Source organism: Desulfoplanes sp. PS50 (genome assembly GCF_053851535.1).
The window spans coordinates 57672-115342 of record NZ_JBSPZA010000006.1; the positions used below are offsets into that span (position 1 = coordinate 57672).

Sequence of the window (57671 nt, forward strand, 5' to 3'; positions counted from 1 at the left end):
AGAGAGATCATGACCCTGGCCCTGGAACATCGATCCAGTGCCATCATTCTGGTCCACAATCACCCCGGTGGCGATCCGACCCCCTCTTCACAGGATATCCAGCTGACCAACAAGCTGAAATCCCTGGGCAGGGAAATGGGCATCAGGGTCCTTGACCACATGGTGGTCGCGGATAACACGCATTACAGTTTCATGGAACACGGTCTCATGTAAAAATGATCAGCCCATTGAATAAACCCCTCTATTGGGTTATATGAATGGTAACATTCGCTGGTTTTCGATCTTCTTAACCAAGGGGGAACTCCATGATCAAAAGTCTGCAGTGCATTGTCAGCGGAAAGGTCCAAGGCGTTTATTTCCGTGCCTGGACCCACGACCAGGCCAAGGCCCTGGGGCTGAACGGTTGGGTCAGAAATCTGAAGGAAAATCAGGTTGAAGTCCTACTCCAGGGACCCGAGGATACATTGGAAGAGATGAAAAAACGACTTATCAGAGGCTCCGAACTCAGCAGGGTCGAGAATCTCGATGCCAAGTACATTGATTACGACAAGCAGCACACCTCCTTCCAGATCCGGGGGTAACTCACCGATTGACAACAAGGTGCAGTTTTCGAGGTCACGGGTATCACCTTCGACATTAACGATTATCGCTTGGCCATTCCTGAGCAGGGAAAATGACGAAACCAAGGACCCGTAAACACGCTATGGGGTCATCGATACCCGGATCACAGTTTTCACAGGATGTTACTACATCCATGGCCACCTCTCCGTGGGGCTTGCCAGCCGATACAAGGCTACGCTGGCAAGCCCCGTAACGTGTCCTCTTTTCGATATGGAACAAGAAGAATCGCAACATTATCAGATGCTCCTGCAGGCAGTAGCCGCACACAGGTTTGCTGAAATATTTTTTTACCGCATTGGCAATCACGGACTTGCCCCCGAAGACCGTTGCGCCCCCAAGCGGATCACATCTTCAACTATCCGACAATCATCTTGATCGAGGAGTGAACAATAATGAGTGATGACAAAAAGGATACAACCCCGACACCGCCTTCATCTGAAAATCCAGATGAAACCTCTGCTGCGGATGTCGAAATACTCGACAACGAGAATCCGGGCGAGGCAGATATCCCGACCTCTCTGCCGGTCCTGCCCGTGCGGGACATTGTTGTCTTCAACTACATGATCCTCCCCTTGTATGTGGGACGGGAAAAAAGCGTTCAGGCCATTGACGAAGCCCTGAACAGAAACAGATACGTCCTCATCTGTACCCAGAAAGATGAAGACGTTGAAGACCCCGAGGCCGACGACCTTTTTACCGTGGGTACCGTGGGAATGATCATGCGCATGCTCAAGATGCCCGATGGTCGGCTCAAGGTTCTGGTCCAGGGTCTTGCCAGGGCCAGGGTGAAGGAATTCACCCGCCACCAGCCGTATGACGAAGCCCGCATCGAACTGATCGAGGAACAGGAAATCTCGGAGCTCGGACCAGAACAGGAAGCCCTTTTGCGCACGGTCAAGGAACAGACAGAAAGGATTCTCTCCCTGCGCGGCATCGATACCAGCGAGATCATGGCGGTTTTAAACAGCGTCAATCAGCATGGACGTCTGGCCGATCTCGTGGTCTCCAACCTTCGCGTCAAACCCTTGGATGCACAAAAAATCCTTGAATGCGAAGATCCTGTGGAACGCCTTATCCTGGTCAACGAACAATTGACCAAGGAAGTCGAAGTGGCCTCCATGCAGGCCAAGATCCAGAACATGGCCAAAGAAGGTATGGACAAGGCCCAGCGGGAGTATTTTCTCCGCGAACAGCTCAAGGCCATCCGCAAGGAACTCGGAGATATCGGTGAAAACGGAGAAGGTGGCGAGTTCGACGATATCCGCAAAGCCCTGCACAAGGCGGGACTGCCGGCTACGGTCAAGGCTGAGACGGAAAAACAGCTTTCCCGTCTCGAATCCATGCATCCCGATTCCTCCGAGGCCACGGTCATTCGGACCTATCTGGACTGGATCGTGGATATCCCCTGGAAAAAAATCTCCAAGGACCAGCTGGACATCAACAAGGCAAGCGCCATCCTCGATGAGGATCATTACGGCCTGGACAAGGTCAAGGAACGCATCCTGGAGTATCTGAGCGTCCGCAAGCTCAATCCCAAGATGAAAGGACCGATCCTCTGTTTCGTAGGCCCTCCCGGAGTCGGCAAGACCTCCCTTGGCAGATCCATTGCCCGGGCCCTGAATCGAAAATTCGTGCGCATGTCCCTTGGCGGCATGCGTGACGAGGCTGAAATCCGTGGTCACCGACGAACCTACATTGGAGCCATGCCCGGTCGGATCATTCAGGGAATGAAAGAAGCCCAGACAAGAAATCCCGTGTTCATGCTCGACGAAATCGACAAGGTCGGCCAGGATTTTCGAGGCGATCCATCTTCAGCACTGCTTGAGGTCCTCGATCCTGAACAAAACAACACGTTCACGGATCACTACCTGAATGTCCCGTACGATCTGTCCAAGACCATGTTCATCTGCACAGCGAATATGCTTGACACCATCCCCTCCGCGCTGCTGGACCGCATGGAGGTCATCCGGATCACCGGGTACACCCAGCAGGAAAAGATCAAGATCGCCAAACGCTACCTTCTGCCCAGACAGATCAAGGAAAACGGGATCAGGAAAAAAGACATCCTGCTCAGCGATGCGGTCATCGGCAAGGTCATCCAGGAATACACCCGTGAAGCGGGTCTGCGCAACCTGGAACGGGAACTCGGCAGTCTGTGCCGCAAGATCGCCCGCAAGATCGCCGAGGGCCAAAAAGGACCCTTCAGGATAACCCCCAAGGGTGTGACTAAATTGCTGGGGTTGCCCAGGTTCATGGACGAAGACAGGGACAAGGACCTGCCACCGGGCGTTGCCCTGGGACTGGCATGGACCCCCTATGGGGGAGAAACCCTGTACATCGAGGTGAGCATCCTGCCCGGCAAGGGCAAACTCCTGCTGACCGGAAAACTCGGTGATGTGATGAAGGAAAGCGCCCAGGCGGCCTTGAGCTATGCCCGGAGCCGGGCCGAAGAATTGGGGCTGGACAGCGATTTCGCAGAAAAAAAGGATATCCACATCCACGTACCTGCCGGAGCGACCCCCAAGGATGGTCCGTCAGCCGGTGTCACCCTGGTCACGGCGTTGATCTCCGCCCTGACAGGGAAATCGGTCCGAAGCGATGTGGCCATGACCGGCGAGATCACCTTGCGAGGCAGGGTCATGCCTGTCGGCGGGATCAAGGAAAAGGTCCTGGCAGCCGTTGGCGCGGGACTGAAAAAAGTGATCATCCCGTCTCAAAACGAGAACGACTTCAAGGAAATCCCCCAGGAATTGCGCCGCAAGATCCAGGTCAAGGTAGTCGAAAACATCGACGAAATCTGGCCCGAGGTGCAGACGGATTAAGAGCTATAGGATACAGGATCGATATATAATCGTTCCCAACATCTCGACGACAAGGGCGGACCCATGGGTCCGCCCTTTCTTGTGTCGTCATGATGAGATACACAAAGCCAACATGGTGGAGATTGGAAAAAAAATCCTTGTATCCAGTTAGTCCTCCCAGGACGTCGCATCCTTGCTGATTTCACGGTACAGATCGGCCAGCAGGACCACGCCGAGGATTCGTTCTCCGTCCTCCACGATGGCCCGGCCGCGTCGATAATCCAAAAATATTTCCAGGACCCGGGCCAGCGGCTCGTTAGGATTGATCCGGGGAACATCAATCTGCATGAAATCCCTGATCTCCACCTGGGAGCAGGTCACGCAGGCATGCTTGAAGGCACTGTCCCAATTCACATCTCGCTCGGCCATATTTATACTCTTCAGTAAACAGGGGCCAATAGCCTGGATGATGTTCCACATGGAAAGAACCCCTTTGAAACGCTTACGGTCCTTCGACAAAACCACGACAAAATTATTGTCCGGACTTTCACTCCGGCTTTCCTGGAGGGCCCTGATGACGCTGGTCATACTGGCATCCTCGGTAACCGCAGGATATTCCTCCCGCATGACATCCCAAGCCCGTTTACGAAGTAGCATGCTTCCCCCTCTCTATGTTATGCATCGGTCGTGATCGCGTGGTCGCGCCCTGAATGCGTGACAAAAACTGATTCTCTCAATCAAAATCGGCGAGCAGTCCGCCGATATGCATGGTCTCGGTCAGGGAGACCTGCTGATATTTCTTGCGGATCTTCCACAGGGCCTGCTGGAGCTGATCATTGGCGATCCCGTTTCTTGTGGCGGTATAGGCCTCGATAAAGGCGGCCAGATCATCACAGATCTTGAGCATGAACCCATCCTTGGGGTCAAAGGCATCCGTGTTGTACGTGTGCTGGAGTTGTTCCCATTCGACTTCCCGGGTATCGCATCCCTGACAGATCGTTGAAGCGAACTCCGATCCCACCTCAACCCCCAAAAAATATTTCAGGCGACGCGAGAGATCAAAATACCCTCCCTGCTCCAATGTACTAAATATCTTGGAGTCCAGCTCCTTGAACTCATACTCCTTGATCAGATCACCGATCCGCTTCACGGAACTCTTGACCGGCGAGATGATGTCTCGGGTCAACAATTCCGGAATATCATGAAACAAACCGGCAAAAAAATTATTCACTCTTCTGGCCGTGCACGCCCCGACCATCAGGCTGAAAAAATACCCGTAACAGGCCACGATGAACATGTGGCCGAGTACCGCTGTTTCAGGGATGCGTGGGGTCTGGGACCAGCGCTGCTGGAAACGAAGCTGACCGCATAATTGGGCAAACCTGCCAAGAGGTGACCGGTTTTCCTGCATGAGTTCGCGTACCCCGATGAGATCATAAAACCCTGCGATCCCCTGGACAAAATTCTCCTCGATTTCATCCATCTCCTCGTCTTTAGGATTGAGATCCTTTATAAGATGAAACTCCCACTGGCTGGCCATGAGATGGGATGCGTCCAATATTCTACTCGCAAGATCATCCTTGGGAGAACCATCATCATAATGGTCACACAGCCCCCTCCAAAACGCATCTCCCAGGGATTGCACCCGTGGCTTGAGCTGTTCGAGAACCCATCGGGTCAACTGTTGGTAATGGGCAGGATTGGCCTTGATCTGATAGAAAACAGGGGGTTTGATGTCTGTGATCACCAACCGGTATAAATAATCGTAGATCCCTCCCCGAACAATGCGATCACCAAGATCGATAAAGTCCTTTTTGTCCAGATGCTGACCGTTGAGCATATACAGCATCCAGGCCATGATCATCTTGTGGGCCTGCTTGTCCACCTCCATGAGCTCCATGGGACGCATCTTGTCGTTCCACCGCTTCATGGAGGTTCCTGAAAAAACAAATTGGAGCAAACTCTTGCGAATACCGGGCATTCCGAGGGCCTCGCTGTTGCGTAGTTGGGGTCGATGGCCAACATTCTCCATCGGGTTCCATTGATAACACATACCTTAACCATACGAAAGGTATAAAAAAATCGCAAGAACAACTGCCATGGTTTTCAGGGCCGATTCATTGGCATGGCTGGTACAGGACGTTTTGGCCGGCTTGAAACTCCCTTACAGACCGCGTGACATCAGGTTTTTTACTCAATAAAAACAAGAGGTTTTGAAATATATCAGGCAGCGATCGGATGAACGATACCAGGCTCTGTCAAACAGACTAAACCGCCCCAAAGGGGTTGGACCAGCCACGGCATTCCCGACACCTGGGTGCGAACAAATGTGCCTGGCCATGATTTTCTTTCTTGAACTTTCGGGGCAAAAGATTTATCAGCACCCTGCTTCTACATTGGATCTTTCCCACGATTCCCCAGTTTCAAAAAAGTCCTTCCGGGCTTTTCCAAATGGTCATTTGATTGATAATGACCTCACATATCTATCGGCCTCCAGCCGGTCAACGACCTGCAGGACATCTCGAGGATGGCTTTGTTTTGCTTGACATATCCCGAGGAATCTCCTAGCTGGTCTCTTTTCAGTTTGTTACAGGAGCTCACGCAATGAAGACATATAGTCCCAAAGCAAGTGAATTGCAGCATAATTGGTATGTTGTCGACGCCACGGACAAGATCCTCGGCCGTCTGGCAACGGAGGTGGCTGTTTATTTGAGAGGCAAGCACAAGCCCGAATTCGCACCCCACATGGATAACGGCGATTTCGTCATCGTTGTCAACGCCGATAAAATCAAGGTGACCGGCAACAAGCTCACCCAGAAAAAGTACTATCGTCACTCCGGCTACCCCGGAGGGCTCAAGGAAACCAATCTGAATACCCTTCTCGGTACCAAGCCGGAACGGGTCATTGAGCACGCAGTCAAGGGCATGCTTCCCAAAAACGCGCTGGGCCGGGCCATTTTCAAGAAACTCAAGGTCTATGCCGGTCCTGATCATCCGCACGCGGCCCAGAATCCCGCTTCCCTTGATATCTAAAAATCCTGCACTTCGGAGAAGAACACAATGAGTCAAGATTTCTTTTATGGCACAGGACGTCGGAAAAGCTCCGTCTCCCGGACCAGATTGTACACCGGCAGCGGCCAGATCATCGTCAATGGCCGTTCCATCGACGACTATTTTCCCAGGGCCACCCTGCAGCTGATCATCCGTCAGCCCCTCAGGCTGACCAAAACTCTGGATAAATTCGATATCAAAATCCGCGTTGCAGGCGGCGGACTGACCGGTCAGGCTACTGCGGTGCGTCACGGCATCAGCAGAGCTCTGCTCGACTACGATCCCGAATTGCGCCCTGTTCTGAAAAAGGCCGGGTTCCTGACCCGTGACCCCAGGAAAAAGGAAAGAAAGAAATACGGTCTGCGCGGCGCCCGTGCACGCTTCCAGTACTCCAAGCGTTAAGCCGTCACAGCTTGCATCAAATGGGTATACAAAGGCAGGGCAGATGCGCCCTGCCTTTTTTTTTGTTTACATCCTTCGATCGTCTCCAGCCTCTCCTGCCATGGCCACCAAAAAACACATCTCCCCACGCGCCCTGTTCGCCGACACAAACGGTCAGATCTACGATCATCCCGAACTGCTCATGGTTTGCAGGCGGGGTAACCAATTTTCCTTGCCCAGGCCGGACGAACTCATCCCCCTGCCCGCAGAAAGCGATCTCTATCTGTTGCCCGGACGCAACGCTCTGGGGCTTGATCCTGAAACGGGACAGATGGAAGAGATCGAGGAAGGAACCGCTGTGGCCGGCTTTGTCTGCCCCTCCTACACGCTCTCGGCTACCACAGCCTACCAGACCCGTGAAAGTGCTCCGGCCCTGCCTCTTTTTGCCTACGGGGCCATCGGCTACGCCGAAGGCAGATTCTGGGTCACGGCCAAACAGGTGGATACGGACAAACGCCAGGTCTTCTCCCATATCCCCTGCGAACGGATTGAGACAGGTGCCAAGCGGTTGATGAAAAAATTTCCAGACAATCGACTGATCACCCACCTGGCCAAATGCGCCCTGACCTATGGATGTCCTGCGGCCAAAAATTTTGCCCTGGGCCGATTCGAGGCCCCGCTGCCCACCTCCCGATCCTGCAATGCCCGGTGCGTGGGATGCATCTCGTTGCAGCCCGAAGACTCGGGGTTTCCCTCTTCCCAGAACCGGATCACCTTCCGGCCGACCGTGGAGGAAGTCTGCCAGGTCATGCTCCATCACAACGCCCGGGAGAAACGGGCCGTTTACTCCTTTGGGCAGGGATGCGAGGGCGAACCATTGACCGAGGCGGCGCTTCTGGAAAAATCCATTGCCCGATTCAGGGCCGAAGGGGGCAAGGGCACGGTAAACATCAACACTAACGCCAGTCTCCCGGAAACCATGGCCCCTCTGGCAAAGGCCGGCCTCTCCTCCATCCGGGCGAGCATGAACAGCGTGCAGGAAGCTATCTATAACGCCTATTATCGCCCGGCCTCCTTCACCTTTTCCGATATCAAACAAACCATCCTCGAGGCCAAGGCGCATGATCTCCATGTTTCCCTCAACTACCTCTTCTTTCCCGGACTCAACGATACCGAGGCCGAACTTGCATCTCTGATCGGCTTTCTTCAGGATACCAAAGCCGATTTCATCCAGATGCGCAATCTGAGTCTGGATCCGGAGATCTATCTTTCCCGCCTTCCCCAATTGGAGCAGAGTCCTGTCATGGGGCTCAAGAACTTCATGAAACGGATCAGGAAAAACTGCCCCTGGATCAGATTCGGCTATTTCAATCCCTATCTCGGGAAATAGGAGACACCGTGGAGTGCTCAGACCACCCCATCTTTTCAACCCGGTTCTATCCGGTGCGGATCTACGAGACGGATCCTACCGGCAAGGCCACCATCATCAGCCTGATCAACTATTTTCAGGAGGCAGCGGCCCAGCACGCCCGGCAACTGGGATTTCATCCCGACCGGCTTCGCGAACACGGGGTAGGCTGGGTCATGTCCCGTTTGTGTATCCAAGTGGACCGCTATCCCGCGGCCGAGGAAGACATTCGGGTGACCACCTGGCCCCTGGCCCCCAGACATAAAACAGCGTTCAGGGACTTTCTTTTAAAGGACACGGACAGCAATGTCCTGGCCCGCGCCACAAGTGCCTGGCCGGTCATGGACCTTACCACCCGAACCATGACCGATCTGCCCGCACTCTTTGCCAATATGGTCCCGCCCGGCGGCCCTTCGGCCCTGCAATTCCCCTCCCGCACCGTGCCCAAACTGAAAACTCCGATCCATCGCGTCGCCCGTACGCCGGGGTTTCTCCATCTGGATATGAACGGCCATGTCAACAACGTCCATTTTGCAGCCTGGGCCCTTGAGGCACTGCCCTGGGAGTTTCGCCGCACCCACAGGCTCGCGCTGCTGGACATCGTTTTCCGCAACGAAATCCGTCAGGAAGATACCATCACCGCGGGCTGCGCGCCCGATGCAGACGATCAGTTCGTCTGGCTTCACAGCTTGGTCAGATCGGACGATTCCACAGAAATCGCCCGGCTCAGAACGCAGTGGGAATAAACGGTTCAATGCCGGACGACCCCGCGACCGATCTCGTTGGGACCTAAACTACCGGGGACCAAGCCGGTCATCCGGACCGTCTTACAAGCACTCCCGCCTACCTGAACGCAAAGAGAAAGCCCGACTTCCGGAACCGGAAGTCGGGCTTTTGACATGTTGCGTATCCGCGCAGCCAGCGATCGGTGACGAGGCTATTTCCCGGCCATCATGGCAGCGACGTCGCCCTCGACATCGCCGATGGGCTTGATGTCGAAGTTTTCCACGAGCACCTTGGCCACATTGGGAGAAAGGAAGGCGGGCAGCGTGGGGCCGAGGCGGATCCCTTTGACACCCAGAAACAGGAGGGCCAGGAGCACGGCAACGGCCTTCTGCTCGTACCAGGCGATATCGTAGGAGATGGGCAGCTCGTTGATGTCTTCCAGGCCGAAAACCTCTTTGAGTTTCAGGGCGATGACCGCCAGAGAGTAGGAGTCATTGCACTGTCCGGCGTCCAGGACCCGCGGGATACCGCCGATATCTCCCAGATTGAGTTTGTTGTACCGGTATTTGGCACAACCGGCCGTGAGGATGATCGTATCCTCGGGCAGGGTCTCGGCAACCTCTGTATAATAATTTCTGGTCTTGTGGCGACCGTCACAGCCGGCCATGACTACAAAACGTTTGATGGCACCGGACTTGACAGCTTCAACAACCTTGTCGGCCAGGGCCAGAACCTGATGGTGGGCAAAACCTCCCACAATCTTGCCGGTCTCGATCTCTGTGGGCGAAGCACAGGTCTTGGCCTGTTCGATGATCTTGGAGAAATCCTTGACCCCGTTTTCTTTTCTGTCGGCGATATGGGTAACACCGGGATAGCCGGTCATGCCCGTGGTGTAGATCCGATCCTGATAGGTGTTGTTCTTCTTGATCGGGATCAGACAGTTGGTGGTCATGAGGATGGGACCGTTGAACGATTCGAACTCCTCATTCTGGTGCCACCAGGATCCGCCGTAGTTGCCCACGAAATGCGAATATTTCTTGAATGCGGGGTAATAGTTGGCCGGAAGCATTTCGCCGTGGGTGTACACATCCACCCCCGTACCTTCGGTCTGTTTGAGCAGTTCTTCCATATCCTTCAGGTCATGGCCGCTGATGAGAATACCCGGATTGCTTCCCACCCCGATGTTCACCTCGGAGATCTCGGGATTGCCGTAGGTCGACGTATTGGCCTCATCGAGAAGGGCCATGGTGTTCACAGCCGTTTCACCGGCCTTCATGACCATGGCGACCATCTCGTCAACGGACAGTTCTTTGGTCGTCGAGGCCAGGGCCTCCATATAGAATCCGAAGACATCGTTGTTCGTATATCCGAGCACTTCGGCATGCTCGCCATAGGCGGCAATCCCCTTGAGACCGATGACCAGGAGTTCGCGCAGGGAGCGGACGTCCTCGTTGGCGGTGGAGAGTACGCCCACGCTCTTGGCCTTTTCGGCAAATTCCTCGGGATCGTCCGATGTCCAGGTGGCGGCATCGGGAAGCTCCCCTTCCAAGGCATCGGGATGGGCGGCCAGGATACGCTCTTTGAGATCATCCCGGAGTTGCAACCCCTCCCTGACCATGGCGATGAACCGATCGTCATCCCAATTGGCATTGGTGATGGTGGAAAAAAGGGCCTGGCCGATAAAATGGGCTTCCCTGCCGATATCCATGCCCAGTTCAAAAGCCTTTTCACCATACACGGCAATACCCTTGGTCACAAAAATTAGCAGATCCTGAAGATTCGAGGTATCTTCGGGTTTGCCGCACATGCCGCGAACGGTACATCCCTGATTTTTTGCGGTTTCCTGGCACTGAAAACAAAACATGAGCTGTCCTCCTGGTTATAGAGTCACGGTTGTGTTCGTCTGTATGAGTTCAACCTACTGTATTGGAGTGAATCTTCCTTGACCTGGGTCAAGACGAAAAAATCGATCTGAAATTTTTTGCTACCATACTGGTGCAAGGAAAACAATTCTCATTCCAGTGGACGACAGGGCACATTTGTTCTCATGCAGGAACCTGAAATATGATGGCCGGCTTGCCCCGCTTGGGACGGCTTGACTGTCTGAGCGAGCCAGGCATCGTTCATCAAGCCGTTGCCTGACATCTTGCCCGTGCGGCTTGTTTTCATGGAGCAACGGCTTGATGGTACGAGACCGGCGAGAGAGTTTCAAACCGTCCCAAGCGGGGCAAGCCGGCCATGAGAACACATCAGCCCTGCAATAAACGAAAAAAAGCCTCCCGGATCAGAGAAATCCGGGAGGCTGAGTGATCCTACACAACGGTTGTGACTAATCGAGGACGTCGAACCGTTCAAAACTCATGGACAACCCGGCCCGGCCCTGGGTGGCCGAACGAAGGGCCGTGGAAAAACCGAACATCTTACGCAGCGGGGCCAACGCCTGCACGGTCTTTTGGCCGGCCCGATCGAACATATTCTCGATCCGGGCACCCTTTGTTCCCAACAGGGAGATGCAATCGCCCACAAACTCCTCGGGAACCCCTATTTCAACGGCCATGATCGGCTCCAGAAGCAGGGGGCCCGCCTTGGTCATAGCCTGCTTGAGCGCGGATACCGCTGCCATGCGAAACCCCACCTCGGTTGATCGCTTGTCCGTATCGGCAAGTTGAACAATGCTCACCAAAACATCCTGGATCGGATACCCTTTGAGCACCCCGCTCTGCAGTCCATCTTCGACACCCTTGATGGTTGCCTCCAGAAACGAGGCCGAACAGGTAGTTGCGTCAACTTCGCTGATGACGCGGTTGCCGTGTCCGCGCTTCCTGGATTGCACGGTCAAACGGACACCTCCATGGTGCCAGTTCTCGCCGAGTTCCCTTTCAAAAACCGCTTCGGCCTCGCCCGCACCTGCAACGGTTTCCTGAAACACAACCTGGGGGTTGCCCGCACGCATATCCACCTTGAACTCGCGTCTGAGCCGCTCCAGAACAACATCCAAATGCAGCTCGCCCATGCCCGAAAGGATGATCTGGTCGGTATCCTTGTCCCGGTCCGAAACAAGGGTCGGATCCTCCTGAAGGAGTTTGTCCAGGGCCAGGACCAGCTTTTCTTCCTCACTGGCATTTTTGGGTTCCAGGGCCAGAGAAATCACCGGCTTGTACCCACTGATTCGTTCCAGAATGATCGGGTCACTTCGCTGGCACAGGGTATCAGCGGTCCTGGTGTTCTTCATGCCGGCAGCAGCCACAATCTGTCCGGCCCGGGCCTGGACCAGTTTTTCGCGATGATCGGCATGGAGCAGAAATAATCGCGCAACACGTTCATCCAGATCCTGGGTGGCATTGTACACTGTCTGACCGGCATCGATGGTTCCGGAATAGATGCGCATAAGAACCGTCTTGCGGCCCGAGGCCATGCTCACCTTGAAGGCCAGGGCGGAGAGGGGTTCCCTGGAAGACGGCTTGAAGGAACAGGGGTTCTTGTCCCTTGGATCGATCCCCTGGGCCGTTGGAACATCCAGAGGCGACGGCAGATAGAGATTCACCCCGTCAAGAAAAGGCTGAACCCCGATATTCTTGAGGGCTGATCCCGCGAACACAGGGACAAAGCTCATGGCCAAGGTCCCTTTGCGGATAGCCTTTTTGAGCAGATCAACCGATATATCTTCTCCGCCGAGATAGGCTTCCATAATGGCATCGTCCTGCTCTGCCAGGGTTTCGAGAACCTTTTCCCGCCATGAAAGGGCGAGTGCCTCTTCGTTTTCATCCAGGGGCTGGAGGGTGTAGTCCACTCCCTGCGTTTCCTGATCAAAAACGATCTTACCCATGGAAAGAAGATCGATGACCGCCGTGAAATCGCTTCCCTCACCCACTGGTATCTGCAAGGGCAGCGGAACCACATGCAGTTTGGTTCGCATGGATTCCAGTACCGCCGCGAAGTTCGCTCCGGGCCGGTCCATCTTGTTCACAAAGGCCAATTTGGGAATCTTGTATTTGCTCGATTGGCGCCACACGGTTTCACTTTGGGGCTCGACGCCACCCACGGCGCAGAAGACCCCAACCGCGCCGTCGAGGACACGCAGGCATCTGTCCACCTCGATGGTGAAATCCACATGCCCGGGAGTATCGATGATATTGATCTCGTGATCCCCCCAACGGCACGAGGTGCAGGCCGAGGCAATGGTGATCCCGCGTTCCTGCTCTTCAGGCATGAAATCCATGGTCGCGCTGCCGTCATGTACCTCACCCATGCGATGGATTCGTCCGGTGTAGAACAAAATACGCTCGGTCAGGGTTGTCTTGCCTGCATCAATGTGAGCAATAATGCCGATATTGCGCAGTTTCTCGAGATAGGAATCAGGTGAGGCCATTGGTTTTCTCCTCATGGTCAAAGACTTCTTCATGCCACACGACCGTGGATCGGGTAAAGGACTGAGGGGTGATCCCCGGCCAGAGCCAGCCCCCTTCCTGCCCCGGTCCAAAGGTCGGGGCCGTTGGAAGTAACGAGAGCTGATCAGTGTGCGGAAGAAAGAACGTCCCGAAATCACTACCGACAAACGATTCAAGGGGCTCTTCGAGTGGTATGAACTGGTCGGAGAGATTGTCGGGGATCGAGCCGCCTACATACATTTTGGTGCCTGCCAGTGTCCAGGCGATGGTTTCGAAATCCCAGGTGACATGCTGATCGACCCAAATCCCTGCACGCGGGACAGAATCGGCCGACCAGAAATCAATCCCGGGCATCACGGTCTGCAGTCCGGATGCAGCAGCGGTCCTGCCGAGGCAGCAAACCTTTCCCAGCGGTCCAAACGTTTCCGGAAGATGTTCGAGCACCTTTGCCAGACGATTTCCCTGACCCGTCAGCACGACTTCCTGTCCGGCCAGTTCCATGACTGCAAGCAAAGGGGCCGGAAAAGGGATGGCCCCGGACATCTCACGGGCAACACAAACATGTCTGGTTCCGGAAAGCATCATGGGCATGAGCACGGACACAAGCTGGCTTGAAGAGGCAAATTCCTCGGCAAGGAGTATCAGCGACCAGTCAAGAGGTCGGGTAAACGTCGTGGTGGTAAATCCCTGGTCCCAGCGAACCCTTTCCGAATGCTCACACCCCCTTTCTCTTCCCCAGAAAAGATAGAGTTGAGCGATCCATTTCTTGAGGACGCTCCGCCTGTCCGCATCAAGAGCGGCATAGGCCTCGGCAAAGAGTTCGTCATCAACCTGCAAGGCTTCCAAGTCGTGTGATATGTCCATACATTTCCCCAGCGTCTCCATCACTTCCCATGAAACAGCATCATCTCGTGCATCAGATACGAAAATAGCGGCTTACGCCGCTATTTTGTATTGCTTGTCTGAAGACTACGTCAATGGATATCACCCTAAAAACGACATCCGCTTTGTTTATGCATTACGAGCTCTAAATGTCCGGGCTGCAAGAATCCTGCGTAGGATGCAGGCATTCACCACCTCACCCCTGCACTCGACAATCACGAAAACAGGCTGCAGCGGGTTTGGCGGGTATGTGCCCATAAATCTTTTCCAGCCCCTCTGTGTCTCTCTCAACTCGCAACATCCCGTTACAACCAGTCAAACCATTGTCTCCAGCTTCCCTGTTCCTTTTCCCGAACACGAGTGGACCGGGTCTCCTGGTATTTGACATAGGATTGCCTGGCCCTGGACCGAGCATACTCAACGATATCCGGAAGATCAGGAAAGTGCTCGACAACATACTCATATCGCATCCATGCCGATTCATAGCGTTCACTGCGCCAATAAAAATCGGCCACGAATATTTCGTGCTCGGCAATATATCGTTTGCACTTGAGAATGTAGGTATCGGCCTTGGCAGAAAACTTGGTTCCCGGATATTCCGCCTTGACCCTCCTGAAGTACTCCAGTGCCTCGGCAATATTGTCCTGGGGCAGATCGATGGATTCAAACTGATTGTAGCTCGAAATGCCGATCTGCAGCAGTACGTAGGGAATGGCCTCGTGACGTGGATGCAGAGACTCGAACTCCTTGTAGGTCTCGGAGGCGGCCCGGTACTGTTCATCCAGGAAATAGGCGTCCCCAAGACTCAATTCTCCCGCAGTAGTGAACGGGCTGAACGGATAGCGGTCCCTGAGCTTCTGGAAATACTCGATGGCCTTACCATACTCCTTTTCCTGCATGGCCTCGTTCCCGAGTTCAGCCAATTCCTGGGCGGTGTCTTCGGGAGGGGAGAGAAAAAAATAGTCGATCACCCCACAGCCGGAACAGAGCACAAGGAGCAGAAACAGACCGGACAAACAAAAACATCTTCTAATCATTGAGCTTTTCCAGATAAAGACTTACACTGTGAGCCGCAGTGGCCCCGTCACCCACAGCGGTGGCGACCTGACGACACGCCTTGGAGCAGATATCACCTGCTGCGAAAATGCCGGGAACATTGGTGGCCATACACATATCGGTGACCAGAAAGCCCCGGTCATCACGATCAAGGGTGGAGGGCAGAAATCCGGCCGCCGGCTCGAGTCCAATAAAAATAAAGGCCCCGTTGACCGGCAGGGTTTTTTCCTCGCCCGTCTTCACGTCCTCGACCAGAAGAGCGTTCAATTCGTTTTCCCCTTCAAAGGTCTTGGGCACGGCGTTCATGACCGGTTCGATCTTGGGGTTGTTGAGTACCTTGTCCTGATAGATCCGATCCCCGCGAAAACAATCCCTGCGATGGACCAGATAGAGCTTGTTGACGATCTTGGCCAGATAGAGGGACTCTTCCAAAGCGGTGTTCCCACCGCCGATGCACGCGACATCCTGACCGCGGAAAAAATTCCCATCACACAAGGCGCAGTAGGAAACCCCTTTTCCAGCCAGCCGGTTTTCCCCGTCTATCCCCAGTTTACGCCATTTGGCACCGGTACACACGATAACCGCCTTCGCGGCGATCCACGTATCACCCACCTTGATCTGATGACTCCCCGATTCAGTTTTGACCTCGAGGACTTCGTCATGCAGACGATCCATCTCATACCCTTCAAGATGGGCAGCGAACAGGTCCGCCAATTCATATCCCTTGATGCCCTGGGGAAATCCCGGATAATTGTCGATTACCTCGGTATTGAGCACCTGACCACCCGGGGCCAGTTGCTCGACCCAGGCAAGCGATACTCCTGCCCGAGCAAGATAAAGGGCGGCCGTGACTCCCGCCGGACCGCCCCCAATGACTACGGCATCATAATTTTTCATGACTAGAATGCCTTGTCGTCGATCATCTGTTTGAGACTTGTCTTGGAAACAGCACCAGTGACCTGTTCGGCCACTTCACCGCCTTTGAAGAGAATCAGGGTTGGAATGGCCCGGATGCCGTATTTGCTCGGGGTGGAGGGGTTCTCATCCACGTTCATCTTTACGATGGAAAGTTTCCCGTCATACTCCTGGGCAAGTTCTTCCACAACAGGACCGATAGCCCGGCAGGGACCGCACCAGGGGGCCCAAAAATCAACCAACACCGGCAGATCGTTCTGCAACACATCAGCTTCAAACGTACTGTCCGTTACCTGATTTGCCATATCGTTCTCCTTTGGTATATGGCCGCCCGCACGTGGCTGATGGCGGCATTACGATTTTGGTTAGTCATGAATTATTGTGAATAGTGGTCTGCTAACTTCCTGTCAACACCGTAGTCCCAGGGGATTTGTTTGCCCCGGGGGATGGCCTCCAGGTCGAGACCGTGAAACAATCCGGCTTTGGCCAGGATCTCGCCGTAAAAAGCGATCATGGCTCCATTGTCCGTGCACAGCGGCAGTGAGGGAAGCAGCAGGGTCTTGTTTCGTTTCGCCGCAACGTTCTCCATGGTCTCCCGCACCACGGCGTTGGCAGCCACCCCCCCGGCCACATACAAGCCCTTGGCCTCGGGATACCGATCCAGGGCACGCTCGGTTTTCACCCGCAGGGTCTCGGCAACGGTCCAATTAAACGAGGAACACAGTCTTGCCAGAGCCGGATCCGGCTCGTAGTCGGGCTGAAGAACCGTATCCATGGATGCCATGACAAGACCTGAATGTTTCTGGACATACTGCAAAACAGCGGTCTTCAGGCCACTAAAACTAAAATTGAGATTGTCGTTGTGCAGATACGGACGCGGAAAAAGGTTCTGGTCGGGGACTTCATCCCTGCCCAGATGATCGATATGCTTCCCGCCAGGATAGGGAAAATTGAGCAGTTTGGCCACCTTGTCAAAGGCCTCACCGGCTGCATCGTCAAGCGTTCTGCCGATCAGTTCGAGATCCACGGGAGAACGCATGTAATAAAGATGGGTGTGGCCGCCAGACACCAGCAGTCCAATGGATGGAAAAATCAATTCCCGCTCAAGCCCTACAGCCAGAAGATGGGCCGGAAGATGATTGACCCCCACCAAAGGGACTCCCCGGCCATAGGCAAATCCCTTGGCAAACCCGAGGCCCACGAGCAGGCTGCCCAACAGCCCCGGGCCTCTGGAAACCGCGACACATTCGATGGCTGAAACAGCAAGTCCGGCTTCGCGCAAGAGATCATCCATAAGGGGACGCAACCACCGCAGATGTTCTCTGGAGGCCAGTTCCGGCACCACACCTCCGAAAACCGCGTGCATCTCCACCTGAGAGGCGATCCGTTCGCCCAGCAGGACGCCGTCCCGGACCAGGGCCATGGCGGTCTCATCACACGAACTTTCGATTCCAAGACAGAGCATGGCTATTTGGAGGCTCCAGCATGTTTGGCGTAAATCTCCTGAACCTTGAGAACCTCATTTTTCGACCCAACAATCAGGGGGACCCGATCGTGAATTTCCTCAGGTTCAATATCCAGAATGCGCCGATACCCGTCAATGGCCATACCGCCGGCCTGTTCAACGATCATGGCCATGGGCGCAGCCTCGACCAGATACCTCAATTTGCCACGAGATTTCTTGGGATCCCTGTTGTCCCGGGGATACAAAAAAATCCCTCCATACAGGAGGTTCCGATGAAAATCAGAAACCAGGGAGCCGATATAGCGCAGGGAATAAATCTTTTCGTTATGGTTTCCCGTTGTCTTGAAATACTGCACCGCCTCTTTGGTGGCATCGTCCCAGAAATCCCAATACCCCTCGTTGACTGAATAGATTTTTCCCTGTTCAGGAATCCGGATATTGGGATGGGACAATAAAAACTCCCCCACGCTCGGGTCAAGGGTGAAACCGTTGACGCCATTGCCTGCGGTATAAACCAGCATGGTCGAGGAACCATAGATAACATAACCGGCAGCGATCTGCTCGGCCCCTTTCTGCAAAACCTCGCCCAGGGTAACGTTTCGTCCGATTCCGCCTTTGCGCCTGTAGATCCCAAAAATAGTCCCAATGCTCACATTGGCATCGATGTTTGCGGACCCGTCCAGGGGATCGAAGGCCAAAAAATAGTCCCCGACAGGAAAATTATCCGGTATTTCAATAAGGTCGGCATTTTCCTCCGAGACCATGGCACAGAGTACGCCGGCCCGCTCCATCCGGTGGATGAGCACGCGATTGGCATAATCATCCATTTTGCGTACTTCTTCCCCCTGGATGTTCACTTCCCCGGTCTTGCCCTGAATGTTGAGCAGACCGGCCTTGGTCACATCCCTGGAAATGAGCTTGGCGGAAAGGATGATCTCGTTGAGCAGACGGGTGAACCTGCCCGTTGCCATATCCGATTCCCGTTGATTCACAAGAAGATGTTCCGTGACAGTTACCTGACGCATAGCCCCTCCCTGTTTTTCCATTCCAACTCCTTGTTGTTCAGTGTCCTGTTGGCTCTCTTCATGGCAAAAAAGAGGCTCACATGGGTCGGTACCCTAAACCAAGATTCTTCTCAACAAAAATACAGGAATCATTGCTCTCTTATTTCAGAGGTGTAAATCAACCACCTCCCGGCAAAAGAGCGACCCAACCAAAAAAACCGCTTTTCCTGAATCCCGAATTCACCGCTGACATGGTCTTCAAGAAGATCGTTCCAGGGACGATCGGCCACCTCTGCGATGATCCGCTCATACCCCCCTGCCCACAGAAAATCACCCCGGGCATCCACGATGATCAGATCTTCAGGTGATGGGGCAAATCCAACGACCCTTTCAAAGCGAAACATGGCTATCAGACATCCCTTCCATGCGTTGCCTTTGAAAAAAGGCATGCTCAAACAGACCGTCTTGCCGGAAGCACCATCGAGGACATGCGCCTTGGGCATTCTTTTCTCGGGATCCCCCTCACAGAGCGACACATAGTCTATCGCATTGTCATCCGGAGCGAAATCAGTATTCCGGCTGGCCAGAATTTCTCCCTGGACGTTGACAGCGACAATCCGATCGATCCAGGGATACTTGATCAGAAATGCATCAAACCACGCATCTTCGGGATAGATATCCTGGGTCGATAGTTCCCGTCCGAGCAGATTGAGCTGCGCATCCACTGGTACGAAGGAGGTAGCGAAACCCTTGGGTGCGCATTCATGTTCGGACTGAATGGCCAGATCGACCTTTGGAGTGGGATTGATATAGTCCTTGTACCACCGCTTGGTGGTCTTGAGCGTGGAACACCCCAAACAACAGGCCAGACAACAGGTAACAAGCAGAACTCTGCGCATAGGTAAAAAAACCTCCTTGCGTCGCCAAATGATTTGATTGTTTGTTAGTGGTTTTGTATGTACATGACAAAAGTGATCGCAGTGAACATCTCTGCTTCGTGGTAGTTCAGGTTGTATTTTCCAAACAGGCATCCCAGAGTTCCTCCGGGGATGTCCGGGACAATCCTGCCCATGCCTTTCATGCCTTCAAAGTCCACGGGCTGTTCCTGTCTGCACGGATCTTGGGCATCAACCTCAACCGCTCTGGGACTGATACCATGCTCATCGTTTACATCTGCCTGATCGTCCTGTCTTTTGGAATCATTGACGCGTTCATCTTCAAATCCATACGTGCCTGGGAATCGAGTCGACTCAAAAACATTCAGGAAAAGGAAGACCAGCTGACCATTACGTATAACGACATGGTCAAGGAAACCCAGAAGCTCAAGGCCGCAGCCGAGACAATGAAAATAGAAAGCTCGTCGGCTCCGGAACCTCCAAAATCTCGTGAAGAAAAAAAGGTCTCGGCACCGAGCCAGACCAATATCACTATGCAATTACTACAAAAAGCATTGATCACCCGGGATCAGCTGAAAAAAGCCAAACAATACCAGAAAAGCATGGGTACCGGTAAATCCATAGAGGAAATCCTGGTACTTCTGGGATCATTGAGCCAGGAGTCTCTCGACGAGTTCATGCAATCACAATAATGAAGCAGAGGTCGTTCCAATTTGGACAGTTCGTCTGAAACCCATCCGACCTTCACCCCTACCCACGGAAATCATCATGGACGTGATCATCATCGTGACTCTCATCGTTGCCCTTGTATCAGTCTGGGGACTTGGCTATACGTTCATCAGCGCCCGAAACAATCTGGGACGCCATGAAGCGTGGCACACCAAGAAAAAGCAGGAGATGGATGTCAAACTCCAGGCCCTGCAGGACAAGCAGGATTTTTACAAAACAGAGATCCAAAAATTAACCCCATCCTGAGCAACCAAACAAGAACCCATCCTTGGCACCTGGATCCGTATCGATGGGTACCGGGACGGGCAATCTGTATGGCGAAAGGATCGCATTGCCACAAGCTATGCTCTGGCTCGTTCCTCCAACCGATCTGCCAGGGCTGAAAGGGTCTTCACGACTTCGTCTCTCTCAGGATTTTCGTCGTGAGCCTGTTCGGTTTTTCCTTTCTCTTCTCCACGCTTCATGTCACCAGCCATTTTTTTTCTGGCTGCATTCATGAGCCTTTCCAGATCCCGGCGCTCGGGACCTGGAGGATATATTTCCCACAACCCCTCATATATCTCCAAGGCCTGCCCGTATTCCTCCTGCTCCATGAGCAGATCGGCCATGGTTCGAGTGCGCACATCGGGATCGATGGAAATGGTCTCAACCTCATCGGCATCCTGGTCACTGTCGGGTTCGTCCCCCCCTTCCGGCGCTTCAGAACCCCCATCTCCATCCCGAGTGACAGGGATTGTGGCATCCCTATCTGTTGGTAGTTGACCGGATAGCTCAGCCCCATTTGCCAGTGGCACAGTTTTGTTCAGAGACTCCGACTCGGCAACGAATTCGGTTGCAACCGGAACAGCCGGCATTTTTTGAAGAGCCCCCTCAGGATCCATGTCGGACATATCCCTTTTCGCTTCCTCTTCCGAATGATCACCAGCATGCTCTTCTTTGAATTCTGATGCATCTGCCGGGGCTGAAGCGTTCAGCACCTGGGCACATCCCTGCTCGAAGATATCCACCCAGCGCAAGGGTGTTCCCTGCATGGCTCCGCGGAAAAATCGCATGGCGATCAGCGAATCACGGTCATCCTTTGCCGCGAGGAGCTTTTCCCATAACTTCCAGAACCCCTTATATCCGCTCAACAACTGAACGATTGACGCTGTTTCTTCCAGCGCGGCATCATTCTCACCCAGATTGTCCAGGACATCCAATAAAAGCAATCGCGCCTCTATGAATTCCGGATGAACCGCAAGCCCCTGTCTGATTATCTTTTGGGCTCGATCGTATTCTCCGTGTGCCATCAACATCTTGGCCAAGGGAAAAAAGAATTTGGAACCTGGTTCCAGGGCGAGCATCTCTTCGTACAATTTGATTTTTTCCTGCATGATCATCTCTCCTGACAGAGGGGTCCTTGGTGAACATATCACCTCCTCTGCCCTGACGGTTGGTCCTTGCCTGAGGACGGCTCGAAAAGATAGAGGATCTCCCCTTCCGCAACGAAATTGAATTCCGCCCGAGCCATTTGTTCAACATAGGCCGGGCTTTTCTTGAGGAGCCGGATTTCATCACTTAGAACCATGTTCCGGGTGGCCGTTGCATCGATTTGGGTTCTCAGTTGATCCCGGGTCGTGCAAAGCTGAAGATATTCCATGATCCCCTTGTCGCCAACCACCAATTGCACAGCCAAGGCAATATCGAGCACGCACAACGAGCAGAAAAGTATACGCATCCAGATCATAGGGTCCCTTTATTGCAGTCGATCAAGAATCCCACCCTTCCTGCGCAAGGCCAGGGGAAGTTCCAGTTCCTTCAGAAAAGCGGCAGTGGCCCGTTCGATACGTTGAACATCGGTTTCTTCCAGGTCCCAGGCAGTGGTCTTGGTGACAATCTCCTTGAGCTCGTTGAATTCTTCAACCAGACCATCGCCCATGCCAGCCGTATCAAGGTCCGACTCCAGGTCCAGAATGGTCTGCAGGCAATTGAGCACACGGGCATGTAATCCCATCACGGTGTCAAACTCATATTTTCGAGGACTCCATCTCCCTGGCCTGATTCCAGGGCAACAGCGAAAGTTCATGCGCCTTGAGACACGACATGAACAGTTCTTCCAACGTTGAGTGATCGGCCAGATTGAGGCAGGCATTGACCCCCCGAACAAAGGCATCTTCCGGGGTCAGGCTCTGCACATCGTCTCCAAGACGAATCACGTTTCTTTCTCTGCGATCAAGCCCTCGCCATGAATGAATAACCTTCCAGAGAGGTGCGCAGACATCCATGTCCTGAATGACGATAACATCGTGATGCTGCAGGATCAGCTTGGCCCTGGCCATGTCGGCAGATTCGGGGAGAACGCAATAATAGTCTCTGGCCGTAAAAAAAGCCTCTGCACCACTTCGCCACGCTTCATCCGTGGCAAAAATAAATGCCACCCTGGTACCGGGTGGGATGGAATCGGGTTCGGCCGCTGGCAGACGGTCTTCTGCGGGATGCGCAGGTTGTGAAAAAGCCGGCTCTGTCTGCCGTGTATCCGGAACCTCGACCCGGACACGCTCCCGGCAATAGGGGCAGATAAATGAAAACGAGGATGCCTGAGGAACTTTTTCGTCCGGTATCTTGATCACCTTGTGACAGGAATTGCATTGTACATCCATGAAGGTCTCACTCCTCTTCCATCATCAGGTTGCAACCACGGCAATCATGGCGAAAACCCGGCTGATCCGACGTGACTCAACGCTCCTGGCCATACTCGGTATCGAGTTCCAGCCCATTGATGTCGGTAACCCTTTCTCCTTTTTCCGATTTGATTCTGTCGAGCATTTGGCCAAGACGGGATTTATCCGACCCGGAAAGCATGGCCGACTCCTCGTCGATAAGTCCTTGCGTGTAGAGTTTGACCAGATAAGAATCAAAGGTGATCATCCCGTATGTCCCACCCTGTTCCATGATGGAATAAAAGGTCTTTTCTTCGGTCTCTCCGTTGGTGATCACATCCCTGATCCGCAGATTGTTTCTCAGAATCTCAAAGGCTGCCACTCGTCCCCCTCCCACTCTGGGCAAAAGGCGCTGGGAAACCACGAACCTGAGACTCTCGCAGAGCCTGGAGCGAATCAACCGTTCTTCGGAGAGATCGAACATACCGATGATTCGGTTGATGGTCTGCCCGGCATCACTGGTATGCAGGGTCCCCAGGACCAGATGACCGGTCTCGGCCGCCTCCAGGGCGATCTGCACGGTCTCCCGGTCCCTGATCTCCCCCACCAGGATGACCTTGGGTGCCTGACGCAGGGCCGCGCGCAATCCCGATGCAAAGGTATTGAAATCCACCCCCATTTCCCGCTGATTGACCGTACCCTTTTTATGGGGATGCACATACTCGACAGGATCTTCCAGGGTGATGATGTGCTTGGAATAGGTTTCGTTGATCGTGTTGATAAGTGCCGCCAGCGAAGTGGATTTACCGGTACCCGTTCCCCCGGTGACCAGAATCATTCCATATTTTTCTTTGGACATCTGGGTAAAAATCTCAGGAAGTCCCAATTGCTCCATCGTCGGCACATTCATGGACAATTTGCGCATGACAATGGCCAGCGAGCCCCTTTGACCCAAAACGTTCACCCTGAATCTGAACCTTCCGGGCAGTTCGTAGGAGAGATCGCAGGAACCGGTTTTCACCTGATCCCGGAAAAGCCGCAGGTTCGTGCCCATCATGCACGTTGCCACGGACTCGACCTGGAAAGGGTTGAGAGGCCCCAGATCCGGACGGGTTACCGCATCGACCAATTCTCCGTGAACCTCTGTTTGAATGGGTTTGCCCACGGTAAAAATGATATCCGAGGCATCCGGGGCGTTGGTCATGATCTGACCGATCAGGTGATCGAGATGGGAGCGTTGCATGGGGGATCTCCTCTACATTTCAGTAATGTCCGAGGGAGGTTCGGCTAACAGATCCCGGAATTTGGATTTATTGACCGCCTTGTTGTAGGCCTCCAGGGGATCGATGGTCTGATCCTGGACCAGTTTCATGATTGCATCGTCCAGGGCCTGCATACCGAATTTTCTCCCGGTCTCAATGACCGAGTTGATTTGAAAGTTCTTGTTCTCGCGAATAAGATTACGAACCGCCGGCGTGGCGATCAGGATTTCCAGGGCCGCTACCCGGCCGGGGTGATCGATGCGCTTGAACAGGGTCTGGGCGACAATGGCCCGCAGGGAATCGGCCAACCCCGAACGGATCTGTCCCTGGAGATCGCCGGGAAAGACCTCGATGATGCGGTCGATGGTCTTGGAGGCGGAGATGGTATGCAGGGTTCCAAAAACGAGATGCCCTGTTTCGGCCGCCTCCAGGGCGAGCTGAATAGTTTCCAGATCGCGCATTTCACCCACAAGAATAACATCGGGATCCTCGCGCAGGGCCCCGCGCAAGGCGGCCTGAAAACTCTTGGTGTCCCGTCCCACTTCACGCTGGTTGATCAGACAATTGATGGGTTCGTGGACAAATTCAATGGGATCTTCAATGGTCAGGATATGGTCTTTGCGGACCTTGTTCACGTAATCGATGATCGCGGCCAGGGTGGTCGATTTGCCACTTCCCGTAGGTCCGGTGACCAGAACGAGCCCCTTGGGGAGCATGGCCAGATTACGCAGGATCTCAGGCAGGTTGAGATCCTCGATAGTCAAAATCTTCTGGGGAATCTCCCTGAAAACAGCACCAACGCCCCGACGCTGCATGAAAAAATTAGCCCTGTATCTGGCTGTCCCAGGGACCTCGTAGGAAAAATCGATATCCCCTGTCTCCTCGAAATGCTTGACCTTGGCCTCGGGACAGATCTCATAGAGCATGGTCTTGAGCTCTTCATGCTCCAGGGATTTGTACTTGATCCGTTGCATATCCCCGCGCAGGCGAATGATGGGCTGGGACCCGGACGAAAGATGCAGGTCCGAGGCTCCTAGTTTGTGCATCATCTCGAAAAAAGCATCTATCTGAGCCACGATGTTCTCCTTGTTTGGGAAGAATCAGCATTGCAACAAACGCAGTTATTCCATCCAGATCTTGTAAAAATTGCGCAGATAGTTCGCCCCCGAAAGGATGGTCAGAACCAGGGCGACATACAAGACTATCGTCCCCAGAGGAACGGGATCAAAACCAAACCAGGGGTAATGGAGGATGAGCGGTCCCAGGGCGAACATCTGGGTCAGGGTCTTGGATTTGCCGAGCATGTCCGCAGCGATAACCTTGCCCTGATCTGCGGCAATGGCCCGAAGCCCGGTGACAATGATCTCCCGACTGATGATCACAATAGCGATCCAGGCCGGAAGCCAGTTCAGATCGGTGAGCATGATCAGCACCGCGGCAATGAGAATCTTGTCGGCAATGGGGTCCATAAACTTGCCCACATTGGTCACCAGATTGTACTTCCGAGCCACCACTCCGTCCACGTAGTCGGTCAGACAGGCGATGACGAAAAGCAAGAGGGCGGCCAGGCACATGAGCTTGCTGGGGAAATAAAGCATGAGAACGATGAGGGGTACCGCACCGATTCTCGCGAGGGTCAGGATGTTGGCAGCGTTGAGCATGGTATATTTCCTGGGGCAATCCTGGGTTTATGTGTCGTGAGGGGAATGCGCAAAACCAATCAGGCCTGCAAGAAATTGTGCAACCCTGGCGTTACGGGTATTCAGGCATTTTGCTCACAACGGGATGTTTTTCCATGAACGGAACTTTGCCGAGCGACGGACACTTCGTCCTCACTTGGCCCTGGGTTTGAGTTTGGCATACATATTCAGGACATCCTGAATGTATTTTTCGGTCTCGGGAAAAGGGGGCACCCCCTTGTACTTGTCCACCTGGCCGGGTCCGGCGTTGTAGGCTGCCAGGGCGAGACGGGTATCCTTGAAACGGTCCAGCATGCGCTTGAAATAGCGGACGCCCGCCTCCACGTTGGCAGCCGGGTCAAAGGGGGTCGTGAGTCCCAGATCCTTTTGGGTCTCGGGCATGATCTGCATGACCCCCTGGGCACCGGCCCTGGATACGGCCTTGCAATCGTACCTCGATTCCACATGGGCCAGTGCCTGCACCAGATCCTCGTCCACCCCGTACTGGGAGGCGTATTTTGTGATCAGCTTCTGGATCCTTTCCTTGGTCTCCCCCGTGGCATCCCCCCAAAAGACAAAGGGGCTGTAGTGCGGCGTCAGGGGGAGATCTGTAAAATGAAGAACCCCGTCAGGTCCCTCATAATAATAGATGGTTCCGGCCCTTCCCGTAGCTCCGGGCAGAGAAATCGCCAAAACGACCAGGATGGCGAGAATCGTTTGCATGGCTCCCCATTGATCTTTCAGACCACGCTCAGATCATTTATGGATGGAAGAAACCGATTCGAAACACTCGGCAGCACGATCACTGATGGTATCTGCCAGGGCAAGAAAGGCCTTTTTGGCCGGCACATCCTCATCCAGAAAAACCACAGGCCGACCCAGATCCCCGGCAACAACGGTCGCCGGGTCCAGGGGGATGGCCCCCAGAAAATCCAGCCCATACCTTTCCGCCAGGTCCTTGCCCCCCCCCTTCTTGAACAGATCGATCTCCTTGTGACAATAGGGGCAGATAAGTCCGCTCATGTTCTCGACCACACCGAGGATATTTGCCTGGGCGTATTGCAGAAAATTGATCGCCTTGCGGACATCGGCCAGGGATATCTCCTGGGGAGTGGTCACGACAATGCTCAGGGCCTCGGGCACGGTCTTCAACACAGTCATGGGTTCATCGCCGGTCCCTGGAGGGGAATCGATGACCAAAAAGTCGAGCTCGCCCCACTCCACGTCAGCAATGAACTGCCGGATGGCGTTGGTTTTCATGGGGCCCCTCCAGAGTACGGCCTGGTCCGGGTCCTTGAGCAGGGATTCCATGGAAATGACCGAAAGGTTCTCATTATACTGCTTGGGTTGCAGAATGCTGCCCCGATCGATGTCCAAAAGCCCCTTGATCCCCAAAAGATGGGGTACGCTCGGCCCATGGATATCCACGTCCAGGAGGCCGACGCGAAATCCCCGGGCGGACAGGGCCGCAGCAAGGTTGGTGGCCAGGGAGCTCTTGCCCACCCCCCCCTTGCCGCTCATGACAAAAAGCTTGTGACGAATTTTTGAAAGGGTCGAGGAGATCATCTGATCCTGAATCATTTTGGAAGCGCTGGAGCCTCCCCCGCTCTTGCCCGCGCTTGGGCATGTGTTCTGGTCTGACATTATATGGTTCTCCTGCTGAGAATTTTAGAGAGTTTAACAGGTCAAGAGATCTAAGAAATGTTAGGGAATCAAGAGAGTTTTGAAAAGGGTCTCCAAGTTCATAACACGCCTACATTCCTGCAATCCCCATACGTTCAAACGTACTTCAAAATGACGAAGCCCAGGATAACGAGGATCAAACTGCCTGTCACCACCAGGTTGAACCGCTTTTCCAAAAACGTCCGGGCGGTTTCCCCGAAGTAATAGATCAACGTGGCGATGACAAAAAAACGGATCCCCCGGCTGATGGCCGAGGCAATGATAAAAACAAGCCAGTTGACCTTGAAGGCTCCGGCCGTGAGTGTGCAGAGTTTATAAGGGATGGGAGTGAGCCCGGCGATACTCACGGCCCAGGCACTGTATGTATCATACCAGACCTGAATCTTGGTATATTGTTCTTCAAGACCGTAAAACCGGATAATGGAACTGCCGATGGTTTCCATGAAATAGTAGCCGATACCGTATCCGATCACCCCCCCGACCAGCGAGAACACAAGGCAAATACCGGCCAAACGAAAGACCCGTTTTCTGGAGGCCATACCCATGGGCAACAGAAGCAGATCAGGAGGGATCGGAAAAAAAATGGCCTCGGTAAAGGACACAATCATGAGTACACGCTCGGCCCCTTTTCTGGCTGCAATATCCCAGAGTCTGTCGAGCATCTTCTGCATCATGTTCATATATGTCCTGTTTCACCAGCCATGGGTGCCCACCAGATCGACGAAGGCGGCTGATCCGCAATCCTTGCTGATCACCCGACCATCTGTCTTGCAGACCCTGACCATGCGTTGTTTTCGTTTTTCCCCGCCAACAGGAAGGACCATACACCCGGGATCGGCCAATTGGCCCAGCAGGGGCAGAGGAATCTCAGGACCGCCTGCCGTGACAATGATCCTGTCAAAAGGAGCATTTTCCGGCCATCCCGTTGTCCCGTCATCCAGTTTGCAATGGATGTTGTAGCAACGCATGAACAAGAGTCGCTTGCGCACGGCGACAAACAGCGGTTTGATCCTCTCCACCGTGTAAACGACAGCCCCCAATCGTTCGAGGACAGCTGCCTGGTAGCCGGAACCGGTTCCGATCTCCAGGATCTTCATGCCCGGCTCCACCTCGAGCAGGCTGGTCATGTGGGCCACTGTAAACGGATGGGATATGGTCTGCCCGTGGCCTATGGGCACGGCATGGTCTTCATACGACTGTGCCTGCAGGGCCTCCTCCACAAACAGATGCCGGGGGACCTCCCACATGGCTCGCAATACCCTGGTATCGGAGATCCCTCGGGACATGAGCTGCTCCCTGATCATCCGTTCCCGGTTTCTTTTGTAATCGACCCGAAGGGCCGCCTTGCGCAGGGCGTGAGTTCTCACCGTGATGAATATTCCTCTTCAAGAGCAGTCCGTGTCGTCGACATGACACGAAAATTTTGACAATTTTATGACAACGTACTGCAAACCAGATTTCACCCCGCAAGTCAATGAGAGAGAGGCCCACACGGTTTTCAACGGAGCTTGCCCGAGCAGAGATTTTAGGCCATAGTCAGAACTGTCGAATCCCTTTTTACAACCCTCGGCTGACAGGAGGAACCATGCTCAAGGTCAAGGACATCATGTCCACAAAAATCATCACCCTCAAACCGGAAGACACCCTCAGTGCGGCCCGCGGGGTCATGCATCTGGCGCAGATCCGTCACGTGCCTGTCGTGGATCAGTGCAACCGGTTCTGCGGATTGATCTCGCACAGGGACATCCTCTCGGCAACCGTTTCCCAACTGGCAGGAATCGACAAGGAGACCCAGCAGGAAATCGATGCAGGCATCCCGATCAGCGAGGTCATGCGCAAGGATGCTCAGGTCATCGCGGGTGACGAAAAGCTCTCACAGGCTGCCGAGGTCCTGCTCACAAACAAGTACGGATGCCTGCCGGTTGTCGAAGGTGACAAACTTGTGGGTATCATCACCGAGGCCGACTTCATTACACTTTCCATCCAGCTTCTGGCTGGCAAAACCCAGGCCGACATTGCAAAAGAGAAAAACGGCTAGATGCTTAGCGTCGCCACATTGAGTACCTCAAGCCGCCATCATCCATTTGGTTCGGACGTGGACTAGAGTAAAAACAGACCAGCCATGCCCAGAAAGAGGAAAAAGCCCATGCTGTCGGTAAGCGTGGTCAGGAAGATACTCGACGCCTGGGCCGGATCACGGCCCAGCTCCTTGAGAATAAGGGGGATGGATGCCCCGGCAACGGCACCCAAGAGCATGTCGAAAAGCAATGCCAGGGCCATGACAGCGGCAAGGCCGGGGCGCTGAAAAACCAGGATGATCCCCAGAAAAGTGGCCACCCCGATGATCAGTCCGTTGATCAGACCGATCTTGGCCTCCCTGGCCACGGCGATCCACACCTTTCTCCGGTCGAAACGCTCCATGGCCAGCTGGCGGATCATGACCGCCAGGGATTGCTGCCCGGTGTTTCCGGCCTGATTGGCCACAATGGGCATGAGGACGGCCAGGATGGCCATCTGCTCGATGGATCCTTCAAAAAGGTGGACCACCCAGGCGGACACCGCCGAATTGAGCAGATTGACGAACAGCCAGGGCATACGCATTTTCAGGGAATATCCCCAGGGCGAGTCAATGGTTTCGTCACCACCTGCACCAACCATCTGCTGCATGTCCTCGCTGGCCTCCTCCTGGATGATGTCAATGACATCGTCTACAGTGACCGTTCCCAGAATGCGCTGGCCATGATCCACAACGGGAAGGGCCAGAAAGTTGTATCTGTCGATGAGCTTGGCGACCTCCTCCTTGTCCGTATCAAACGGCACGGCAATGAGATTCTGCTCCACCAGCAATTCCTTGAGCTTCCTTCCCCCCGGGCTGACCATGATGTCGCGCAGCGAAAGAACCCCCTTGAGATGCCGATACTGATCGACCATATAGGCGTAATAGGGAATTTCCGATTCCTCCACCTGACTTCTGATCACGGTGATAGCCTGATCCGCCGTCAGGTTCTCGTCCAGAACCAGAATCTCCGTGTTCATGACCCCGCCGGCTGAATCGGGGTCATACATAAGCAAGGCCTTGATCTCTGCGGCGTCTTCCTGCTCGATCTTCCTGAAGATGGCCTTGCGGATGTCCGGCTCGAGTTCGGCCACGGTATCTGCGGCATCGTCCGGAGACATGAGGGTCAGGATATCCGCAGCCAGCTTGGGTGGAAGCTGGGTCATCAGGGGAATCCGGTCATAGGAATCCATTTCCGCGATGGATTCGGACGCATCCTCCAGGGAAAGTCCCTGAACCATGGCCACCTGTTCCTCAAGGGGCAGGTTTTCCAGATGATCGGCGGCATCTGCCGGGTGCAGCTGATCGAAATAATCGTCCTGCGTGCTTTCCAGATCGTTCTTCGGATGATAGTCGGTCATATCATTCGACTCCTTGCATAGGGCAGGTTACCTGGCCGTCATTCACGGCATGCCACGACTTGATGGACCTATCGGGATGCCATGTACGCATGACGTTCGCGTGACAGCAGAAGAAAGCAGAAAAAGACTGCTTCCCGCTTTGAATCAGAGTACTTCGAACACCTCCACCAGTCCGGCCTTTTCCCGGGCCTCTTCGATATCTTCGGCCGATCCGAGCACGGAGACAAATCCTCGCTGGGCACATTTCGCAAGCACCTCGCCAAAGGCCCGGAAATGTTCCTTGTCTGTGGCCAAAATCTGGTCCCTGATGGTTTGACGTTCTTCATCCGTCACACCGGTCAGAAAACGGATCATGGACGAAAACCCTTTGGCATCCGGGAGCTGGTACTGATCCATGCCGCCGATGGCCCCGATGACCCCCTTGTCGATCTCGGTCTGGTCAAGAGAGGCCGAGGCCAGAAAATCCGCACACTTGTCAAAGGCCTCCAGGGTGGAAAGGATGTTTGGATCCCTGTAGGACCCAAAGGTCATGAGTCCGGACTGACGATCGAATCCGCAGAATCCCCCATAGGCTCCGCCAAGTACCCGGACCTGCTCCCACAGCCATGAGGTTCGCAGATACTTGGTGATCACATTGACCGATCCATGATAGGTATACCCACCGGCATACAGATCCGTACCCTTGGCCACGTAATTGACCATGGCCGGGATGGTCAGTCCTTCATTGTCCTGGGAGCAGACCGGAAGCCAGGTATTTTTGCTCAGTCCCCGCTCAGGCATCTCCTGGAGAAATGTTTCCACCTGTCCCCGAACCTCACCCCAGACAGGGGCCGACGTGGTCACGTTCAGGACCATGGAGGCCGCATCCACCAGGGCGTACTGCACCTCCCGCAGGCTTCCTTCCACCGTCTCCCAGTCAGTATCGATCTTGTCCAGCAGGAACCGGAGAAAGAACAGATAGCTGACCCCTCCCATCTGTTCCTGGGCCCAATCGGCCTCGTTGAACCGGGAACGAACCCGAAGCGTTGCCAGCCCATGTCCCGAAGGAATCAGGGCCTGTTCAAGCCCGGCCTTTTCCTCGACCACGATCTGACGGAATCGCTCCTTGTTGCCCAGATTGACCCGCAACAAGGCGTCTTTGACAATGTCCAAAAGCTCCCCGACATGGTCGGCAATGGCCTTGCCGCGCAGAATCAGCTTGCAGAACCCGTCACGCTCTCCCAGCACGGAAGCGGCAAAGGGAGAGGCCCCTATTCCGCCGGTCTTCCGCCTGATCCGCTTGCCAAATTCCACATAGTCCTCGGTGTCCGTGCCCATTTCAAGCAGGGCCCGCCCAAACAGGGGCACGTAGGGGAGGTATTTCTGGACCATGTGATGGAGATCCAGAACCAGATCGGTATACACGATTCCGCTCGTTTCCAGATCATGGAACAGAACCCGGGTAGCGTGGATGGTCTCCTCTTCCAGGGGCACGGTCTTGATCTCGGGATCGAGTTCATCCCGGGTAAGATAAGGGATAGTCGCCAGGGCCTCGGGGGTATCGGGTTGGGCCTGAAGTTCCTTGAGACGGTCCGTTCGGGCGATGACCTCCTGAATCTCTTCGGGCGTCATGGACTTTTTCACCGCAGCCAGTTTTTCAGCCTCCCTGGCCTCGAGGACCGCGCCGAGTTTTTTGTCCGACTCGAGAACCACCTGCATCTGATGGGGGTTCTCCAACAGATAGCTGGTGATCAGCCTTTCGAAAATGTCGTCTCCCTCGGCCAGTGATTCCTTGATGGAAGCAAGGGGGGATTCAAAGGAGACCACCTCAAAGGGATCGCCGTCATAAAGCCAGGTGGAAAGGCTGCGGAGCATGACCAGAAGCCCCCTGGGATAGGATCCGGTATTGTTTTCCCGCAAGGCAAATTCGATGGTATTGACGCCCGCCTCGATGAGATCCTCCCCGATTCCCTGATCACGGATATCCGTGAGCGTGGCCAGGATCAGGTCCCTGACCTTGGCATCGTCTCCGGGATTGATCCCCTTGAGACCGATGGAAAAGACCATCTGCCGGAGGTCGTCTTCCAGACCGAACCCGGCCAGATCCTCGCCCAATCCCGAATCGATGAGTGCCTTGCGCAGGGGGGAACCGGGCATGCCCACCAGAATATGCTCCAGAATACGCAAGGCCAGGTTCTCCCTGGCATCGGTGGTCTCGCACAAAAGCCAGTTCAGGGTGGTCATCGCCTTGTCCTGACCTTCCCCGGCGGCGTAGAAGTGACGATGAAGCTCGCCCCCCTGCCGTACCGGCTGCAGGGGAATGGTGGAGGCGACGTCCTTGGCGGAAAATTCGTCCAAATACGTGCCAAGGATTTCCAGCCGCTTTTCTGGATCGTCATCCCCATAGAAATAGATCCATGCGTTGGAGGGATGATAATAGGTCGCATGGAATGCCTTGAAGGCTTCGTACGCCAACTCGGGGATATGCTCGGGATGGCCTCCGGATTCCAAGGCATAGAGTGTATCCGGGAAAACAGCGTGCTGCGAATATTCGCCGAGCAGGCTGTCAGGGGAGGAATAGACCCCCTTCATCTCGTTGAAGACCACTCCCTTGTAGACCAGGGGATCATCGGGATGTTCGAGTTCGTAATGCCACCCCTCCTGCGCAAAAATTTCCGGGGTGATCCGGGGATAAAAGACCGCATCCAGGTACACATCCACAAGATTATAGAAATCCTGGACGTTCTGACTGGCCACGGGATAACAGGTCTTGTCCGGAAAGGTCATGGCGTTCAAAAAAGTCTGCAGCGATCCCTTGAGCAGTTCCACAAAGGGTTCCTTAAGGGGATACTTGCGCGATCCGCACAGAACCGAATGTTCCAGGATATGGGCGACCCCGGTGGAATCCTTGGGAGGGGTTCTGAAGCTTATCCCGAAAACCTTGTTTTCATCGTCATTGACCACGGAAAGCACCCGGGCCCCGGTTTTTTCATGCTCGTATATATATGCGACAGCGGCAATTTCCTCGATCGTCCGTTCTTCCTTGAGAACAAATCCATGGGCCACGACTGTATCCTCCTTATGGTCGAAACAATCCCATTGGGAGCTGAAAACGATTCTCAGTCTCGTGATCCCTGCGGCCGAAAGGTGCAGGAAAAAGGGGTATGTTCGTCATTGTATGTATGGGCTCGCAAACCGCTTCTACCTTTCAAAATTCCTGGTAAATGGCAAGACCGAAGAGAGTTTGGGCCCTCTTCTTGCTTGGCAGAATCCCAGGAAAAGGATACCGGACAGATCGTTGTCCACGCTCACCTTACCCATGATCACCAGGAGTCCTTCATGCCCAAGATCCTCGTTACCGGCGGTGCCGGCTATATCGGTTCCCACACCACCCTGGCCCTGTGTTCCCAGGGCTATGAGGTCGTAGTCTACGACAATCTTTCCACAGGACATGCCGAGGCGGTTCTTCCGCCCGCGCGACTGGAAGTGGGCGATCTGGCCGAAACCGACAAATTGTCCGCACTCATGGCACGAGAAAACTTTGACGGCATCCTCCATTTCGCAGGCTCCATCGTGGTGCCGGAATCCGTGACCAATCCCATCAAATACTACATCAACAACACCAATAACACTACCGAGCTCATCGGTCTGGCCGTCAAGCACAAGATCCCCAGGTTCATCTTTTCCTCCACGGCCGCGGTCTACGGCATGCCTGAGATCGTTCCGGTGACCGAAGAATCCCCCCTGGATCCCATCAATCCCTACGGGAGAAGCAAACTGATGAGCGAATGGGTCATCCGGGATACCCACGCGGCCCATCCCGGTTTTTCCTTCGTCATTCTGCGCTATTTCAATGTGGCCGGTGCCGACCCCAAGGGACGCATCGGCCAGAGCACCCCCAAGGCGACCCATCTGATCAAGGTGGCCTCGCAAACCGCCCTGGGACGCCGTGACCACCTGAAGATCTTTGGCACGGACTATCCCACCAAGGACGGCACCTGCATCCGGGACTACATCCACGTGACCGACCTGGCAGAGGCCCACGTCCTGGCCATGAAGCATCTGGAAGCGGGTAACCCTTCAGGAATCTTCAATTGCGGCTACGGCAAAGGGTATACGGTCAAGGAAATCGTCACTGCGGTGAAAAAGGTCAGCAAGGTAGATTTTACGACCAAAGAAGTGGACCGAAGACCCGGCGATCCGGCCACCCTCATCTCCGATCCGACCAGACTCATGCAGACCATGAACTGGCAGCCTGCACACGACGATATCGAGGAGATCGCGTTGTCTGCGTATCTCTGGGAAAGCAAGCTGTAAAAAAAAGGAGACGGGAGGCTGGAGGCGGGAGAAAGCGTCCAGTCCTCATAACGATTGATCACTTTTTCGTTTTTCCCTGTGCCCTGCACCCTACGCCCTGCGCCCTGCGTACTGCGCCCTGCGTACTGCGCACTTGTCCCGCCTCCCTGCCTCCTGCCTCCCTGCCTCCCTCCGCGCTCCTTTTCTTGACTTCACCAGCCCCTTGATTCAAAGTCTTTGTTTATTTTCACCCTGGAGATGCACTATCCATCACCGGGCCATGCCGGGTCCGGCAACCCATATTCCACGCACTATCCGGAGGACGAGTTATCCATGAGCGAGTACAAGGCAACCCTCAATCTTCCCAAGACATCCTTTCCCATGCGGGCGAACCTGAACAAGAACGAGCCGAAAATGCTCGCCTATTGGGAAGAGATCAACGCCTATGAGCAGATGATCAAGGCGGGCAAGGACAAAGAACGTTATGTCCTGCACGATGGTCCCCCCTATGCCAACGGACACCTGCACATGGGGCATGCCCTGAACAAGATCCTCAAGGACATCATCGTCAAGAACAGGAACATGGCCGGGTTCAAGGCAGAATATGTCCCGGGCTGGGATTGTCATGGCCTGCCCATCGAACATAAGGTGGAACAGGAACTGGGCGCGGCCAAAAAGGACAAGTCAATCCTTGAAGTTCGCACCCTCTGCCGGGAATACGCCCTCAAATGGCTGGACATCCAGCGCAGCGAATTCAAACGGTTCGGCGGTCTCGGGTTGTGGGAAAAACCCTATATGACCATGACCCCGGACTATGAGACCGCCACGGCCCGTGAACTGGCCAGGTTCATGGACAAGGGATCCGTGGTGCGTAACAAGAAGCCCATCTATTGGTGCTCCTCCTGTCAGACAGCTCTGGCAGAGGCCGAGGTGGAGTACGACGATCACACCTCCCCGTCCATCTTTGTCCGCTTTCCCATCACTGATCAGGCCATTACCACTGTTTTTCCCCAATGCGCGGGGGGGGCAACCTTCATAGACATCTGGACCACCACCCCCTGGACCATCCCTGACAATATGGCCGTGGCCGTACATCCGGATTTTATCTACGTGCTGGTCAGGGCCGGTGACAGCCTCCACATACTGGCCAAGGACCTGGTCGAGGAGAACGCCAAACGGTTTGGCTGGGAGCACCCCGAGATCCTTGCGGAAACCGAAGGGAAAAACCTGGAAAACATCACTGCAACCCATCCCTTTCTCGACCGGAAATCCCCCATTGTCATGGCCGATTACGTGACCCTGGAAACAGGTACCGGATGCGTGCACACGGCACCGGGTCATGGCCGGGAAGACTATGAAACCGGCCTGCGCTATGGCCTGGAAGTCCTTTCGCCCCTGGACGACCAAGGGCGCTTCCTTGCATCAGTCAAATATTTCGCCGGCAAGACCGTGTTCGAGGCCAATCCCCTGGTCATTGAAAAACTTCAAGAAACGGGCAATCTCCTGGCCACGGAAAAAATCACCCACTCCTATCCCCATTGCTGGCGGTGTAAAAAACCGGTCATCTTCAGGGCCACCACCCAGTGGTTCATTTCCATGGAGGCCAATGACCTGAGGGACAAGGCCCTTGCGGCCATTGACAAGGAGGTCAATTGGGTGCCGGCCTGGGGCAAGGAACGCATCTACAATATGATCAAAAACCGCCCGGACTGGTGCATCTCCAGACAGCGCATGTGGGGGGTCCCGATCATCGCCCTGCTCTGCCGCGACTGCGGTCAGGCATGGTTCGACAGTCAGTGGGTCCATGGGATCGTGGACAGATTCGCCACCCATCCCTGTGGTGCTGATTACTGGTTCGAGGCCTCTTTGGACGAGGTCGTGCCCGAGGATCTGGTCTGCCCCCATTGCGGGAGCAAACACTGGGAAAAGGAAGACGACATTCTGGACGTCTGGTTTGATTCAGGCACCAGTTTTGCCGCTGTTGTGGAAGGACGCGAGGAATGCAGATTCCCGGCCGACCTGTATCTCGAAGGAACCGACCAGCATCGGGGATGGTTTCACAGCTCCCTGCTCGCCTCGGTGGGCAATCGCGGACAGGCCCCCTATACATCCGTACTCACCCACGGATTCGTGGTCGACGGCAAGGGCCGCAAGATGTCCAAATCCGTGGGCAATGTCATCGCGCCTGAAGAGATTATTGAAAAGTATGGGGCTGAAATCCTGCGCTTGTGGGTGGCCGCATCCAATTATCAGGAAGATCTGCGCATCTCCGACGAAATCCTGCGCCGGCTGGTCGATGCCTATCGACGGATCAGAAATACCTGCAGGTACATCCTCGGTAATCTCAGGGATTTCGATCCCGCTGCGGACATGGTCGATCCCAAAGATATGCTCCCTCTGGACCGCTATGCCCTGGACCGTCTTGCCGAGGCCCATCAGACCATGCAGAAGGCGTACGAGGAGTTCGAATTCCACAAGGTCTACCACACCCTGCACAACCTGTGCGCCACGGACTTGAGCGCGTTTTATCTCGATATTCTCAAGGACCGGCTCTATGTTTCGCCAACCAAGGGGATTGAGCGACGCTCCGGCCAGACCGCCATGTATCATATTCTCCTCGTCCTTTTGGAGAACATGGCTCCGATCCTCAGTTTCACGGCCGAGGAAGTCTTCAGCAACATGCCCGAAACCATACGTCCCGACATCACCACCGTATTCGGATTCTCCTTCCCCGAATTTGAAAAAGGCTTCATGGACGAAGAAGAAACCCAACTCTGGGACATGCTCGTGGACGTACGCACCGAGGTGACCAAGGCCATCGAGCCTATGCGGCAATCCAAGGAGCTCGGCCACTCCCTTGACAGCCATGTCACCCTGTATGTGAAGGAGGACATGCGGGAGGATCTTGAAAAGGTCTCCGACTATCTGCGCCCCTTTTTCATCGTTTCCAAGGTGACCCTGGCCGGCATCGAGGACGCCCCGGAAAACATCTTTGCCAGCCAGGAGATCCCGGACCTCAAGGTTGCCGTGACCCGTGCCCCGGGCACCAAATGCGCCCGCTGCTGGGTGTACGACGAAAACCTGGGCACCAACCCGGATCATCCCGAGGCCTGCCCGAGATGTACGAAGGTTCTGGAAGAACTACCTAACAATGAATAACCCGGCGATTCACGAATCGCCCTTGTAACGATTGGGGCAACAGGGAACGGATTGAAGATACCATACCGTTCAGATCCCCGATGTCATTGCAAACAGTGTTCGCGGGTACCATTCATTCTGTTTTTCCTCGCCTCCGGGGGCTCGATCAAAACGGGCGATTCGTGAATCGCCCCTACGGCTGCACCGCAACCGTGACGATTCGCCCTGCGATCAAGGCGGACGATTCGTGGATCGCGCCTACGGGGGTGCGGGGATATGACCAAATATGAATAGAACAATTTTGTCGGCAAACATTTTTTCCATACATTGCATCAACAAATCATCCCATGAATAATAAATACAAAATCGTCTCCATTCTGTCCGGTGTGATTATCATCCTGGACCAGATCACCAAGATCTGGGTTCAGGGATCCATCTCCATGTACGAATCCATTCCCGTCATCCCGGGGTTTTTCGACCTGGTCCATGTCCTGAACAAGGGCGCGGCCTTTGGATTCCTGAACCGAGCGGACATCCACTGGCAGACCTATTTCTTCATCGGGGTTTCCGCCCTGGCCGTGGTGCTCATCTTTCACCTGGTCAGAACCGTGGACCGCAGAGATCCCTTCATGTTCACCGGGCTCGGGTGCATCCTTGGCGGAGCCCTGGGGAACATGATCGACCGGATACGCATCGGCCAGGTCATCGATTTCCTGGATTTTCATGTGGCAGGTCACCACTGGCCGGCCTTCAACGTTGCGGACATGGCCATCAGCGTGGGGGCCCTTTTGCTCCTCATCTCCTTTTATCAGCGGAAGAAGAATGCATCCCGTTTTAATTGAAATCGGCCCCCTGACTATTCACAGCTACGGGTTTTTCGTGGCCGCCGCCTTCCTGGCCGGCATGGCCTGGACCTGCAGGGAAGCCAAGCAAAAGGGGCTCGATCATACCCTGGTCTCCGACCTCGGTTTCTATGTGGTCCTCGGGGCCATTCTCGGGGCACGGATTCTGTATATCCTGATCAATCCGGTCTATTTTTTCCATCACCCTCTGGAAATGATCATGTTCTGGAAAGGAGGACTGGTCTTTCTGGGTGGAGCGATCCTGGCCGCGATGACCGGATACTGGTTTCTTTCCAAAAAAAATCAGCCCGTCTGGACCTGGATGGACGCCATCGCGATCAGCGTTCCCCTGGGCCAGGCCATCGGCCGTATCGGCTGCGTCATGGCCGGGTGCTGTTACGGCAGCCCCTGTGAACTCCCCTGGGCGATCACCTTCACCGACCCGAACAGCCTTGCACCGGTGAATATTCCCCTGCACCCGACCCAACTCTACCACTGTCTGGCAGGACTGACCACATTCGGAATCCTTCTCGGGGCCAAACGATTTGTGAAAACCGATGGCATGCTCAGCGGGCTGATGCTCATGCTCTATGCCATCTTCCGATTCAGTATCGAATTCTTCCGGGGAGATTACCGGGGAGATTTCGGAATCATCTCCGTCACCCAGATGATCACCCTCGGCGTCTTCCTGCTGGGACTCGGAATAATGGTCTACAGAAAAAAAAGAATGTAAGCGTATCGTTTTTAAATGAAGTAGACAGTACGCAGTGCACAGGGCGCAGGAAAAACGGAAACAGTTTTGCAGAGATACAGGATGCATGAATACCTGGATGGGATGTCTTTAATCTGCGCACTGTGTATTGCGTACTGCGCACTTATGTCCCCTTATTTTTTCAATCCATCCCGCAAACAACTAACCACAACCTAACACTATGTCATCTCTCACCCCTCTCCAGCTCGTCCTGGTCATTGCCATCCTGGCCCTGCCGATCATTCCCAACCTCTGGGCCATCTGGCACATCTTTCGTCATGATTTCGCCACGCCGGCCGAAAAAAAAGGCTGGATCTTTTTGAATGTATTCCTGCCTGTCTTCGGAGGGATCATCTACTTGTTCATTGGTCGACGCCGGACACTAGACCCATTCATGTTACCCGGCGAAGACGACACCAGTCAGAGATCATGAATCTCCAGACAGAACAGGGTTTGCACCAGGCCGCGATACGCACTATGGTCGATTTTTCCCCAAACCCCTTCCAAGCGAGGTAACCATCTGTGATGAGCATTTCACGATCCACCGGCTTCTTGCTTTCGTGTCTCGCCCTGGCCGCCGTGCTGTTTGCCTCCGCGTGTGCCTCTAAACAGGATGTCTCTTCCCTTCAGGGGCAGGTCTCCTACCAGAAACAGCAGCAGGCCCGGGAAAACCAGGAACTCAAACAACACATCGTCAGCCTGGAGTCCGAGCTGACCAAGGCCCGTGAAGACCTCCAAAAAGAAATCACCCAGACCAGCCAGCCGGTGCGCACCAAACAGGCCGATCTCTGGGTGGAAATCGAAAACCTGCGGGTTCAGGTGGCAACGGCCCGGGGAGAAATCGACGGATTGACCCGTAAGGTCGAGATTCTGGAAAAGAACCAGGCCAACGCAACCTCCGATCTTACAGAAATGACCGCCACAACGACCAGGATGGACAAGGCCCTGACTGCCATTGCCGGACAATTGGGCATTGATCTCGCCGAATTCGAACCAAAAAAAGGCCAAGATGCATCAGCATCTTCGCCCGCAACGACCGCCGAATCGGACAAACAGGTCAGCCGGCCCGCAATCGCGCCCAAGCAGGATTCAGCCGAGGCCCTGTACAAAAAGGCCCTGAACTCCTTTTATGCCAAGGAATACGGCCAGGCCCTTTCCCTGTGGGAAGAATTCGTGACCACCTTCAAGAAGGACACGCTCGTGCCCAACGCCCTTTTCTGGCAGGGAGAATGTCATTACCAGATGCGCGATTATGCCCGGGCCATCCTCGCCTACCAGAAGGTTATTGAAAATTACAAAAAAAGTAACAAATACCGTCCCGCGATGCTCAAACAAGGCATTTCATTTTTCAAGATGGACAAGAAAAAACCCGGCAGACTGGTCCTGCAGGATCTCATAGACAAACATCCCCAGTCGGCAGAAGCGCGAAGGGCCAAAACATTCCTGCAGACCAGCGACTGATCGTCTTTCTGAAAAAGTTTTTTAAACAAGAACAGTGAACACGTCATTGCGGCCTGCCGGGATGACGTGTTCACGTTGCAACTATCATACACCATTGCAGCCTGTTGGCCTTAAGCCTGCCCATCTTTGTTCGGCATCTCATGAATATATTGAATACCGCCGTTATCCTGGTCCGACCCAAATATCCCGAAAACGTGGGCTCTGTTGCCAGAGCCTGCATGAACATGGGCTGCCAGAGAATCATCCTGGTCAGTCCCCGCAATTGGGACGTTACCAAGGCCAAACGATTGGCCACCCCGCACAGCGAAAAGCTTCTTGACGAGATTACCATTGTCGACGACCTGACCGATGCACTGGCCCCTTTCTCCGTGGTCTACGGGACAACCGCCCGAACCGGGGGATGGCGCAAGTCCATCATTCTCCCGGAAAAGGCGGGGGGAACCATTGCCGAACAACTGTCCAAGGGCGAGCAGGTGGCCCTTGTCTTCGGCCCTGAAGACACCGGGCTGGACAATCGGGAAGTCGAAATCTGCGGCCAACTCATCTGCATTCCGACCCACAGGGACATGACCTCCCTGAATCTGGCCCAGGCCGCCCTGATCATCCTCTACGAAATCTTCAAACAATCCTCCTGCCAGACCCCCGCCCACACGGACCTGCCAAGCCGGTCCATCACCCACAAAGAACAAGAGGTCCTGATCGAACGGATCAAGACCTCGCTATTGGCCATCGATTTCCTGCACAACGACAACCCGGATTATTTCATGCTCCCCATGCGCCGATTCCTGCAGCGTTTTGAAATGAAACGCCACGAGTTCAATTTGCTCATGGGGATCTGCCGCCAGATCGAATGGATTGTCAAAAAGGCAGAAAATAATGAAAGTGCGCAGGACACAGTGCGCAGTGCGCAGATCGAAGACTCGTCGAGTCCTGAAAAATAGTTGGCGCTTTTCGTTCCGGCTTCGGGCGGACACAGAGGGTCCGTCCCCGGTAATTCACATCCCACCTCTCTATCTCCCATCTCCATTTTTTGTCTTTCCCTGCGCACTGCGCACTGAGTACTGCGTACTTTCTGTTGCACTGCGCACTGTGTACTGCGTACTTTCTGTTACTCTGCGCACTTTCTAAAACCCCGCCCCGTCCAGGACCAACCGACTGAATTTCTCCACCGCATGCAGTCCATCCTTGAGAAGGAGTATTTCCTCTCGTTTGAACCGATAGGGATAGACGACATTGTGGGGTTGTCGGCCCGCGCTGAGTTCCTCGAGACCGATTGACAGCCGCTGGCCCTGACTCCATGACCAGAAACGGGCCAGTCGCTGGCCGAGCCTTGTTCCGATATGTCCCTGATCCACCAGATCATGGATCCGATCCAGGGTATGATGCCGTGTCAACCCGTGCTTCAGGGCCAGGATGCGGGCAGCCGTACCCAGACGGACCAATCCGGATTTCTTGATATCGAGCCCCCCCTGAAACGGTCCTTTCTTGATAAGCACGAAATTGCCCCAAATGGTCAGGGGAATCCTGTATCCGGCCAATTCATCAGCCAAAAGACGCAGTACAAGGGGTCGAGTCCGGATATACTCCCACAATTCCTGGCGCAGGGCGATGGCCTGATCCTCGGGGCCCACAAGCGGTCTGAAATCGAGAATGAGCCCATACTGCCACGGTCCCCGTTCCGCTGGATTGGCCAGCCAGGCCTGCAGACGCGCACTCCATTCCCCCCCCGTACCCCGCCAGGTCGGTGAGGTGACCATGACCCCACCGGGACACAGCCGCATTCCAGCCCCATCCAGCGTCATGACCATGTCCTGGGTCACCTCATCCAGATCATGGCTGTCAGGCGGGACCGGATAGATAAGCCCGTTATCCTGGTCCGAGGAGAGGACCTGCTCCTGCCGCCCCCCGGACCCGAACTCCAGCCAGGTGCACTCCCCAAGCCAGGGATGTTCTCTGGCATGAATGACAAAGATCGCCCCGATGAGATCCTGATTGAACCTGGACAGATTTCTGGAAATCTCTGCCGCATCCCTGCCCTGCTCAAGGCCGTCACGAACCAATGCGATCCGCTGCGAACGGATCGCATTCAAATCACCCTTCTCGACCAGACGTCGCATGGTTTGATGTTTTTCAGACCCATCGTGGTACCGTGGCGATTCGTTCATTTTCCTTTCCCGGTTGGATAGAGGTAATCCGGAGCGCTTCTCATTCCGTTCACCTTGGTCGCAACTCCAGAATCCGTGTTCAGGCCTTTCTACCACAGCTCACAAGGAAATGACCAGCCTTTGGCAACGAGCGGCCCTTCCCCGGGTTCGACCGGTAGCGCCCACGACATGGAAGGTGCCCGAAAAAAAACCAATCAAAGCCTGACCGTTCACCAAAAAGAGATGGCCCCTTTGCCGGGATCGTGTACAAGAGAATAGACACTCTTATCCATATTTAAGGAGGTAACCCATGGACGTGAACACATTGCGCAAGAAACAACTCAGCTTTGCCCTGGCATTCGGCATTCCCTATTTCGCATCCATTATTGGCCTGTATCTTCTTGTATACCTCGCCAAAGACTGGATCTCGGCACAATCCCTTGGCGGCATGCCCCTGCACTATGTTCTGGTAGGACTGGTCATCTATCCGGTGACCTGGATCATCTTTATCATCTACACCAAAGCGGCCAATGCCATGGAAGACACCATCGAAGAAACCATCGAACCCATAGATCCCCAGGAGTAGCTTTATGGATACCATGTACCAGGTTCCCACCACCGCCCTGATCCTCATCGGGGCCATGCTCGCATTTACCGTTATCACCACCTGGATTTTCCGGGTTCAGAAAACTGCGGCCGATTATTATCTGGCGGGCCGCAAAGTCAATTCGTTCATCAACGCATCGGCCATTTCGAGCGACTACCTGAGCGCGGCCTCCTTTCTCGGGGTGGCCGGGATTGCCTTTTTACAGGGGTTTGACGGGATCATCTACGCCTTTGGCTTTTTTGTCGGATACATTGCCCTGCTCCTGTTTCTGGCCTCACCTCTGCGCAAGTTCGGAAAATACACGATTCCTGATTTCGTGTCCGAACGGTTCCACTCCCGCGCCGCCCGGATTTGGGGGATCATCGGTGTTCTGTTCGTTTCCATGTTCTATATGGCCCCGCAGATGCTCGGAGCGGGCAAGGTCATGGGACTGCTTTTGGGACTGGAATACCGAACGGCCATCGTGCTCATCGCCCTGATCATCACCGTGTACGTGACGATCGGAGGCATGAAGGGAACGACCATCAACCAGCTCGTCCAATTCTGGATCATGTTCGGATCCATGTTTCTGCTCGCGTTCATCCCGTACATGCTCAAGGGATTTACCTATGCCGAGATCACCGGATTCATCCAGAGCTTCAAGGGGCCGGAACCCATGTCCGGGAGGATGTTCGACGGGAGCGCCTACCTGGCCCCCGGGTACTGGCTGACAAGCCTCAAGGACACCCTTTCCCTGCTTTTGGCGCTGATGTTCGGTACGGCCGGCCTGCCCCACATCCTGGTCCGTTTCTACACCGCCCCCGACGGCAAGGCTGCCCGGAAAACCGTCATCTATGTGCTTCTTTTGATCGGATGTTTCTACATTCTGTCCCCGTATGTGGGACATGTCATCCGCTATGTCTTTTTGCGATCCGGGGAACTCGGAATGAGTCAACATCTCGTGGCCTGGATGGCGGAAAACGGCAAGAACCTGGCCGTGCCGGTGGCGGGATCACATTTCGGCGGTCAGATCCTTCTGGGTCTGGTCGTGGCCGGGGCTTTTGCAGCCGTTCTCTCCACAGTTGCCGGACTGATCATCACCTGCGCAGGGGCCATTGGGCATGATCTGGTGGTCAATCTGATCAGCCCGAACATGCCCGAACAGACCAGGGTCCTGATCGCCCGCATCGCCTCGTTGGGCGTGGGGCTTCTGGGGATTCCCCTGGGGTTTGCCGTGGAAAAGATGCAGATCGCTGTTCTGGTCGGCCTGGCCTTTGCCATTGCCGCCTCCACCTTTTTCCCTGTTCTGGTTATGGGAATCTGGTGGCCGAGGATGACCAAACGCGGAGCCATCGCCGGTCTGGCCACAGGCATTGTGGGCTCGTTCATCATGATCCTGGGCAAATCATGGATGCCGGAAATGCTTCAATTCCAAAACCCCGGAGGATTTGTCATGCTCCTGTCCTTTGCAGCCATCTACGGGTTCTCACGGATGGAATTGGCGCAAAAAGGTGAATCCGCCATTCCCCATGACGTCAACCAGGTCATGACTGTACTCCACGGTCCGGAACGATAGCCCCCTGAAATAATGAACCCACCGTAGGGGCACGGCGCGCCGTGCCCTTTTCGGGGATACCACGACACAAAACCAACCACTCGAAATGGCAAGGAATCATTCTGGCCTTCTGTATCCATTGCCGGGTATTGTTTCCTTCATCATGGCAGCGCATCATAGGGCACGGCGCGCCGTGCCCCTACAATCGAATCCCGGATACATCCATGCCCCACCCCAATCGACCGACCTTCCTCCTCTCCACGGGCTGCCTCTTTGATCGCCCTCTGGAAGAGATCGCCCGCATCTGCGTGGATGCCGGTTTTGATGGTCTGGAACTCATCCTTTCCCATCCGGACATGCTCGACGAAGGATGGCTTCGCAAAGCGACCGGAAACTGCAGAATCATCTCCCTGCACGCCCCGTTCAGGAAATGGGCCCTTTGGGGTGGCCATCTGCACGCATGGAAAGACACGATTGCACTGGGAAATCGTCTGGAACATGTCCGCCATATCACCCTGCACCCGCCCCATTTCAGACAGGGCGAACTCTCCCTGTTCTGGTGGTTCCGATCATCCTATGATCTGCCCATGGATATGGAAGCAGACCCCAAGCTGAATCTGGGCATTGAAAATCTCCCCTGGAACCAGCAATCACCTTTTGCCAAGGATCCGCTCACATCACTTGCCGTCCTCTGTGCCAAAAAACAAACCACCATGACTCTGGACACCTGTCATCTCGGGGTAAGCGGCTACAATATCCTCAAGGGATGGGAGCGCATTCCCCGCTCTCTGGTCACCAATATTCATTTTTCCGATGCCGCCGGGATCAAGGAACATCTCTGGCCCGGAACCGGAGATCTTCCCCTGTTCGAATTCCTGAACCTCGTGGCGCGCGACGGATACACCAACAACCTGACCATGGAGGTGACTCCGGCCGCCTTTACCGGCCATGACCCAGGCACCCGTCTGCGCGACCTGCGGGAGGAGATGGCTTCCTTTTTCATGTAATCCCATGACCTGTGTACTGTACACTGCGTACTGTGCACTGCGCACTATCCCCTGCTGCCCCCTTTTCTTTTCCCTTGACCTTTCCCTGAATATCTCTCAATTTATTCGGCTCGAACGTTCTTTGGACGCCCGTCTACCAATCTTTTACACAATCATCCCGCCTTTCCCGCCAGGTTGCGGGACAAGATTTTCATATTCGAGGTACCCCCATGGCATCAGACATTTCCATCAAAGAATTGACCAAGGAGGTGGACAGACGCCGGACCTTCGGGATCATCAGCCATCCCGACGCCGGAAAGACCACCCTGACCGAAAAACTCCTCCTCTATGGAGGGGCCATCAAGATGGCCGGGACCATCAAATCACGCAAGGCCAATCGCTACGCAACCTCCGACTGGATGGCCATGGAACAGGAACGTGGCATCTCCGTGACCACCTCGGTGATGAAGTTCAATTATCGCGATTACGAGATCAATCTTCTGGATACCCCGGGCCATCAGGATTTTTCCGAAGATACCTACAGGGTGCTTACGGCGGTGGACTCCGCCCTCATGGTCATTGACAGCGCCAAAGGGGTCGAGGTGCAGACCCGCAAACTCATGGACGTCTGCCGCATGCGCGACACCCCGATCATGACCTTTGTGAACAAACTCGACCGGGATGGACTGGAACCCCTGGACATCCTCGAAGACATCGAAAAGACCCTGAAGATCGAATGTGCCCCTCTATCCTGGCCCATCGGCATGGGCAAAGGTTTCCGAGGAACATACAATATCCACAAAAAACAGCTCCATCTTTTTTCCGCCACCCATGGGGGTAAAATCCAGGAGGGCATCGTGATCACCGACCTCGATGACCCCAAGCTGGACGAAATACTGGGCGCGTATGCCGATGAATTGCGCATGGACCTTGAGCTCGTCGAGGGTGCCGGATTTCCCTTTGACCGGGAACGCTACCTCAAGGGACTCCAGACACCGGTCTTCTTTGGCAGCGCGATCAACAACTTCGGCGTTCAGGAGCTTCTGGACACCTTTGTGGAACTGGCTCCAGCCCCCCAGCCTCGACAGACAACAACCCGGGAAGTCTCACCGTATGAACCGGAATTTTCCGGCGTGGCCTTCAAAATCCAGGCAAATATGGATCCGGCCCACAGGGACCGGCTGGCCTTCATGCGCATCTGCTCGGGCAAATTCACCCGGGGGATGAAGGTTCGCCACCACCGCCTGGGCAAGGAGATCCAGATCTCCAACGCGACCATCTTCATGGCCCAGGACCGAACCGGTGTGGAAGAGGCCTGGCCCGGAGACATCATCGGCGTACACAACCATGGGACCATCCGTATCGGCGACACCTTCACCGACAAGGAAGTTCTCAAGTTCACCGGCATCCCCAATTTCGCGCCCGAACACTTCAGGCGGGTCATTCTGAAAAATCCCCTCAAATCCAAACAGCTGAACAAGGGGCTCACCCAGCTCTCCGAAGAGGGGGCCGTGCAGCTCTTCAGGCCCATGAGCAACAACGACTATATTCTCGGAGCCGTTGGCGTCCTTCAGTTCGACGTGATCATCGCTCGCTTGAAAGACGAATACGGTGTCGAGGCCATTTACGAACCGGTCCAAACGGAAACTGCCCGATGGGTCACCTGCGACCAGCAAAAAATTCTTGATCAATTCGGCCGGGAGTTCCAGGCCAACATGGCCCTGGATGCGGAAGGCGCCCTGACCTACCTTGCCCCGAGCAAATGGCGGCTGGACTACACCATGGAACAGTGGCCGGACATTGTCTTCCATACCACCCGGGAAAAAATATAAAAGAATTTGTGTAACTATTCAGGTCAAAATTTAGCAGGAGCAACAGGCTGGAATATATCGTTAGATTTGAGTGCCAGCCCGTAAATTTCAGAGATTTAAGGATTTCAGAAATTTTAGAAATTGAGGATCTGGACGCTAACCGCTTGTAATTTCTTAAATCTCTTAAATTTCTTAAATTCGTAATTCTGATTCTTGAGAAATGCACCTGAATAGTTACGAATTTGTGATCCTTTTGGAAGTGCCGGGCACTGCCAGCCCGGGAACCATTCAGCCCAACAGCCCACAAAAAAACGCCATCGAATAAAAAACATTCGATGGCGTTTTTTTGTTTGAGGGATGGACCGAATCAATCCCTTCAATCGTCTGCGACTGATCAAACCGACATGATCATTGCTGCATGGTCTGGATGATTTCGTTCAATTCATTGGCATATCGCGACAGCTCGGCTGTTGCCCGAGAAGTCTCTTCCATGGCGCTGGATGTTTTTGTGGCAATGACATTCACTTCCTCGGCAGACTGGGCGATCTGTTCCGAGGCAGCGGACTGCTCCTCGGCAGCCGTGGCTATGCTCTGAATCTGGGCTGCACTTTTTTCAATGTACTGGACAATGCTCCGAATCCTGTTTCTGACCTCTCTGGCCCGCTGAACATCGGCCTTGATATTCTCTACCACCGCTGACGAAGATTCCAGGTTCTCGTCCACTCCGGTTAAAATCGTCGCGATAATGGGTCCAACCTTTTTGACCGAATCCATGGTCTTTTCCGCCAATTTGCGCACCTCGTCGGCCACCACGGCGAATCCGCGCCCGGCGTCACCGGCGCGTGCCGCCTCGATGGCCGCATTCAGGGCAAGTAGGTTGGTCTGGTCCGCGATATCATTGATGAATTCGATCACACTCCGGATATCTCCGGCATTGTCCCCCAAAACCTTCAAGGAACGATTCAGGGCCAGAACAGATTTTTGTACCTTGGCAGTGGAAACGACCACCTGGTCCACCTCCTCGGCGCCCTCCAGTGTTTCCTTCTTGGCTGTTTCCGCGACCTCGGCCGCTCCGGAGGCATTCCTGGCCACCTCGATGACCGTGGCGTTCATTTCTTCCAGGGCAGTGACCATCTCACCAATGCGCTGCCCCTGGGTCTGTGCCCCTCCAGTGATTTCATCCCCACGGGAACTCAGTTCATCAGCAGCTTCGGCAAGATGTTCGGCAATATCGACAGCCTCTTCCGCACTTATCTGTAGTCGCTTGTTCTGTTCGGTTATCAAGCGTCCCTGTTCCGTGACCTTGGTCATATCGAACCAGGTTCCCAAAACCCCAACCATCTCCCCGTTAAGATTTCGTAGTGGACTGCCTGTCAGCTGAAGATGAACGGACTCTTTCTGCTCTGTTTCAAGAGACAGAAGCGTCGTCTTGACCTCCCCGCTCTCCATGACATCCTGACACAGCCCCCCTGTATGGTGGCCTCCAGGTATGCACGCAGCCAGATCCTGCCCCAGATAATCCGCAGCATCACCCTGTTTTCCGAACAAGGCGAGCAGCTCCGGATTGACGAACTGTATCCGACAGTCCGTACCAATAACCAGGGACGGAACATGCAACCCTTCCAAAACGCTTTGGGCAACCCCCAGCTTTTCCTTGAGATTATCGGTCATCCCGGTGATATCTTTGGCCAGCGTCTTGAATTCGTTTTTAAAGCTGCCCTCGAGTTCAGCCTCGAAATTGCCGGATGCTATCTTTTGAACAAATGTTCCGATACGATCCAGAGGGCGAGAAACACAACGGCAATAAAAGACGTACAGCAGTACGAGGATGACGCCGGCTAAAAGGCCTCCGAAAATGAGCAGGGAGATCCCCATCGTCTGTGTCCATGAGGCAACAGCGTCAGCTGATAAGGGTGTTTGGGAACCATCCATGACGGCTTGTGAATATTCCATGCCAAGGAGGTGCGTCGTGACACCCGCAAGCACAACCAAAGCCAGAACGAGGATGGATACACAGCCGGTGCAGACCAGCAGAAACCAGGTCCGCGTATTTTGGATTTTCATGATCACCTCTTGGGATTACTTGAGAGAAACCAATAGAGCGTAGCAAAAATCTTTACCATGATATTTGGCAATTTTTCTACTCTGTTTGTACCACAAGAGCAACAGACAACTCCAAAAAAAAGGCGAAAAAACGGATCATATTCCGCCTTTTCGCCGTGTGTCAGATGAACGAGCTAAGGTTTACAAACGCTGAGCAACCTCGGCCCGATCTGCAAAAACCTTTTTGGCCTCTTCGTAAAAAAGACCGCTTTCTCCATTCTCCGAGGTCCCCACTGTATGCCAGGTGCCCCCATGATGTTCAAACACGCAAATGCAATGACCGAAATCAATAGCGGCCCTTTTTTCATCTGCAAACAAAACTTCCTTGAATGTCAATGGCTTAATCATTTCCTGCAAGCTAGCATCCATACCCGTAACCTTCCCTTTTATGCATTATTGGATTAGCAGATGGTGTATTTGTAAAAACATTTCAGGACAGAGTCAATCGCCTTGTCCCAAAAACCCGAACGGGAAGCTTTGATCAATATGCGTCACATCCCTCAATGCCTATCTATGCGACCAACCCTGATTGCGTTTTATCTTCTCGTCTTTCTTTGTTCGGCATGTTCCAGGGGCCCTTCCGACGGGATCATCCGGGATCTGCAGACCATTCCCCAGGACGTGTCATGCATGGCATCCGACCACCATGCCCCCATGCCCGACCCAAAAAAATGTGTTGTGGATCAGTCCACAGTCTCCCGGCAATATCTGGAACACTTCTTCGCTCCCTGGCATCTGAACGCGACCACTCTCTACCCTGCTGAAAAACTCCTCCGGTTCACCACCGGCTTTATCGGCAAAGACCTGGTCGGAGAAAACCTGCTCCCCTGGCCGGCCGACCGCCTGGATCACCTCATTGCCCGGTGCGATCTGGACGGATTTCCCAATCAGGATGATCGGGCAATAACCATCAGAAACAGCCATGTCCGAGCCCTGCCGACCAACCGCCCGGGTTTCTATCCCTTTGACCGTCCCGGCGAAGGCTATCCCTTCGACTACATGCAATATTCGATCATCTGGGCGGGCACGCCCGTGCATATCTGCCACCTTTCCGGGGACAGGGCATGGGCCCTGATCGAGGCCGGATTCGTCTATGGATGGGTTCCCATGAACGACCTGGCCCGGGTGGAGGAAACCTTTGTCGCCAGGTTCGAATCCGATCGTTTTGCAGTGCCCCTGCGAGACGATCTTCCTGTTGTGGATACCCAGGGAGTCTTCAGATTCCTGACCCATATCGGTGCTCTCTATCCTGTCGAGACAAGCGATCGGGAGGAACCTCGTCTGCTCATCCCGGTTGCGGACGCATCCCGACGGGCTGTCCTGGTCACGGCCAACATGGAAGGATTGAACATGACATCCTTTCCTCTGCCCATGACCCGGATCCATCATATCTTTGTGGCCCAGGGATTCATGGAACAGCCCTACGGTTGGGGAGGCATGTACGCCAACCGAGATTGCTCGGCCATGACACGCGATTTCATGACCCCTTTCGGTATCTGGCTGAATCGGAACTCATCCCAACAGGCCGAACAGGGAAAACGGATTGAACTTGCAGGGTTGTCCCCCAGGGACAAGGAAAAAACCATCCTGGAACAGGGTATTCCGTTCAGAACCCTCTTCTGGATGCCGGGCCACGTCACTCTGTATGTGGGAGAATATCAGGGACAACCCGTCATCCTGCACAATACCTGGGGACTGAAGACCAAAACCCTGACCGGCAAGGAGGGGCGGCATATCATCGGCAGAACCGTGCTCACGTCATTGTATCCCGGAGCCGAGTTGTCCGATCTGGACAGGCCCGGGGGGCTGTTGATCAACAAAATCAGCGGGATGAGCATCTTGCCCTGATCCTGTCGTCTTCACCAAACCTTTGAGAGAGAATCATGCAATTGACGGTACTCGTAGACAACAACACCCTCATCGACCGCTATCTTCTGGGCGAACCCGGCATATCCCTGTTCATCGAGGACCAGGAAACCAGGGTGCTCTTCGATCTCGGCTACAGCAATGCGTTCATGACCAACGCCCACAAACTGGGAATCAACCTCATGGATCTTGAATGGGTCGCCCTCTCCCATGGGCACCTGGACCACACCTGGGGGCTGGACCCGCTGATCCGGGGAATGACCGAGACCATGATCGAGGGACAGCCTGTCCGCCGCCCGACCCTGATAGCGCATCCAGAGGTTTTCGCCACCAAGACCGACCTCGGACTTCCCGAAATCGGTTCACTCATTTCAAAAAACAAACTCAAGCGACACATGGACATTCGATTGACCCGCGATCCCGTGTGGCTCACGAACCGTCTCGTCTATCTGGGAGAAATTCCCCGTATTTTTCCTTTTGAGCAATCCGGGCTCGGAAAAGTGGAACACGATGGCATCATGATACCCGATGCGCTTGCAGACGATTCTTCCCTGGCCTATGTGGGAGACAAGGGGCTGGTGATCATCACCGGCTGTGCCCATGCCGGGATCTGCAATACTGTCGAATACGCGAAAAAAGTCTGCAAGACCAAACAGATCCAGGATATTATCGGCGGATTTCATCTCCAATCCCCGTCTCCATCCCGCATGGAACAGACCACGGGCTATCTGGCGGCCCAAAACATTCAATCGCTTCATCCCTGCCACTGCACGGATCTTGGAAGTAAAATCGCCCTGGCGGCCGCCCTTCCCGTACAGGAAGTCGGATCGGGCCTGCACCTGAACTATGAGGATTGATGCCATGACCCCGCAAGAAATCACCCTTGCATCAAAAATTCTCGACATTGTTGCCACATACCGCACGACCGAACCTGTTTTCCGCAGCTATGACCAGCAGGCCGGGGAATGCGTTCTCTGTAACGCCTTGTTTGAAACCCTGGAAACAATGGCTGTAAAGTATGATCTTGACCCAAACATTCTTCTCCAGCGGGTTCGACAGGCCGCAACATCCCCTGAACCATCGGAGCACCCATCATGACCGAAAACACCTTCAAAAAAGTGGAAAAGACGAACAACCGGCTCTATGGCCCCCGAAAAATCCTTGTCCACGGCCTGGCCTATCCCAAGCGGCAACTCCTGCGTGATGCCCTGGAACATTCCGATGTCTTCACGGATCTGCCCATGATCTGCCCCGAGGAGTCAGATGAATCGCTCACGCTCGAGGAACTCTTTACCAGGGACGGGCAAGCTGTTTTGACAACCGACTCATCCCTTGCCACCCCTTTTGTAATCATGGCCGGACTGCTTGAGCATGAGCTGCATTCCTTCATGCAATTCTACAAGACCCTTCCCCTGCCCCGACCTGTCTGGGCGACCTTGACCCCGACTTCCGCAACCTGGTCCCTGAAAGACCTCCTGAAGGAGCTCACCATGGAGCATCAGACCTTGCAAAACAGGTCGACCTCGTAGATAACCAAGCTCTTTTATACCTTTTTAGGTCTGCAGCTGCCTGTTTAAACGGGCCGATCACACGTGGCAACACGAGCCCCTGCAAACCATGAAAGGATTTCCCCCACGATGATTTTTGTGCAAGGGTCAATGAGAAAAGGGCATCCATGACAATTCCTCCTTTGACAGCCATGCCCCTGCTACGAAGCCCGAGGCCGTTCTTCTCTTGGAAAACCGCCACGGCCTGGTTCATCGATCTTGCCAAATTTCTGGGGATTCTGGCCCTTTTGGCCTGGCTCATTGTCCATGGCTCGATGAATCTCGGATACAACTGGCAATGGTATCAGGTTCCCAGATACATTTTTACCTGGCAGGATTCCGGTTGTGTCCCCGGGCCACTGCTTGACGGGCTGGCCATTACCCTGAAGATCATCGGATGCAGTCTGGTCCTCGCCTTCAGCATCGCCCTGACCACGGCCATGATGCGGCTTTCCCCTTCCTTCATGGCCCGGAGTACGGCCAGGGTCTATCTCGAATTCATCCGAAACACCCCGCTGCTCATCCAGATCTTTTTTCTTTATTTCGTCATCTCACCGATCATCGGACTGGACAGGTTCGCCATCGCGGTCCTGGCGCTCAGTCTCTTCGAAGGGGCATACGCCTCGGAAATCTTCAGGGCCGGGATCCGTTCCATTCCCAAGGGGCAGTGGGAGGCCGGATACAGTCTGGGCTTGTCCACGTTTGATCTCTACCAGCTGATCATCCTGCCTCAGGCCTTGCGCAGAATCATCCCCCCATTGACCAGCCAGGGCATTTCCCTGATCAAAGATTCCGCCCTGGTCAGCACCATTGCTGTCTATGATCTGACCATGCAGGGCCAGGCGATCATTGCGGAGTCCTTTCTGACCTTTGAAATCTGGTTCACCGTGGCAGCAATCTATCTGCTCCTGACCGGATTTCTCTCCGTTCTGGTCCTCCTGTTGGAAAAATGGGCATGGTGAATTTATGGTCAGCGGGTTGCTCTCCCGCGTCGATGTCTTCTCTAAATCAATCGGTATTGTGCCCCGCGCACATCTTCAACACACCATCTCCAAGGAGGACCAGGCATGTGCACGCGATTAACAAAGTTTTCACTTTTCTTATGCGGTATGATTTTTTTGACCACAGCCAATCTGGCCATGGCCCAACCCCTTACAGAGCAGCTGCGTGATGCAGGTTCCCTGGAAAAAATCGTCAGAAGCGGTAAATTGCGAATCGGTTTTGCCACCTTTGTCCCATGGGCCATGAATGATAAGACCGGCACCTTCATTGGTTATGAAATAGACGTAGCCACGCGGCTTGCTCAGGACATGGGGGTCACTCCCGAATTCATACCCACCAAATGGTCGGGGATCATCCCGGCCCTTTTGACCGGAAAATTCGACATCATCATCGGCGGGATGGGCATCACACCCAGGCGCAATCTCAAGGTCAATTTCACCATCCCGTACGAATACTCGGGCATGTCCATGGTGGCCAACAAAAAACTCGCCCGGGGATTCGACTCGCTGGAAGATTTCAACACCCCTTCGGTGACCCTCTCTGCCCGGACCGGAGCCACCCCCGTCCAGGCGGCCAAACGATTCATGCCCAAAGCGACCTTGCGACTCTTCGACGATGAGGCCCAGGCCCTGCAGGAAGTGCTCATCGGCAAGGCCCATGCCATGGTCGCTTCGGCCCCCTTCCCAGCGCATCAGACCCTCCGGCATGCCGACAAACTCTTTCTCCCCCTGGACAAATCCACATTTACCAAGGAACCCATTGGCTTTGCTATCAAAAAAGGCGACCCTGATTTCTTGAACTTCCTGAACAACTGGATCATCGTCACCTCATCCGAGGGTTGGCTGGAGGCCAGGTACGATTATTGGTTCAATACCCTCGAGTGGGAAAAGCAGCTCAAATAGGGCAGATATCTCCTCAACATCCATAAAAAAGCCTGCGGTGTTCTTTCCCGCAGGCGTCCTTTTCTCATGCATCGACCACCTTCGCCGCGCAAGCTGACCTTTCTCGACCTGATCATCCTGCTCATCCTTCTGGGCGGGGCAGGATGGCTGTTCCATCAGGCCCGAATCAACCTCGACTATACCTGGGAGTGGTCAATCATTCCCCAGTATCTTTTCAGGTATGATGCGGACCAGGAACGTTGGGTATCCAACATCCTCATCCAGGGGCTGATGACCACCATACGATTGAGCATCTGGTCGACCATCCTGGCAACGCTTATCGGCGTGTGCATGGGATTTATGCGCATCAGCACACGCAGGGTCAGACGATGGCTCGGTGGAGCCTATGTTTCCCTGAGCCGAAATCTCCCCCCCCTGGTCCTGGTATTCATCTTCTATTTTTTCATCGGCGAACAGATCATGCCCCTTCTGGGCATTGAAAATTGTGTGGACCACTGTCCACCCGTGACCAAAACCGTTCTGGAATGGCTTTTCGGCCCCACAACGCAGCTTGCCTCATTCCTCACAGCCGTGATCACACTCGGTATGTATGAAGGAGCCTATATCACGGAAATCGTTCGCAGCGGTATCATTTCCGTGGAATCAGGACAATGGGAGGCGGCGAACGCCCTGGGATTCAACTGGTGGGGATCAATGCGTTTCATCATCCTGCCCCAGGCCGTACGCATGGTCCTTCCCCCGCTGGCCGGACAATTCATCTCAACCATCAAGGATTCAGCCATTGTCTCGGTCATTTCCATCCAGGAACTGACCTTCCAGGGCATGGAACTCATGGCCGCTACCTATCTCACCTTCGAAATCTGGATTACCATCACCCTGATGTACTTCACTCTCACCTTTGGCTGTTCCCTGCTGGCCAGAAGACTTGAACTCGCCCTGCGAAGGCGCGAGCAGGGGTGAACATATCCGCTTTGTTATCGACGGATGAATCTCGATAGCAAATGGCATATCGATGACCGCAACAACCAGTCACTCCAACTCGTTCGGAATCAATCCCGAGTAAGAATTTTCATGTCAAAACCGCAGCGGCCGCAGCGTTCGCATCCTGAAGCCGGACAGGGAGGGGTCTGCACCCCCTGGTGAAATCGAAGCCACTCCTTCCACAGATACGCCTTGTCCACTCCGATATCCAGACGGTCCCAGGGGAAGATCTCGTCTTCATCGCGGGTCCGATCCGCATACCAGGAGAAATCGCCTTTCCAGCGCGACAAACCCTGTTCCCAGCTTCCTGTTTCCTCGACCCGGCAGAGCAGCTCGAACAACCGCTCATCCCCCTTGGAGAGCAGTCCCTGAATCCTGGCCTGATGGGGATTTTCGCCGGAGAAACGCATTCCTCGCTTGGACTTGATAATCGTCTTGAGCCGCTTCATCTTGGATTTGAGTCCGGCCTCGCTGTCCATGGGGGCCCATTGCAAAGGGGTCCACGGCTTGGGGACCAGACAGCTGGCACTGACCTGTATCAGCCCGATGCCCTTGGACTTCTTACCCTGGCCGGCCGCTCTGGCCTCCTGGACTCGGTCCAGGAACCCGTCCAGCTCATCGAAATCTTCATCTGTTTCCCCGGGCCACCCGACGATCAAATAGAGCTTCAGGGTGTTGAACTGCAGCTCGCTGGCCAGGGTCACCGCCTCAAGCAAAG

General features: G+C 54.4%; 56 protein-coding genes (2 of these 56 cut by a window edge). 28 read left to right on the forward strand and 28 right to left on the reverse strand.

The features are described from left to right. From radC to lon, 3 genes are all read left to right on the forward strand, one after another. Window positions 1-213, forward strand: the final stretch of a protein-coding gene (gene radC, locus ACTVJH_RS04175; RefSeq protein ID WP_455987772.1) for a RadC family protein. The gene continues 474 nt to the left of window position 1, outside the view; only the last 213 of its 687 coding nucleotides appear in the window; the start codon falls outside the window, past its left edge; its stop codon occupies window positions 211-213. Window positions 214-305: 92 nt separating this feature from the next. Continuing rightward, window positions 306-581, forward strand: a complete 276-nt coding sequence (locus ACTVJH_RS04180; RefSeq protein ID WP_455987774.1) for an acylphosphatase — start codon at window positions 306-308, stop codon at window positions 579-581. A 432-nt stretch (window positions 582-1013) separates the two neighbouring features. Then, complete coding sequence (lon, locus tag ACTVJH_RS04185; protein WP_455987776.1) at window positions 1014-3443, forward strand: endopeptidase La; 2430 nt, start codon at window positions 1014-1016, stop codon at window positions 3441-3443. 147 nt (window positions 3444-3590) lie between these two features. Here the strand turns inward: lon and ACTVJH_RS04190 are convergent, their stop codons facing one another. Together ACTVJH_RS04190 and ACTVJH_RS04195 are read right to left on the reverse strand one after the other, a co-directional pair. Further along, the gene (locus ACTVJH_RS04190; protein ID WP_455987778.1) at window positions 3591-4079 is read right to left on the reverse strand and encodes a CBS domain-containing protein; all 489 of its coding nucleotides are present in this window, start codon (window positions 4077-4079) and stop codon (window positions 3591-3593) included. Window positions 4080-4155: 76 nt separating this feature from the next. Further along, on the reverse strand, window positions 4156-5403 hold the full coding sequence (locus tag ACTVJH_RS04195) for an HD domain-containing protein (protein WP_455987780.1): 1248 nt from the start codon (window positions 5401-5403) through the stop codon (window positions 4156-4158). A 623-nt stretch (window positions 5404-6026) separates the two neighbouring features. Between ACTVJH_RS04195 and rplM the strand changes: the two genes are divergently transcribed. The 4 genes from rplM to ACTVJH_RS04215 all read left to right on the forward strand — a co-directional run bounded on the left by rplM (window position 6027) and on the right by ACTVJH_RS04215 (window position 9008). Then, the gene (rplM, locus tag ACTVJH_RS04200) at window positions 6027-6455 is read left to right on the forward strand and encodes a 50S ribosomal protein L13 (protein WP_455987782.1); all 429 of its coding nucleotides are present in this window, start codon (window positions 6027-6029) and stop codon (window positions 6453-6455) included. A gap of 27 nt (window positions 6456-6482) precedes the next feature. After that, window positions 6483-6875 carry a 30S ribosomal protein S9 gene (gene rpsI, locus ACTVJH_RS04205; RefSeq protein WP_455987784.1) on the forward strand — a complete coding sequence of 131 codons (393 nt, stop codon included), beginning with the start codon at window positions 6483-6485 and terminating at the stop codon, window positions 6873-6875. Between the two features lie 100 nt (window positions 6876-6975). Continuing rightward, window positions 6976-8244: a radical SAM protein gene (locus tag ACTVJH_RS04210; RefSeq protein ID WP_455987786.1), complete on the forward strand. Its 1269-nt coding sequence runs from the start codon at window positions 6976-6978 to the stop codon at window positions 8242-8244. A gap of 8 nt (window positions 8245-8252) precedes the next feature. Continuing rightward, entirely contained in the window at window positions 8253-9008 is a 756-nt protein-coding gene (locus tag ACTVJH_RS04215) for an acyl-[acyl-carrier-protein] thioesterase (RefSeq protein ID WP_455987788.1), read from the forward strand. Window positions 9009-9199: 191 nt separating this feature from the next. Here ACTVJH_RS04215 and hcp read toward each other — a convergent pair whose 3' ends face one another. From hcp to ACTVJH_RS04265, 10 genes are all read right to left on the reverse strand, one after another. Then, on the reverse strand, window positions 9200-10852 hold the full coding sequence (gene hcp, locus ACTVJH_RS04220; protein ID WP_455987790.1) for a hydroxylamine reductase: 1653 nt from the start codon (window positions 10850-10852) through the stop codon (window positions 9200-9202). Between the two features lie 465 nt (window positions 10853-11317). Then, the gene (fusA, locus tag ACTVJH_RS04225; RefSeq protein ID WP_455987791.1) at window positions 11318-13357 is read right to left on the reverse strand and encodes an elongation factor G; all 2040 of its coding nucleotides are present in this window, start codon (window positions 13355-13357) and stop codon (window positions 11318-11320) included. Next, on the reverse strand, window positions 13344-14240 hold the full coding sequence (locus ACTVJH_RS04230) for a hypothetical protein (RefSeq protein WP_455987793.1): 897 nt from the start codon (window positions 14238-14240) through the stop codon (window positions 13344-13346). The genes fusA and ACTVJH_RS04230 overlap by 14 nt, the downstream gene beginning before the upstream one ends. A gap of 323 nt (window positions 14241-14563) precedes the next feature. Next, entirely contained in the window at window positions 14564-15295 is a 732-nt protein-coding gene (gene bamD, locus ACTVJH_RS04235) for an outer membrane protein assembly factor BamD (RefSeq protein ID WP_455987795.1), read from the reverse strand. After that, window positions 15288-16211, reverse strand: coding sequence for an NAD(P)/FAD-dependent oxidoreductase (locus ACTVJH_RS04240; RefSeq protein ID WP_455987797.1), 924 nt, complete (start codon window positions 16209-16211; stop codon window positions 15288-15290). The genes bamD and ACTVJH_RS04240 overlap by 8 nt, the downstream gene beginning before the upstream one ends. A gap of 2 nt (window positions 16212-16213) precedes the next feature. Then, the gene (gene trxA, locus ACTVJH_RS04245; protein WP_455987799.1) at window positions 16214-16534 is read right to left on the reverse strand and encodes a thioredoxin; all 321 of its coding nucleotides are present in this window, start codon (window positions 16532-16534) and stop codon (window positions 16214-16216) included. 71 nt (window positions 16535-16605) lie between these two features. Next, a complete protein-coding gene (tsaD, locus tag ACTVJH_RS04250; RefSeq protein WP_455987801.1) occupies window positions 16606-17694 on the reverse strand; it encodes a tRNA (adenosine(37)-N6)-threonylcarbamoyltransferase complex transferase subunit TsaD in 1089 nt (362 codons plus the stop codon). A gap of 2 nt (window positions 17695-17696) precedes the next feature. Then, window positions 17697-18719: a class 1 fructose-bisphosphatase gene (fbp, locus tag ACTVJH_RS04255; RefSeq protein WP_455987909.1), complete on the reverse strand. Its 1023-nt coding sequence runs from the start codon at window positions 18717-18719 to the stop codon at window positions 17697-17699. Between the two features lie 128 nt (window positions 18720-18847). Further along, window positions 18848-19597, reverse strand: coding sequence for a hypothetical protein (locus tag ACTVJH_RS04260; RefSeq protein WP_455987803.1), 750 nt, complete (start codon window positions 19595-19597; stop codon window positions 18848-18850). A gap of 44 nt (window positions 19598-19641) precedes the next feature. Then, window positions 19642-19794, reverse strand: a complete 153-nt coding sequence (locus ACTVJH_RS04265; RefSeq protein ID WP_455987805.1) for a hypothetical protein — start codon at window positions 19792-19794, stop codon at window positions 19642-19644. 60 nt (window positions 19795-19854) lie between these two features. On the opposite strand from ACTVJH_RS04265, the gene ACTVJH_RS04270 reads away from it, so the two are divergent. Together ACTVJH_RS04270 and ACTVJH_RS04275 are read left to right on the forward strand one after the other, a co-directional pair. Beyond that, window positions 19855-20286, forward strand: coding sequence for a hypothetical protein (locus tag ACTVJH_RS04270; protein ID WP_455987807.1), 432 nt, complete (start codon window positions 19855-19857; stop codon window positions 20284-20286). A 76-nt stretch (window positions 20287-20362) separates the two neighbouring features. After that, a complete protein-coding gene (locus ACTVJH_RS04275; protein ID WP_455987809.1) occupies window positions 20363-20569 on the forward strand; it encodes a hypothetical protein in 207 nt (68 codons plus the stop codon). Between the two features lie 95 nt (window positions 20570-20664). Here ACTVJH_RS04275 and ACTVJH_RS04280 read toward each other — a convergent pair whose 3' ends face one another. The 11 genes from ACTVJH_RS04280 to ACTVJH_RS04330 form a co-directional block, all read right to left on the reverse strand. Further along, complete coding sequence (locus tag ACTVJH_RS04280; protein WP_455987811.1) at window positions 20665-21696, reverse strand: tetratricopeptide repeat protein; 1032 nt, start codon at window positions 21694-21696, stop codon at window positions 20665-20667. Window positions 21697-21734: 38 nt separating this feature from the next. Continuing rightward, complete coding sequence (locus tag ACTVJH_RS04285) at window positions 21735-22040, reverse strand: FtsB family cell division protein (protein ID WP_455987813.1); 306 nt, start codon at window positions 22038-22040, stop codon at window positions 21735-21737. Window positions 22041-22058: 18 nt separating this feature from the next. Then, window positions 22059-22316, reverse strand: coding sequence for a hypothetical protein (locus ACTVJH_RS04290; RefSeq protein WP_455987911.1), 258 nt, complete (start codon window positions 22314-22316; stop codon window positions 22059-22061). Between the two features lie 13 nt (window positions 22317-22329). Further along, window positions 22330-22962 carry a hypothetical protein gene (locus ACTVJH_RS04295; RefSeq protein WP_455987815.1) on the reverse strand — a complete coding sequence of 211 codons (633 nt, stop codon included), beginning with the start codon at window positions 22960-22962 and terminating at the stop codon, window positions 22330-22332. 76 nt (window positions 22963-23038) lie between these two features. Continuing rightward, on the reverse strand, window positions 23039-24205 hold the full coding sequence (locus tag ACTVJH_RS04300) for a type IV pilus twitching motility protein PilT (protein WP_455987817.1): 1167 nt from the start codon (window positions 24203-24205) through the stop codon (window positions 23039-23041). A gap of 12 nt (window positions 24206-24217) precedes the next feature. Beyond that, window positions 24218-25300 (reverse strand): type IV pilus twitching motility protein PilT, encoded by a 1083-nt coding sequence (locus tag ACTVJH_RS04305; RefSeq protein WP_455987819.1) that lies wholly within the window; start codon window positions 25298-25300, stop codon window positions 24218-24220. A gap of 45 nt (window positions 25301-25345) precedes the next feature. Further along, window positions 25346-25885, reverse strand: a complete 540-nt coding sequence (gene pgsA / locus ACTVJH_RS04310; RefSeq protein ID WP_455987821.1) for a CDP-diacylglycerol--glycerol-3-phosphate 3-phosphatidyltransferase — start codon at window positions 25883-25885, stop codon at window positions 25346-25348. A gap of 171 nt (window positions 25886-26056) precedes the next feature. After that, window positions 26057-26626, reverse strand: coding sequence for a lytic transglycosylase domain-containing protein (locus ACTVJH_RS04315; RefSeq protein ID WP_455987823.1), 570 nt, complete (start codon window positions 26624-26626; stop codon window positions 26057-26059). Window positions 26627-26659: 33 nt separating this feature from the next. Next, window positions 26660-27547 (reverse strand): P-loop NTPase, encoded by an 888-nt coding sequence (locus ACTVJH_RS04320; RefSeq protein WP_455987825.1) that lies wholly within the window; start codon window positions 27545-27547, stop codon window positions 26660-26662. A gap of 134 nt (window positions 27548-27681) precedes the next feature. After that, on the reverse strand, window positions 27682-28266 hold the full coding sequence (locus ACTVJH_RS04325; protein ID WP_455987827.1) for a YqaA family protein: 585 nt from the start codon (window positions 28264-28266) through the stop codon (window positions 27682-27684). Between the two features lie 12 nt (window positions 28267-28278). Then, window positions 28279-28953, reverse strand: a complete 675-nt coding sequence (locus ACTVJH_RS04330) for a protein-L-isoaspartate(D-aspartate) O-methyltransferase (RefSeq protein ID WP_455987829.1) — start codon at window positions 28951-28953, stop codon at window positions 28279-28281. A gap of 218 nt (window positions 28954-29171) precedes the next feature. Here ACTVJH_RS04330 and ACTVJH_RS04335 point away from each other — a divergent pair, with 218 nt between their 5' ends. Further along, window positions 29172-29624, forward strand: coding sequence for a CBS domain-containing protein (locus ACTVJH_RS04335; RefSeq protein ID WP_455987831.1), 453 nt, complete (start codon window positions 29172-29174; stop codon window positions 29622-29624). A gap of 62 nt (window positions 29625-29686) precedes the next feature. Here the strand turns inward: ACTVJH_RS04335 and mgtE are convergent, their stop codons facing one another. Further along, entirely contained in the window at window positions 29687-31003 is a 1317-nt protein-coding gene (mgtE, locus tag ACTVJH_RS04340) for a magnesium transporter (RefSeq protein ID WP_455987833.1), read from the reverse strand. Between the two features lie 144 nt (window positions 31004-31147). After that, window positions 31148-34048, reverse strand: a complete 2901-nt coding sequence (locus ACTVJH_RS04345; protein WP_455987835.1) for an insulinase family protein — start codon at window positions 34046-34048, stop codon at window positions 31148-31150. 273 nt (window positions 34049-34321) lie between these two features. Here ACTVJH_RS04345 and galE point away from each other — a divergent pair, with 273 nt between their 5' ends. The 7 genes from galE to ACTVJH_RS04380 all read left to right on the forward strand — a co-directional run bounded on the left by galE (window position 34322) and on the right by ACTVJH_RS04380 (window position 42411). Further along, window positions 34322-35299, forward strand: a complete 978-nt coding sequence (gene galE / locus ACTVJH_RS04350; RefSeq protein ID WP_455987837.1) for a UDP-glucose 4-epimerase GalE — start codon at window positions 34322-34324, stop codon at window positions 35297-35299. A 312-nt stretch (window positions 35300-35611) separates the two neighbouring features. Next, window positions 35612-38437, forward strand: coding sequence for an isoleucine--tRNA ligase (gene ileS / locus ACTVJH_RS04355; protein ID WP_455987839.1), 2826 nt, complete (start codon window positions 35612-35614; stop codon window positions 38435-38437). A gap of 326 nt (window positions 38438-38763) precedes the next feature. After that, entirely contained in the window at window positions 38764-39258 is a 495-nt protein-coding gene (lspA, locus tag ACTVJH_RS04360; RefSeq protein ID WP_455987841.1) for a signal peptidase II, read from the forward strand. Further along, entirely contained in the window at window positions 39239-39991 is a 753-nt protein-coding gene (gene lgt / locus ACTVJH_RS04365; protein WP_455987843.1) for a prolipoprotein diacylglyceryl transferase, read from the forward strand. Before lspA ends, lgt begins: the two co-directional genes overlap by 20 nt. A gap of 199 nt (window positions 39992-40190) precedes the next feature. Beyond that, complete coding sequence (locus tag ACTVJH_RS04370) at window positions 40191-40442, forward strand: PLDc N-terminal domain-containing protein (protein ID WP_455987845.1); 252 nt, start codon at window positions 40191-40193, stop codon at window positions 40440-40442. Between the two features lie 92 nt (window positions 40443-40534). Beyond that, window positions 40535-41470, forward strand: coding sequence for a tetratricopeptide repeat protein (locus tag ACTVJH_RS04375; RefSeq protein WP_455987847.1), 936 nt, complete (start codon window positions 40535-40537; stop codon window positions 41468-41470). A 140-nt stretch (window positions 41471-41610) separates the two neighbouring features. After that, the gene (locus tag ACTVJH_RS04380; RefSeq protein ID WP_455987849.1) at window positions 41611-42411 is read left to right on the forward strand and encodes an RNA methyltransferase; all 801 of its coding nucleotides are present in this window, start codon (window positions 41611-41613) and stop codon (window positions 42409-42411) included. Between the two features lie 183 nt (window positions 42412-42594). Here the strand turns inward: ACTVJH_RS04380 and ACTVJH_RS04385 are convergent, their stop codons facing one another. Beyond that, a complete protein-coding gene (locus ACTVJH_RS04385) occupies window positions 42595-43635 on the reverse strand; it encodes a putative nucleotidyltransferase substrate binding domain-containing protein (protein ID WP_455987851.1) in 1041 nt (346 codons plus the stop codon). A gap of 289 nt (window positions 43636-43924) precedes the next feature. On the opposite strand from ACTVJH_RS04385, the gene ACTVJH_RS04390 reads away from it, so the two are divergent. The 4 genes from ACTVJH_RS04390 (at window position 43925) to ACTVJH_RS04405 (ending at window position 48573) form a co-directional block, all read left to right on the forward strand. After that, window positions 43925-44200: a DUF485 domain-containing protein gene (locus ACTVJH_RS04390; protein ID WP_455987853.1), complete on the forward strand. Its 276-nt coding sequence runs from the start codon at window positions 43925-43927 to the stop codon at window positions 44198-44200. Between the two features lie 4 nt (window positions 44201-44204). Beyond that, window positions 44205-45776, forward strand: a complete 1572-nt coding sequence (locus tag ACTVJH_RS04395) for a sodium/solute symporter (protein WP_455987855.1) — start codon at window positions 44205-44207, stop codon at window positions 45774-45776. A gap of 203 nt (window positions 45777-45979) precedes the next feature. Next, a complete protein-coding gene (locus tag ACTVJH_RS04400; RefSeq protein ID WP_455987857.1) occupies window positions 45980-46762 on the forward strand; it encodes a sugar phosphate isomerase/epimerase family protein in 783 nt (260 codons plus the stop codon). A 209-nt stretch (window positions 46763-46971) separates the two neighbouring features. Next, the gene (locus ACTVJH_RS04405; RefSeq protein WP_455987859.1) at window positions 46972-48573 is read left to right on the forward strand and encodes a peptide chain release factor 3; all 1602 of its coding nucleotides are present in this window, start codon (window positions 46972-46974) and stop codon (window positions 48571-48573) included. Between the two features lie 387 nt (window positions 48574-48960). Here ACTVJH_RS04405 and ACTVJH_RS04410 read toward each other — a convergent pair whose 3' ends face one another. Next, window positions 48961-50616 carry a methyl-accepting chemotaxis protein gene (locus ACTVJH_RS04410; protein ID WP_455987861.1) on the reverse strand — a complete coding sequence of 552 codons (1656 nt, stop codon included), beginning with the start codon at window positions 50614-50616 and terminating at the stop codon, window positions 48961-48963. Window positions 50617-51168: 552 nt separating this feature from the next. Between ACTVJH_RS04410 and ACTVJH_RS04415 the strand changes: the two genes are divergently transcribed. The 7 genes from ACTVJH_RS04415 (at window position 51169) to ACTVJH_RS04445 (ending at window position 56932) form a co-directional block, all read left to right on the forward strand. Continuing rightward, a complete protein-coding gene (locus ACTVJH_RS04415; RefSeq protein WP_455987863.1) occupies window positions 51169-52503 on the forward strand; it encodes an SH3 domain-containing protein in 1335 nt (444 codons plus the stop codon). A 35-nt stretch (window positions 52504-52538) separates the two neighbouring features. Continuing rightward, complete coding sequence (locus ACTVJH_RS04420; protein WP_455987865.1) at window positions 52539-53378, forward strand: MBL fold metallo-hydrolase; 840 nt, start codon at window positions 52539-52541, stop codon at window positions 53376-53378. Window positions 53379-53382: 4 nt separating this feature from the next. Then, complete coding sequence (locus tag ACTVJH_RS04425) at window positions 53383-53619, forward strand: hypothetical protein (protein WP_455987867.1); 237 nt, start codon at window positions 53383-53385, stop codon at window positions 53617-53619. Then, complete coding sequence (locus ACTVJH_RS04430) at window positions 53616-54050, forward strand: DUF3783 domain-containing protein (protein WP_455987869.1); 435 nt, start codon at window positions 53616-53618, stop codon at window positions 54048-54050. Before ACTVJH_RS04425 ends, ACTVJH_RS04430 begins: the two co-directional genes overlap by 4 nt. Before the next feature lie 146 nt (window positions 54051-54196). After that, window positions 54197-55030 (forward strand): amino acid ABC transporter permease, encoded by an 834-nt coding sequence (locus ACTVJH_RS04435; protein ID WP_455987871.1) that lies wholly within the window; start codon window positions 54197-54199, stop codon window positions 55028-55030. A 147-nt stretch (window positions 55031-55177) separates the two neighbouring features. Continuing rightward, a complete protein-coding gene (locus ACTVJH_RS04440) occupies window positions 55178-55972 on the forward strand; it encodes a transporter substrate-binding domain-containing protein (RefSeq protein ID WP_455987913.1) in 795 nt (264 codons plus the stop codon). Window positions 55973-56038: 66 nt separating this feature from the next. Further along, window positions 56039-56932 carry an amino acid ABC transporter permease gene (locus ACTVJH_RS04445; RefSeq protein ID WP_455987873.1) on the forward strand — a complete coding sequence of 298 codons (894 nt, stop codon included), beginning with the start codon at window positions 56039-56041 and terminating at the stop codon, window positions 56930-56932. 89 nt (window positions 56933-57021) lie between these two features. On the opposite strand, the gene ACTVJH_RS04450 is transcribed toward ACTVJH_RS04445, so the two are convergent. Continuing rightward, window positions 57022-57671: the 3' portion of a radical SAM protein gene (locus tag ACTVJH_RS04450; protein ID WP_455987875.1), read on the reverse strand. The gene runs 1027 nt beyond the window's last position; only the last 650 of its 1677 coding nucleotides appear in the window; its start codon lies off the right edge, out of view — the gene reads right to left on this strand; the stop codon is at window positions 57022-57024.

What these genes read in the sequence shown, in the direction of transcription:
- ACTVJH_RS04180 (WP_455987774.1), top strand. Translation starts at nt 306, where the DNA reads ATGATCAAAAGTCTGCAGTGCATTGTCAGCGGAAAGGTCCAAGGCGTT.
- lon (WP_455987776.1), top strand. Translation starts at nt 1,014, where the DNA reads ATGAGTGATGACAAAAAGGATACAACCCCGACACCGCCTTCATCTGAA.
- ACTVJH_RS04190 (WP_455987778.1), bottom strand. Translation starts at nt 4,079, where the DNA reads ATGCTACTTCGTAAACGGGCTTGGGATGTCATGCGGGAGGAATATCCT.
- ACTVJH_RS04195 (WP_455987780.1), bottom strand. Translation starts at nt 5,403, where the DNA reads ATGCCCGGTATTCGCAAGAGTTTGCTCCAATTTGTTTTTTCAGGAACC.
- rplM (WP_455987782.1), top strand. Translation starts at nt 6,027, where the DNA reads ATGAAGACATATAGTCCCAAAGCAAGTGAATTGCAGCATAATTGGTAT.
- rpsI (WP_455987784.1), top strand. Translation starts at nt 6,483, where the DNA reads ATGAGTCAAGATTTCTTTTATGGCACAGGACGTCGGAAAAGCTCCGTC.
- ACTVJH_RS04210 (WP_455987786.1), top strand. Translation starts at nt 6,976, where the DNA reads ATGGCCACCAAAAAACACATCTCCCCACGCGCCCTGTTCGCCGACACA.
- hcp (WP_455987790.1), bottom strand. Translation starts at nt 10,852, where the DNA reads ATGTTTTGTTTTCAGTGCCAGGAAACCGCAAAAAATCAGGGATGTACC.
- fusA (WP_455987791.1), bottom strand. Translation starts at nt 13,357, where the DNA reads ATGGCCTCACCTGATTCCTATCTCGAGAAACTGCGCAATATCGGCATT.
- ACTVJH_RS04230 (WP_455987793.1), bottom strand. Translation starts at nt 14,240, where the DNA reads ATGGACATATCACACGACTTGGAAGCCTTGCAGGTTGATGACGAACTC.
- bamD (WP_455987795.1), bottom strand. Translation starts at nt 15,295, where the DNA reads ATGATTAGAAGATGTTTTTGTTTGTCCGGTCTGTTTCTGCTCCTTGTG.
- ACTVJH_RS04240 (WP_455987797.1), bottom strand. Translation starts at nt 16,211, where the DNA reads ATGAAAAATTATGATGCCGTAGTCATTGGGGGCGGTCCGGCGGGAGTC.
- trxA (WP_455987799.1), bottom strand. Translation starts at nt 16,534, where the DNA reads ATGGCAAATCAGGTAACGGACAGTACGTTTGAAGCTGATGTGTTGCAG.
- tsaD (WP_455987801.1), bottom strand. Translation starts at nt 17,694, where the DNA reads ATGCTCTGTCTTGGAATCGAAAGTTCGTGTGATGAGACCGCCATGGCC.
- fbp (WP_455987909.1), bottom strand. Translation starts at nt 18,719, where the DNA reads ATGCGTCAGGTAACTGTCACGGAACATCTTCTTGTGAATCAACGGGAA.
- ACTVJH_RS04260 (WP_455987803.1), bottom strand. Translation starts at nt 19,597, where the DNA reads ATGCGCAGAGTTCTGCTTGTTACCTGTTGTCTGGCCTGTTGTTTGGGG.
- ACTVJH_RS04270 (WP_455987807.1), top strand. Translation starts at nt 19,855, where the DNA reads ATGCTCATCGTTTACATCTGCCTGATCGTCCTGTCTTTTGGAATCATT.
- ACTVJH_RS04275 (WP_455987809.1), top strand. Translation starts at nt 20,363, where the DNA reads ATGGACGTGATCATCATCGTGACTCTCATCGTTGCCCTTGTATCAGTC.
- ACTVJH_RS04280 (WP_455987811.1), bottom strand. Translation starts at nt 21,696, where the DNA reads ATGCAGGAAAAAATCAAATTGTACGAAGAGATGCTCGCCCTGGAACCA.
- ACTVJH_RS04285 (WP_455987813.1), bottom strand. Translation starts at nt 22,040, where the DNA reads ATGCGTATACTTTTCTGCTCGTTGTGCGTGCTCGATATTGCCTTGGCT.
- ACTVJH_RS04290 (WP_455987911.1), bottom strand. Translation starts at nt 22,316, where the DNA reads ATGGGATTACATGCCCGTGTGCTCAATTGCCTGCAGACCATTCTGGAC.
- ACTVJH_RS04295 (WP_455987815.1), bottom strand. Translation starts at nt 22,962, where the DNA reads ATGGATGTACAATGCAATTCCTGTCACAAGGTGATCAAGATACCGGAC.
- ACTVJH_RS04300 (WP_455987817.1), bottom strand. Translation starts at nt 24,205, where the DNA reads ATGCAACGCTCCCATCTCGATCACCTGATCGGTCAGATCATGACCAAC.
- pgsA (WP_455987821.1), bottom strand. Translation starts at nt 25,885, where the DNA reads ATGCTCAACGCTGCCAACATCCTGACCCTCGCGAGAATCGGTGCGGTA.
- ACTVJH_RS04315 (WP_455987823.1), bottom strand. Translation starts at nt 26,626, where the DNA reads ATGCAAACGATTCTCGCCATCCTGGTCGTTTTGGCGATTTCTCTGCCC.
- ACTVJH_RS04320 (WP_455987825.1), bottom strand. Translation starts at nt 27,547, where the DNA reads ATGTCAGACCAGAACACATGCCCAAGCGCGGGCAAGAGCGGGGGAGGC.
- ACTVJH_RS04325 (WP_455987827.1), bottom strand. Translation starts at nt 28,266, where the DNA reads ATGAACATGATGCAGAAGATGCTCGACAGACTCTGGGATATTGCAGCC.
- ACTVJH_RS04335 (WP_455987831.1), top strand. Translation starts at nt 29,172, where the DNA reads ATGCTCAAGGTCAAGGACATCATGTCCACAAAAATCATCACCCTCAAA.
- mgtE (WP_455987833.1), bottom strand. Translation starts at nt 31,003, where the DNA reads ATGACCGACTATCATCCGAAGAACGATCTGGAAAGCACGCAGGACGAT.
- galE (WP_455987837.1), top strand. Translation starts at nt 34,322, where the DNA reads ATGCCCAAGATCCTCGTTACCGGCGGTGCCGGCTATATCGGTTCCCAC.
- ileS (WP_455987839.1), top strand. Translation starts at nt 35,612, where the DNA reads ATGAGCGAGTACAAGGCAACCCTCAATCTTCCCAAGACATCCTTTCCC.
- lspA (WP_455987841.1), top strand. Translation starts at nt 38,764, where the DNA reads ATGAATAATAAATACAAAATCGTCTCCATTCTGTCCGGTGTGATTATC.
- lgt (WP_455987843.1), top strand. Translation starts at nt 39,239, where the DNA reads ATGCATCCCGTTTTAATTGAAATCGGCCCCCTGACTATTCACAGCTAC.
- ACTVJH_RS04370 (WP_455987845.1), top strand. Translation starts at nt 40,191, where the DNA reads ATGTCATCTCTCACCCCTCTCCAGCTCGTCCTGGTCATTGCCATCCTG.
- ACTVJH_RS04375 (WP_455987847.1), top strand. Translation starts at nt 40,535, where the DNA reads ATGAGCATTTCACGATCCACCGGCTTCTTGCTTTCGTGTCTCGCCCTG.
- ACTVJH_RS04380 (WP_455987849.1), top strand. Translation starts at nt 41,611, where the DNA reads ATGAATATATTGAATACCGCCGTTATCCTGGTCCGACCCAAATATCCC.
- ACTVJH_RS04385 (WP_455987851.1), bottom strand. Translation starts at nt 43,635, where the DNA reads ATGAACGAATCGCCACGGTACCACGATGGGTCTGAAAAACATCAAACC.
- ACTVJH_RS04390 (WP_455987853.1), top strand. Translation starts at nt 43,925, where the DNA reads ATGGACGTGAACACATTGCGCAAGAAACAACTCAGCTTTGCCCTGGCA.
- ACTVJH_RS04395 (WP_455987855.1), top strand. Translation starts at nt 44,205, where the DNA reads ATGGATACCATGTACCAGGTTCCCACCACCGCCCTGATCCTCATCGGG.
- ACTVJH_RS04400 (WP_455987857.1), top strand. Translation starts at nt 45,980, where the DNA reads ATGCCCCACCCCAATCGACCGACCTTCCTCCTCTCCACGGGCTGCCTC.
- ACTVJH_RS04405 (WP_455987859.1), top strand. Translation starts at nt 46,972, where the DNA reads ATGGCATCAGACATTTCCATCAAAGAATTGACCAAGGAGGTGGACAGA.
- ACTVJH_RS04410 (WP_455987861.1), bottom strand. Translation starts at nt 50,616, where the DNA reads ATGAAAATCCAAAATACGCGGACCTGGTTTCTGCTGGTCTGCACCGGC.
- ACTVJH_RS04415 (WP_455987863.1), top strand. Translation starts at nt 51,169, where the DNA reads ATGCGACCAACCCTGATTGCGTTTTATCTTCTCGTCTTTCTTTGTTCG.
- ACTVJH_RS04420 (WP_455987865.1), top strand. Translation starts at nt 52,539, where the DNA reads ATGCAATTGACGGTACTCGTAGACAACAACACCCTCATCGACCGCTAT.
- ACTVJH_RS04425 (WP_455987867.1), top strand. Translation starts at nt 53,383, where the DNA reads ATGACCCCGCAAGAAATCACCCTTGCATCAAAAATTCTCGACATTGTT.
- ACTVJH_RS04430 (WP_455987869.1), top strand. Translation starts at nt 53,616, where the DNA reads ATGACCGAAAACACCTTCAAAAAAGTGGAAAAGACGAACAACCGGCTC.
- ACTVJH_RS04435 (WP_455987871.1), top strand. Translation starts at nt 54,197, where the DNA reads ATGACAATTCCTCCTTTGACAGCCATGCCCCTGCTACGAAGCCCGAGG.
- ACTVJH_RS04440 (WP_455987913.1), top strand. Translation starts at nt 55,178, where the DNA reads ATGATTTTTTTGACCACAGCCAATCTGGCCATGGCCCAACCCCTTACA.
- ACTVJH_RS04445 (WP_455987873.1), top strand. Translation starts at nt 56,039, where the DNA reads ATGCATCGACCACCTTCGCCGCGCAAGCTGACCTTTCTCGACCTGATC.